Here is a 55,684-nt window from a genome sequence, read left to right as displayed (position 1 = left end):
GGTGGCGGCGGATTCGACGACCGTCAGACCGGCCTTTTCGGCTTCGGCCTTCAACACGGCAAGCAGCGAAACCGAGTTCGCTTCACCCGAATTGTAGAGGTAGCCGATGGTCTTCGCTTCCGGCAGGATTTCCTTGATGAGCGCGAGATGTTCGGCGACCGGCGACATGTCGGACAGGCCCGTCACGTTGCCGCCCGGCTTGTCCATGTCGGTGACGAGCTGTGCGCCGAGCGGATCGGACACGGCCGTGAAGACGACAGGGATATCCTTCGTCGCGGAAACGACGGCCTGGGCTGATGGCGTGGAAATCGGGACGATGACCGTCGGGTCCTCGCCGACGAACTGGCGGGCGATCTGCGCGGCCGTCGCGGGGTTGCCCTGTGCGGACTCGTAGAGGAACTTGAGGTTCTCGCCGTCCTTGTAGCCTGCCGCTTCCAGCGTTTCCTTCACGCCGTCACGCACCGCATCCAGTGCCGGGTGTTCGACGATGGCCGTCACGGCAACCGTGACGTTTTCGGCCTTTGCGGGCAGCGAAAGTGCAAGCGTTGCCGCACAGGCAAGCAGAAGATGGCGCATGAAGTCTCTCCCTTGAATAATTCTGGCCTTTCTAGGCAAATCGCGCGGCCAGATCAATTGTCGGGCTTTAGTCGTTCAATCACATTTTCTGATGGAATCTGGCGGACCGTCGCAAAACCTCAGGACGCCTTGCCTTCTTCCGCTTGATCGACGGAATAGCGCATGATCAGCGGCATCTGGGCCAGCGTGAAGACGATGGTGATGGGCATGGTGCCCCAGACCTTGAACGCCACCCAGAAATCGGTCGAGAACGAACGCCAGACCACCTCGTTGAGAACCGCGAGGAACAGGAAGAACAGACCCCAGCGCAGCGTCAGCTTGCGCCAGCCCTCGTCGGTAAGCTTGAAGGCGGCATGGAAGACGTAGCCGAGCAGCGACTTGCCGAACAGCAACCCGCCGAGCAGGATGGCGCCGAACAGCGTGTTGACGATCGTGGGCTTCATCTTGATGAACGTGTCGTTCTGCAGCCATAGCGTCAGCGCGCCGAAGACGAAGACCACGATGCCCGAGATCAGCGGCATCATCGGCAGCGTGCGCGTCAGCACCCACGAGACGATGAGCGCAATTGCCGTCGCGGCCATGAAAAGCCCGGTGGCGATGAAGATCGGGCCACCCATTTCGGCCAGCACGGGAAAGTGCGAGGCCAGCCATTCGCCGCGCGAATTGGCGAAGAAGAACACGACGAGCGGGCCGAGTTCCAGCACCATCTTGAGGAGCGGGCTGACCTTCTCCTCGGTCTTGGCCGGGGCGTCCATCGTTGCCTTGCTCATGCCTGTACTCCTGCAATCGCTTCCGCGAAATCCTTGGCCTCGAAAGGTTCGAGATCGTCGATCCCTTCGCCGACACCGATGAAATAGACCGGCAGCTTGTGCTTGGCGGCAATGGCCACAAGAATGCCGCCACGGGCCGTACCGTCCAATTTTGTCATGATCAGGCCCGAAACGCCCGCGACGTTGCGGAAAATCTCGACCTGGTTCATGGCGTTCTGGCCGGTCGTGGCATCGAGCGTCTGGAGCACGGTGTGCGGCGCGTCCGGATCGAGCTTGCCGAGCACGCGCACGATCTTTTCCAGTTCCGCCATCAGCTCCGTCTTGTTCTGGAGGCGGCCGGCCGTGTCGATGATCAGCACGTCGCTCTTGCTTTCCTTCGCCCTCTCATAGGCTTCGTAGGCAAGGCCCGCCGCATCCGCGCCGAGCTTGGAGGAAACGATTTGCGAGCCGGTGCGTTCGGCCCAGATCTTCAGCTGCTCAATGGCCGCCGCGCGGAACGTGTCGCCCGCCGCCATCATCACGTTGAGGCCGGCGCCGGAGAGTTTGGCGGCAAGCTTGCCGATCGTCGTGGTCTTGCCCGTTCCATTGACGCCCACGACGAGAATGACGTGGGGCTTGTGATTGAGGTCGAGTTCCAGTGGCCTTGCGACCGGCGATAGCACCTTGGTGATCTCGCTTGCCATGATGCGCGACACGTCGGCGCCCGTCACATCCTTGCCGTAGCGTTCGGATGCCAGCGTATCGGTGATGCGCAGCGCGGTCTCCACGCCGAGATCGGCCTGGATCAGCAGATCCTCCAGATCCTGCAGCGTGTCATCGTCAAGCTTGCGCTTGGTGAAGAGGCTGGTGATCTGCCCCGTGAGCTGCGAGGAGGTGCGCGAAAGCCCGTCGCGCAGACGCTGGAACCAGGTGCGCTTCGGCTCCGGTGCCGCGACCTCGACGACGGGTTTGCTTTCCGCCGTGGCAAAACCCTTGGGCAGCGCCTTCGGCTCGACGGTAACGGCCTCGTCGAGAACGGCATCGTCGGTTGCGGGCACCTCCTGCTCTTCGGCAGGCGCAACGCTTTCTTCCGGCTCGATGACATCTTCGGTAACAGCAACGGGCTCTTCCACAACGTCGATGTCTTCGGCCGGCGCTTCCGGTTCCGCTTCGACGATCGCGTCTTCCGCCACCACGTCCGGGCCGTCATCAGAAGGTCCGCCCGCCGTTTCCATCTCGGCCGGCGCCACCGGGTCTTTCGCGACCGGCAGGTTCGGCGCATGCGGCAGGGGATAGATATCCGGCTCCGGCTCGTCGGGAACGTGGCTGCCGGCTTCCGGATTGGCGGCCTCCGCTTCGTCGAGCAGCGCGTCGCGCTCTACGATCTCGACAGGCTCTTCCGCCACCGGGGCGGGCGCTACCGCGTCATCATCGGGCACGACGACGGGAACCTCCGCCTCCGACTTCTGCTCGGGCGCGGTGTCTTTTCCGAAGGTGAAGATCTTCTTGATGAAGCCGAGGGCCATGAAAGGTGTCCGCTAGTTATGCGAGAAGGCGGTTACGGGCCGCATGGTCAGGTGCTTTCCATTGTGGCCGGTGATCGTCACCGGCACAAGGTCGCGCGGTTTGAGACCCGCGGCATCGACCAGCGTGAAGTTTTCCGTGTGGGCAAGGCCGTTGTTCTCGACGAGGATCATTTCCTCTCTCCCGATCATGGAGACGAGATGGGCCTCCGCGAGCCGTTTTCCAGTCTCGCGCAGGCGCCCGGCGCGTTCCTTGACCAGCGCCCGGTCGAGCTGCGGCATGCGCGCGGCCGGCGTTCCCGGGCGCGGACTGTAGGGAAAGACATGCAGATGCGCGATGCCGCAATCTTCCGCGAGCCGCCCGGCATTGGCGAACATCTCCTCCGTCTCCGTCGGGAAACCGGCGATCATGTCGGCCCCGAAACTCGCCGCGGGGCGAAGATCGCGCACGCGACCGCAGAAGGCACGCGCATCGGCGGCCGAATGGCGGCGCTTCATGCGCTTGAGGATCATGTCGTCGCCATGCTGCAAGGACAGATGCAGATGCGGCATGAAACGCGGCTCGTCGGCAATCAGGTCCCAGAGATGATCGTCCGCCTCGATGCTGTCGATGGAGGAAAGTCGCAGGCGGCGGATTTCGGGCACCTGCTTCAAAAGCGTCTTGGCAAGCTGCCCGAGGCTCGGTTTTCCGGGCAGGTCGGCGCCGTAGCTGGTGGCGTCCACGCCGGTCAGTACGATCTCGCAGTAACCGCTCTCGACGAGTTTGCGCGCCTGCTCCACCACCGCGCCCATCGGCACCGAGCGGGAATTGCCACGACCATACGGGATGATGCAGAAGGTGCAGCGGTGGTCGCAGCCGTTCTGCACCTGCACGAAAGCGCGCACATGGCCGTCGATGAGCTTCACCATCTGCGGCGCGGTTTCCCGCACGCTCATGATGTTGTTGACGCGCAGTTTCTCTTCGGCCGAGACGCCGAAATCCGGCAAACGGCGATAGGAGGCGCTTTTCAGCTTTTCCTCGTTGCCGAGTACGGCGTCCACTTCCGGCATGCCGGCGAAAGCGGCACTTTCGATCTGTGCGGCGCAGCCGGTCACGATGATGCGGGCATGCGGATTGTCGCGGCGCGCGCGGCGGATTGCCTGTCGCGCCTGACGCACGGCCTCGCCGGTCACCGCACAGGTGTTCACCAGCACGGCATTGTTCAGCCCCGCCTTCTCGGCTTCCGCACGCATCACTTCCGATTCGTAGGTATTGAGCCGACAGCCGAAGGTTATGACCTCGACCCCGCTCAAAGGGCGGCCGCCCCGGCGTCATCCCGGCGGAAGGCGCCGGTTGCGGGATCGAGCGTGCCGGACCACTCCCATTCGGCCGGCCCGGTCATGACGACGTGGTCGTCTTCGCGCCACTCGATGGTGAGCTTGCCGCGGCTGGGGCTGCTGGCGACGGTGATCTCCACCTTGCGGCCGGTGCGGCCGGTGCGCGCGCCGGAAACGCCCGCCGAGCAGGCGGCCGAGCCGCAGGCGAGCGTCAGCCCCGCGCCGCGCTCCCAGGTGCGCGTCGTCATTGAGGTCGGCGACGTCACCTGCGCCAGCGTGATATTGGCCTTTTCCGGAAACATCGGATGGTTTTCGAGCAGCGGGCCGAAACGGTCGAGATCGAAGGTCATCGGATCGCGGTCGACCCAGAAGATCGCATGCGGGTTGCCCATCGACATGACCGAGGGCGAATGCAGCACGGGATCGTCGATCGGTCCGATCTGCAACTCGATCCGGCTCGTGTCGTAGAATTCCTCGGCAAGCGGAATGCGGTCCCATTCGAAGACCGGCTTGCCCATGTCAACGGAAATCGTGCCGTCCTCGTGCTCGACGGCGTTCAGGATGCCGGCAACGGTCTGGAAGGTGAACGCCTTCTTGCCCGTCTCGGCGGCCAGCGCCTGCACCACGCAGCGTGTTCCGTTGCCGCAGGCCTGCGCCCGTGTGCCGTCGCAATTCAGGATCTCGATGAAAGCGTCCGTGCCGTCGACCTTCGGATCGTGGATCGCCATGATCTGGTCGAAGCGCGTGGCGGGATCGGCATTGAGCGCAATCGCCGCCGCCGGCGTGACGGCATCCGGACGCCCGCGCATGTCCACGACCAGGATCATGTTTCCCAGCCCGTTCATTCTCGCGAATTCGACCGTTTCTGTCATTGCGCCTGCCCGATTGGGCCAAAGGCGGCCCGTTGGGCCGTATATGGCGGAAAAGCCCGCGGATTTCCAGTACTTTGCTCAGGCCGCGGAACGAGGAACCTCGAACACCTCGCCGGGCCTCATGGCGCGAAAACGCTCGCGCGCGATGCCGGCAGCGTCCAGCGCGGTTTCCAACGCCGCCAAGGGCTCGTCCACGCCCTCGTTGGTCAGCCGGAACGTGCCCCAATGATGACCGGCCACATAGGCGGCACCAGAGGCCACCATGCCCTGCACGGCCTCGTTGGGATTCTGGTGCTGCGGGCGCATGAACCAGCGCGGCTCATAGGCGCCGAAAGGCAGGTTGGCGAGACGGATCGGCCCATGCTTTTCCCGGATCGCCCGGTAGTTGATGCCCCGGTGAAAGCCGGTATCGCCGATGTGGTAGATCTTTCCGCCCGGCGTCTCGATAAGGAAGGCCGACCACAGCGCCATACGGCGATCGGCCAGCCCGCGCGCCGACCAGTGGTGGCACGGTTCGCAATGGAGCGTCACATCGGCCGTCAAGGGCGTACTGCCGCCCCAGTCCATGGTCGTGACGCGCCCCTTGCCAGCGACCGGTCCGATGATCCTGTCATTGCCGAGCGGCGTGAAGATCAGGCAATCGTCCCGCCTGGCCAGCGTTTTCAGCGTTGCGAGGTCGAGATGGTCGTAGTGGTTGTGCGTGACGAGCACGATGTCGATCTTCGGCAGGTCGTCGAGCCGGATGCCCGGCGGATTGACGCGCTTGGGCCCGGCAAAGGGCAAGGGGCTCGCCCGGTCGCTCCAGACGGGGTCGGTCAGGATGTTGAGGCCGGCGGTCTGGATCAGAAGGGTGGCATGGCCCACCATGGTCACGACAAGGCGATCGTCCGCCACGCGCGCCTCCGGCACGGCCGGTGGAAACGGGCTCGGCCAGTCGGTCGGCCAAGCCACGCGTCCGCCACCGAATTGCCAGCGCAGCAGCTCGACAAAATTGTTCGGCTCCTCGCCATCGGGATTGAAGAAGCGCGTTCCGTCGAAATGGTCGCTGACGGGGCCGTCATAATAACGGTTCGCCGCCCGGCCCGTGCTAGCAACCGCGCCGCCCGCAGGCATCGCGAGAGCGCCTATACCGGACCATTTGAGAAACTTGCGACGATTCATCGGCAGAAGATAGGTGTGCGCGCCTTTTGCCGCAACGGCCCGGCGCGGGCTCGCGCAAATGTGACGACGGGCCGGATTTGGTGATGTCCTTGACTTTCCAGCCCCGATGAGGTTAAAGCCGCGCCATCAGCGACAAGTGAGAATGCTTGAAGCCGCCGACCGGGACCCGCGAAGGTATAAAGAGATCCCGGAGGTCAACACCCGACAGCGCGATGCGCCCTCGGGTGCTTTTTGGCTTTGCGTCTTGTTTTCGTCGCCGATAGCACCGACGTTTCCGGCACAACTGGAAACAAGAAGGAAGACGTGATGTTTGAAACACTCCAGGACCGCCTTGGCTCCATTCTGAATGGACTGACAGGCCGTGGCGCGCTTTCCGAGGCCGATGTCTCGGCGGCACTGCGCGAGGTCCGCCGTGCGCTTCTGGAAGCGGACGTGGCGCTGGAAGTGGTGCGCTCCTTCACCGATGCGGTGCGCGAGAAGGCCGTCGGCGCGGAAATCCTGAAGTCGATCAAGCCCGGCCAGATGGTCGTCAAGCTCGTGCATGACGAGCTTGTGTCGATGCTCGGCTCCGAGGGCGTGTCGATCGATCTCAATGCGGCCGCTCCCGTCGTCATCATGATGGTCGGCCTCCAGGGCTCGGGCAAGACCACCACATCGGGCAAGATCGCCAACCGGCTGACCACGCGCGACAAGAAGAAGGTCTTGATGGCCTCGCTCGATACGCGCCGCCCGGCCGCGCAGGAGCAGCTTCGCCAGCTCGGCGTCCAGACCGGCATCGATACGCTGCCGATCATTGCCGGCCAGTCACCCACCGATATCGCCGCGCGTGCCGTGCAGGCCGCAAAGCTCGGCGGCCATGACGTCGTCATCCTCGACACCGCCGGCCGCACCCATATCGACGAGCCGCTGATGATCGAGATGGCGGAGATCAAGCGGAAGTCCAATCCGCATGAAATCCTGCTCGTCGCCGATGCGCTGACCGGTCAGGATGCCGTCAACCTCGCCCGCAATTTCGACGAACGCGTCGGCATTACCGGCCTCGTGCTGACCCGCATGGACGGCGACGGCCGCGGCGGTGCTGCCCTCTCCATGCGCGCCGTCACCGGCAAGCCGATCAAGCTGATCGGCGTCGGCGAAAAGATGGGCGAACTGGAGGAATTCCACCCCCGCCGTGTCGCAGACCGCATCCTCGGCATGGGCGACATCGTCTCGCTCGTCGAGAAGGCAGCCGAGAATATCGACGCCGAAAAGGCGGCCGCCATGGCCGCCAAGATGGCAAAGGGCAAGTTCGACCTGAACGACCTTGCCGACCAGCTGGCCCAGATGCAGAAGATGGGCGGCATGGGCGGCATCATGGGGCTGATGCCCGGCATGGCCGGCATGAAGGACAAGATGTCCGCCGCCGGTCTGGACGACAAGCTGTTCGGCCGCCAGATCGCCATCATCAATTCGATGACCAAGGCCGAGCGCGCCAACCCCGACATTCTCAAGCATTCCCGCAAGAAGCGCATCGCCGCCGGCTCCGGCACCGATGCGTCCGACATCAACAAGCTTCTCAAGATGCACCGCCAGATGGCGGACATGATGAAGATGATGGGCGGCAAGAAGGGCGGCATGATGAAGCAAATGATGGGCGGCCTGGCCGGCAAGATGGGCCTTGGCGGCCTTGGCGGCGGCATGCCGGACCTGTCGAAGATGGACCCCAAGCAGCTCGAGGCGCTGGCCAAGCAGGCCGAGGCCGCCGGCATCAAGCCGGGCAGCATGCCGGGTCTGGGCGGCGGCGGTCTGCCGGGCCTTGGCGGCGGGCGCCTTCCCGGACTCGGCGGCCTTCCGGGCATGCCCGGCCTGCCGAAGAAGAAGTGAGGGGCTGAGGCATGAGCATCGATCCGAAAGTCCGCGAACAGCTGGGCGAGTACCGGCAGTCGATCGACAATATCGACGCTGCCCTCGTGCATATGCTCGCCGAGCGCTTCCGCTGCACCCAGGCAGTGGGCGTGCTCAAGGCGACGCATGAACTGCCGCCGGCCGATCCGGCGCGCGAAGAATACCAGATCGAACGCCTCCGCCGCCTGGCGAAGGACGCCAATCTGGATCCGGATTTCGCGGAGAAGTTCCTGAACTTCATCATCCGCGAGGTGATCCGGCATCATGAAGCCATTGCCGCTGAACACAGCGGTGCAAACCAGAATACCCCTGCGTAAACCAAAGCGCAGGGTCACGACATCGAAGGAGAAAAACATGTCCCTGAAAATTCGTCTCGCCCGCGGTGGCTCCAAGAAGCGTCCGTACTACCAGATCGTCGTTGCAGACGCCCGTTCGCCGCGTGACGGCCGCTTCCTCGACCGCCTCGGCGCCTGGAACCCGATGCTCCCCAAGGACGACGCCAACCGCGTCCAGATCGACGCCGACCGCGCCAAGGAATGGATCGCCAAGGGCGCCCAGCCGACCGACCGCGTTGCCCGCTTCCTGGACGACGCTGGCGTTCTGAAGCGCGAAACCCGCAACAACCCGAACAAGGCAAAGCCGGGCAAGAAGGCTGTCGAGCGCGCCGCCGAGAAGAAGCAGAAGGAAGAAGACGCCGCTGCTGCTGCCGCCGAATAATCGACGGCACGTTCATTTCGAAGCGGGCGGCGTGTCTCATGCCGCCCGTTTTCGTTTGGAGCGTGGCGCGGAACGTCGTAAAGCGTCTTCGCCCGCCCTTGTCTGAAACCGGAACGATCGAACGCTCGGAAGCAACCATGGTGAAACTGGAAAATCCCGTCCTCATGGGCAGCATCGGCGCCGCGCAGGGCCTGCGTGGCGAGGTCCGCGTGAAATCCTACACCATCGACCCCACCGCCATCGGCGATTACGGCCACCTGCACACCGACGATGGCCGGTCCTTCGAGGTTCTGGAGGTACGCGAGGCGAAGAACGTGGTCGTCGTGCGCTTCCGCGGCATCAACGACCGCAATGCCGCCGAAGCGCTGAACGGTCTCGATCTTTACATTGAGCGCGACAACCTGCCGGACGAGGAACTGGACGAAGACGAGTTCTTCTATGCCGACCTGGAGGGGCTGGAAGCGGTCGACGAACAAGGTCGCAGCCATGGCACGGTGACGGGCATCTTCGATTTCGGCGCCGGCGACCTCCTTGAACTCAAGGGGCCCGGCAAGCGCCCGGTGCTCATCCCCTTCTCCGAAGCCGCCGTGCTGGAGATCGACGTCGAGGGCGGAAGACTGCTCATCGACCCCGTCGCCGCCGGCCTGGTTGACGACGAGAAGGAAAACGGACCGGGCAGCCGTCGCCGCCGCCCGCCGCTTTCAGACGGCGGTGAATGACGTGGCTTTCCGCGCCACCGTCCTGACCCTCTACCCGGAAATGTTTCCGGGCCTGCTCGGCCAGTCGCTGTCCGGCAAGGCCCTTGCACGCGGCGACTGGGCGCTGGATTGCGTCCAGATCCGTGACTTCGCCACCGATCGCCACCGCTCCGTTGACGATACTCCTGCCGGCGGCGGCGCGGGCATGGTGCTGAAGCCCGACGTGCTGGCGCGGGCCATCGACCATGCCAGCGAAGGCGACGAGCGCCCCCGCTTGCTGATGAGCCCGCGTGGCCGGCCGCTCACCCAGAAGCGCGTGCGCGAACTTGCAGCCGGCGACGGCGCCATCATCGTCTGCGGCCGCTTCGAGGGCGTCGACCAGCGTGTCATCGACGGGCGCGGGCTGGAGGAAGTCTCCATCGGCGACTACATCCTCTCCGGCGGCGAGCCGGCGGCCATGATCCTGCTCGATGCCGTGGTTCGCATCCTGCCCGGCGTCATGGGCAATGCGCTGTCGGGCGAACACGAGAGCTTCGAGGGCGGGCTGCTGGAACACCCGCATTACACCCGCCCGCAAGTCTGGGAAGATCGGGAAATTCCCGCCGTATTGACCTCCGGCAACCACGCGGCAATCGAGAAGTGGCGGGGCGAGGAAGCCTTGAAGCTGACGCGCGAACGCCGGCCGGACCTTCTGGCCGCTCAGCCCATCACGAAATAATAGACGGTCAGCGCCAGCCCCACGGCAACGACAAGGCCGCGAATGACCGGCTGCGGCACGCGCCGCGCTGCCCAGACGCCGGCATAGCCGCCGACGGCCCCGGCCGGCACCATGATCGCGGCCTGCGGCCAGGCCACCACATCGCCGCTCGCAAAAACGACGATCGCCATGCCGGCGATGACGAGGGCCAGGAAATTCTTCAGCGCATTCAGCCGGTGGTAATCGCCGCCCTTGGTGAGGCCGAGTACGGCGAGCGTCATGATGCCCATGCCCGCACCGAAGAACCCGCCATAGATCGAAGTCACGAACTGGCCCGCAAGCCCGGCCGGCGAGACCGGCTTTTCCGGCGAAAGCGTCTTCGGTCGCAGATAGGGCCCGGCCGCGAAGACCAGCGTCGCGCCGAGGATCAGCCAGGGAACGAGCAGGCGGAAGGCCGCGTTCGACATCGACACAAGGATGAGCGCGCCGATCAGCCCGCCCACCAGCGACAGCGCCCCGAGAACCATGGCCTCGCGCTTGTCTGCGCGGATTTCGCGCGCATAGGCGAGCGTCGAGGTAACATAGCCGGGAAACTGCGTGATGGCGGATGTGGCGCTGGCCACGATCGGCGGCAGGCCGGTCAGCGTCATCGCACCGAAGGTCAGGAAGGTGCCGCCGCCGGCAATGGCGTTCACCACGCCCGACAGGAAGCCGGCGACAAACAGGAAAACGGCATCGACGATCGTCATCTAACTCCCACGGGCCTGAAAAGGCCTCCCCTCGATTGCTGATAGCGGTCGACGCGGGGGCCGGCAAGGCGAGAAAATTCGCCCGCACAGCCCGATTCTTCCGGCATAAGGGATGACAAGGCGGCCCGATTGGTGTATTGGCCCGCTCGGATTTGGGATTATCCCGCCGACCTGCAATCAAAGAATGGCGAATCCGCTCCGTCCGGCAACGGACTACCAAAGGAGGCATGACCTCCGAGGGACCGTCGAGCGCTCTGGCTGTTTCAGAACAACCGAAGGTTAGACCGATGAGCATCATCAAGCAGCTCGAGGCCGAACAGGCCGCCAAGATTGAAGCCAAGCGCACCCTGCCGGAATTCTCCCCGGGTGACACCGTTCGCGTCAACGTACGCGTTACGGAAGGCACGCGTACCCGCGTTCAGGCCTATGAAGGCGTCTGCATCGCCCGTTCCGGCGGCGGCATCAACGAGAGCTTCACCGTCCGCAAGATCTCCTACGGCGAAGGCGTCGAGCGCGTATTCCCGGTTTACTCGCCGCTCGTCGAAGGCGTCGAAGTCGTCCGCCGCGGTAAGGTCCGCCGCGCCAAGCTCTACTACCTGCGCGATCGTCGCGGCAAGTCGGCCCGTATCGTCGAGAACGTCGGCACCCGCGCCCGCAAGCTGAACGACGCCGAGCGCCAGGCCATTGCCGAGGAAAAGGCACGTCTGGAAGCCGAGAAAGTCGCAGCCGCTCAGGCGCTTGCCGCTGAAAAGGCCGCAGCCGAAGCCGCCGAGAAGGCCGCAGCCGAAGCCGCCGAGAAGGCCGCTGCTGAAGAAGCAGCAAAGGCTGCCGAAGGCGCCGCCGAATAATCGGCAGGCCTTTGGAAGAATTGAAGCCGTCGGCCCTGGTCGGCGGCTTTTTGTTTTACGCAAACGCCTTGCGGCGCACGCGTCGTGCTTGCCTCACCGCCTGAACCTGTGACAGTGTTTCGCCGCCACAATTCCAGGAGTTCAACTCGATGTTTTCCCGCCGCACCGTCCTTGCAGGCCTCACCGCCGCTGCCCTCATGCCCGCCGCCGCGCTCGCCTCGGACCTGCCCGATCTCGGCGGCAAGACCGTCGTCGTGGTCACCGAGAACGCCTACCCGCCGCTGCAGTTCGTCGATCCCAAGACCGGTGAGCAGATCGGCTGGGAATATGACGCGATGAACGAGATCGCCAAGCGGCTGAACGTCAAGGTCGAGTACCAGAACACCTCCTGGGACGCGATGATCCAGGCCGTTTCCGACAACCAGTACAACATCGGCATGACCGGCATCACCATCAAGGACGATCGCAAGGAGAAGGTCGATTTCTCCGATCCCTACATGCGCTCGCAGCAGTTCATGCTGGTGCGCGCCGATGAAAACCGCTTTACGGACGCCAAGTCCTTCGCCGCGCTCAAGGACGGCCTGATCGCCGCCCAGCCCGGCACCTCGCCCTTCTATACCGCCGTCTACGAAATCCTCGACGGCAACGAGCAGAACCCGCGCATCAAGCTGTTCGAAACCTTCGGCGCCACGGTGCAGGCGCTCCAGGCCGGCGACGTGGATCTGGTGCTGACGGACAGCGTCGCGGCGAAAGGCTATGTCGATTCCTCGGGTGGCAAGCTCAAGGTGGTCGGCGAGCCGCTCGGCACGGAGGATTTCGGTTTCATCTTCCCCAAGGGCTCCGACCTCGTCGCGCCCGTCAACGCGGCGATCGCCGCGCTCAAGGCGGACGGAACGCTCGACGCGCTCAACAAGAAATGGTTCCTCGACTACAAGATGGGTGAGTGACGGGCCGACATGGCATCCGTTTCCCCCGGTGCTGACAAGGGTGACTACCCCTGGTGGCTGGTTGCCCTTGCCCTGATCGCGCTCACGCTTGCCGGCGTCATCGTCGCGAACGATCTCTACAGCCAGGTGTTCGGCGTCGTCCTGAAGGGGCTGTGGGTGACGATCTTCGTCACCCTCGTCGCCTTCCTGCTCGCCACCCTGCTCGGTCTCGGCATCGCCCTGATGGCCCTTTCCGAAAGCAAGGTGCTGCGCCAGATCGCGCGCTTCTATACGGAGGTCATCCGGGGCGTTCCGGTCCTCGTGCTGCTCTTCTACATCGCCTTTGTCGGCGCGCCGGCGCTGGTCGCGGTCATCAATTTCATACTCAGTCCGTTTGTCTCCGCAGGCTTGATGGAGCCGATGCTGGTGCGCGACCTCTCGCTGATGTGGCGCGCGATCATCGCGCTGATGATCGGCTATTCCGCCTTCATCGCCGAAGTCTTCCGCGCCGGCATCCAGTCCGTCGACAAGGGCCAGATCGAGGCGGCCAAGGCGCTTGGCCTCTCCCGTGTCCAGCGTTTCCGGCTCGTGGTCTTTCCGCAGGCGATCCGCGTCATCCTGCCGCCGCTCGGCAACGATTTCGTGGCGATGGTGAAGGACAGTTCGCTGGTCTCGGTGCTCGGCGTCGCCGACATCACACAGATGGGCAAGGTCTATGCCTCCGGATCCTTCCGCTTTTTCGAGACCTATTCCATCGTCGCCTATGTCTACCTCGTCCTCACCATAGGCCTGTCGCTGGCGCTGCGGGGGCTGGAAAGACGGTTGCGGCGCGGCCTGCATCCATGATTCTTCGTGGATTGCCGAAACCCGTAAAAATCGCTATATGCGGGATCATGGAATCCAAATTCGGATGCACGGAAAAGCATGTCGTCGTGCTGCAGGACCACAAGCGCCTGCCGGCACGCTTCTTTGCGCGTGTATTCGGGGCGCTCACCAGCCGCCTATCCTGATCCCTTGCGATCCGCAGCCTCGCGCTGCCTCTCCCTCATTTCCACATGCCAGACGGATGAAAAGCCATGAGCGCACCCCGTACCCTCTATGACAAGATTTTCGACGACCACATCGTCAGCCGCCAGGAAGACGGCACCTGTCTTCTCTACATCGACCGTCACCTCGTTCACGAAGTGACGTCGCCGCAGGCCTTCGAAGGTCTGCGCATGACCGGCCGCAAGGTGCGCGCGCCGGGCAAGACGCTCGCCGTCGTCGACCACAACGTTCCCACCTCGCCGGATCGTGCCCAGGGCATCAAGAACGAGGAAAGCCGCATCCAGGTCGAGGCGCTGGCCAACAATGCCGCGGAATTCGGCGTCGAATACTATTCGGAAAAGGATGTCCGACAGGGCATCGTGCACATCGTCGGCCCCGAGCAGGGCTTTACCCTGCCGGGCATGACCATCGTGTGCGGTGACAGCCACACCTCCACGCACGGCGCCTTCGGCGCGCTCGCGCACGGCATCGGCACGTCGGAAGTGGAACACGTTCTGGCCACCCAGACGCTGATCCAGAAGAAGGCCAAGAACATGCTGGTGCGCGTCGACGGCCAGCTGCCGGAAGGCGTGACCGCCAAGGACATCATCCTTGCCATCATCGGCGAGATCGGCACGGCCGGCGGCACCGGCCACGTCATCGAGTTCGCCGGCGAAGCGATCCGCTCGCTGTCGATGGAAGGCCGCATGACGGTCTGTAACATGACGATCGAAGGCGGCGCCCGCGCCGGCCTCATCGCGCCGGACGAGAAGACCTTCGAATACATCAAGGACAAGCCGCGCGCGCCCAAGGGCAAGGCGCTGGAAATGGCGCTCGACTACTGGAAAACGCTCCACACCGACGAAGGCGCGCATTTCGACCGCGTCGTCGTGCTGGATGCCGCCAACCTGCCGCCGATCGTTTCCTGGGGCTCCTCGCCGGAAGACGTCGTCTCCGTCGAAGGCGTCGTGCCGAACCCCGATGACATCGAAGACGAGACCAAGCGTTCCTCCAAGTGGCGCGCCCTCGATTACATGGGCCTGAAGCCGGGCACGAAGATCACCGACATCGCCGTCGACCGCGTCTTTATCGGCTCGTGCACCAACGGCCGCATCGAGGATCTGCGTGCCGTCGCCGCCGTCGTCGAAGGCAAGAAGGTGGCCTCCACCGTCGACGCCATGATCGTTCCAGGCTCCGGCCTCGTGAAGGAGCAGGCCGAGAAGGAAGGTCTCGACAAGATCTTCAAGGAAGCCGGTTTCGACTGGCGCGAGCCGGGCTGCTCCATGTGCCTTGCCATGAACGACGACCGTCTGAAGCCGGGCGAACGCTGCGCTTCCACCTCGAACCGCAACTTCGAGGGCCGCCAGGGCTTCAAGGGCCGCACGCATCTCGTGTCGCCCGCCATGGCTGCCGCCGCCGCCATCGCCGGCCACTTCGTCGATATCCGCGACTGGCAGTAATGCCGGCGTCATCGCCATCGTGATAGAAGGCCGGGAGCATGCTCCCGGCCTTTTTGTTTAAGGAAATAGGATGAAACGTCTTCTCCTGCTGCGCCACGCCAAATCCGACTGGCCCGACGGCGTCGAAGACCACGACCGCCCGCTGAGCGAGCGAGGTCGCCGGGACGCGCCGCGCATGGCCGCCTACATTGCCGCCGCCGGTCTCAGGCCGGATTTCGCGCTGGTGTCATCCGCACGACGCACGCAGGAGACCTGGGCTCTGGTCGCGCCGGCACTCGGCGGAGGATGCCCCTCCCGTACGGTGCCGTGGATCTACGAAGCGGAGCCGGAGGCGATTCTCAAGGCAATACAGGACGCGCCAGAGGAGAGCGAAACGCTGCTGGTCATCGGACACAATCCGGGCTTCGAGAATGTGGCCGCATTGCTCGCGCCGCACGGCGATCATGAAGCCCTCGCACGAATGAAAACCAAGTACCCGACGGCCGGTTTGGCGGTAATCGCAATCGACCGCCAGCGCTGGACTGACGTCGCGCCCGGCTCGGGCCGGCTTGAAACCTTCGTCACGCCGAAGACGTTGCCGTAACTGGTAAACGACGGCAGAGCCTGCGATATCCCCCTCATACGGCTCTTCGAGCCACCATCTCCCCGGCAGAGAGAAGGTGTCGGCAGGCGGATGAGGGGGCTCTCTTCAATCAATCAGAACGTCGCGGTCTTCGGATCCGGCCCGATACGCTTACCGTTCTTCTCCAGGCTGGCGAGGGTCGTGAGGTCATCGGCGTCCAGCTTGAAGTCGAAGACCTTGAAGTTTTCCGCGATGCGCGACGGCGTCACCGATTTCGGGATTACGACGAGCCCGTTGTCGATATGCCAGCGGATGATGACCTGCGCCGGCGTGCGGCCATGCTTTTGCGCGACCTGCCCTACGACAGGGTTTTCCAGAAGCTTGCCCTGACCGAGCGGGCTCCACGACTGGGTGACGATGCGGTGCTTGTCGTGCCAGGTCCGCGCCTCAGTCTGCGGGAAATCAGGGTGCAGCTCGATCTGGTTGATCACGGGCGTGATGCCTGTCTCGTCAATCAGGCGCTGGAGGTGCTCGGGATAGAAGTTCGACACGCCGATGGACCGGGCCCGGCCCTCCTTCTGGATCTGGATGAAGGCCTTCCAGGTATCGACATACTGGTCGCGATTTGGCGCAGGCCAGTGGATGAGATAGAGGTCGACATAGTCGGTGCCGAGACGCTTCAGGCTGGCATCGAATGCTTTCAGAGTCGAATCGTAGCCCTGATCGGCGTTCCACAGCTTGGTCGTGAGGAAGATTTCCGAGCGGTCGACGCCGGAGGCGCGGATGCCTTCGCCCACCCCCTGCTCGTTCTCGTAGATAGCCGCCGTATCGATATGCCGGTAGCCCTCCGAAAGGGCCGCCTTCACCGCTGTCACGGCCGTGTCGTTCGGGGTCTGCCAGACGCCGAGGCCGACCTGCGGAATGCTGTTGCCGTCATGAAACAGGATTGTTGGTTGATCGCTCATCAGAATATCTCCCTGAAATGAGGGTGCGCCAGAGCCATCGAGGGCTCTCCGTCGCCATGGACCGACGCCGGTGCGGCAACCGATATAGGGCCGCGATATGCGCTTTTAAAGAACGCGCACCGTGGTGCCGCGGCGCAGATGCGGCAGGATGCGCAGCATGTCGCGTCTGGCCACGGCGATGCAGCCGGCGGTTGGCTCGTAGCCGGGGCGGGCAAGATGGAAGAAGATTGCCGAGCCGCAATGGCGCCGCCGCGACGTCACGTTCCAGTCGAGCACGAGGCAGATATCGTAGAGTTCGTCCGAGCGCTGCATCTCCTCGTGGCTCGGCCGGAACGGGGCTCTTACGAGCCGGTTGTAGCTCGGATGGCCAGGCGCATCGCACCAGAGCATCGACGGCCGGATGCGTCTGAGCGAAAGTCCGCTGGCCGGTGCGCAGAGCCGGTCCCCGCGCAGGAAGCCGTAGAGCAGCGGCATGGCCGCAATCGGTGTTGCGCCGTCGCCCTCGCGCTTGCGGCTGGTGCGGCCCGAGCGGCCGAGGGCCGCGGGCAGGCGAAGGGGCCCGAGCTGCACGATCGCCCGGCTGCGGTTTCCCGCCACCGGCCGCACGACAATGGTCTTCACGCGATGTTCATCAGATGTGATCCGGCTCATTTTATTCCGCCATATTCGCGCCACGCCACGACTCTCTTGGCTAAGTCCATGGGCGGGCTTGCCAAAAGCGCCAGTTCCCTTACTTTCCAGAGGAATGCCGAGAGGTAAAGCATGACATCCCGCACCATCCTTCTTGTCGATGACGACAACGACCTCCGTGAGACGCTCGTCGAGCAGCTTTCGCTCTACGAGGAATTCTCCACGCTCGAGGAATCCACCGCCGGAAAGGGCATCCAGACCGCGCGTGCCAGCCAGATCGACCTCCTCATCATGGATGTCGGCCTGCCGGACATGGACGGCCGTGAAGCCGTGAAGCTCCTGCGCAAGGGCGGCTTCAAGGCGCCGATCATCATGCTCACCGGGCACGACACCGATTCGGACACCATTCTGGGGCTGGAAGCCGGCGCAAACGATTACGTCACCAAACCTTTCCGCTTCGCCGTGCTGCTCGCCCGCATTCGCGCCCAGCTACGCCAGCACGAGAGCAGCGAAGACGCCACCTTCACCGTCGGCCCCTACACGTTCAAGCCCGGCCAGAAGCTGCTGACGCTGGAAAACGGCCAGAAGATCCGCCTGACGGAGAAGGAAGCGGCGATCATCCGCTACCTCTACCGCGCCGATCAGAAGGTGGTGACGCGCGACGTGCTTCTGGAAGAGGTCTGGGGCTACAATTCCGGCGTCACGACCCACACGCTGGAGACCCATGTCTACCGGCTGCGCCAGAAGATCGAGCGGGACCCTTCCAATGCGGAGATTCTCGTGACAGAAAACGGCGGCTACAAGATCGTACCGTAACGTTTTTCGCGGCCGGCATGGCGCAGCTTCCTGCAGCGCCATCGACCGCAACACAAGGAGACGCCGAACGTGGCTCTCAGCGATGATATCGCCCTTCTTTCGCGCGTGCCGCTTTTCGCGGGCCTTGCCGATGACAAGCTGCGCCTGATGGCCTTCGGCGCCGAACGCCGGCGGCTGGTCGAGGGACAGACGCTGTTTCGCGAGGGCACCTCGGCCGATTGCGGCTTCGTCATCGCGGAAGGATCGTTCCAGCTCACCTCTACCCTCCGCGACGGTTCGATGCGAGACGAGGGCACGGCCGGCGCCGGCACGCTTCTGTCGGAACTCGCGATGATCTCGGCCGTCGAGCGCAAATATACGGCACTGGCGATGGAAGACAGCGAAGTCATCCGCATCAACCGCCCGCTCTTCCGCCGCATGCTGGAGGAATATCCCGACGTCGCAGTCCTGGTCGATGCACGCATCCGCGAAAACCTCGCCGCGATGATCGAGCAGATGCGCGGCCTCACCGGCCGTTTTGCCTGAAAGAATGCCTGTAGAGAGTGGGTCGCCCTTCATCCGCGGGGGCTATCCTCGCTGGAACGACGCCGGACCGAGGGCCCCCCCAAGCAACCTCAGAAATCGAATTCCGCAATCACAGGCACGTGGTCAGACGGCCGTTCCCAGCCGCGCGCCTCGCGGATGACAGCGATGTTGGAAAGATGCGGTTCGAGATCGGCGGACGACCAGATATGGTCGAGGCGGCGGCCCTTGTTGGCGGCCTGCCAGTCGGCCGAACGGTAGCTCCACCACGTATAGAGCTTCTCGGTGGCCGGCACCTTGCGCCGCATCAGATCGACCCAGGCACCCTTCGTCATTACGTCGGTCAGACCCTCGGTCTCGATCGGCGTGTGGCTGACGATCTTCAGGAGCTGCTTGTGCGACCACACATCATGCTCCAGCGGCGCGATATTGAGGTCACCGACGAGGATGGAGGAGATACCCGCCTCGGCCTCCGCATGCAGCAGCTTCATTTCCTCGATGAAATCGAGCTTGTGGCCGAATTTCACGTTGATGGTGCGGTCGGGCTCGTCGCCGCCGGCCGGCACATAGAAATTGTGCAGGCGGATCGACTTGCCCCGGTGATGAAACAGCACGGAGACATGGCGCGCATCGCCGACGCCGCAATAATCACGCCGCTCGACCAGCTCCGTCAGCGGCAGGCGCGAGACGGTGGCGACGCCGTGATAGCCCTTCTGGCCATGCATGACGATATGCTCGTAACCCAGCGCCTTCAGCGGCTTGGAGGGAAACTGGTCGTTCGGGCACTTGGTCTCCTGAAGGCACAGGATATCGGGCGAAAACGTCTTGAGGAAATGCTCGACAAGCGGCATGCGCAGCCGAACGGAGTTGATGTTCCACGTCGCAATCGAAAGTGCCATGCCCGTCCCCGAAAACTGTTCCGGCCCGTCAGGCGGGCCGGTCGGGGCGTCTTAGCGCATGTGCCGTGAAAACGGAAACGTCTTTGTCACCGGGCGCCGCGGTTGCGGATCTCGTCATAGGGGATGGCGAAGACCCGGTCGTCGAGCTTCATGCCGGTCTGCACGTTGAAGATCATGACCGACGTGTCCTTGCCCTGCGCATCGGTGATCGTCCACTGGCGCAGGTCGTAGGTCTTCGGGTCGAACATCATGGTGATGGTGGAATCGCCGAACATGTTCTTGTCGCCCAGCACGATCGTCGTCAGGTCCGCCTCTTCCTTCACGTTGCGCACCATCCGGGCCGAAAGGTCGATCTTGTTGCCGAGCAGCAGGTTGAGTGGCGTCTTGGACAGCGGATAGATGTCCCAGGTCTTGAGCTTGCGATTGCCGATAACCACCGACTTGCCGTCCGCGATGACGCGCATCGGCGAGGGGTCCTCGTAGTTGAAGCGGATGCGGCCGGGTCGGTCGATATAGAACTTGCCGCCGGTCTGCTCGCCGCGCGGGCCGAACTGCACGAACTCGCCCATCATCGTCTTCACGGAGGCGAAGTGGTCGGCGATCTTCTGGGCGGCCGCACTTGCCTGCGCCGAGGCCTCGCCCGGCGACAGCACCGAAAGGCCGGTCGCAAGCACAAGACCCATCAGACCGGTGAAATCACGACGGGTGAGAGAGGGGGCCACGCGGCCGGTTGCGGATCGGTTCATGTCGGTCTCCTTCATGCGTCTGTCATGCGGGCCAAACGCGGCGCCATAATGGCATCGGCCGGCGCACGCCTGTGCGCGGGGCTTGCCGGGCGAAACGCCGCACCGGGCGGCGCGTTCCCGTGCCGCACCCCTAAATTTAGTCTTCCGTCGGCACCAGGATTTCGCGCTTGCCGGCATGGTTGGCGGGGCCGATCAGCCCCTCCTGCTCCATGCGCTCGATCAGCGAGGCGGCGCGGTTGTAGCCGATGCCGAGGCGGCGCTGGATATAGGAGGTCGATGCCTTGCCGTCCCGCAGGACCACGGCAACGGCCTGGTCGTAGGGATCGTCGGAATCCTCGAGATTGGCCGTGCCGGCCGGACCGTTACCGCCCTCGCCGTCCTCGTCATCATCCTCGGTGATCGCGTCAAGATATTGCGGGGCGCCCTGCGTCTTCAGATGCGCGACGACGGCCTCGACCTCGTGGTCGGAGACGAACGGGCCGTGCACGCGCTGGATGCGCCCGCCGCCGGCCATGTAGAGCATGTCGCCCATGCCGAGCAGCTGTTCCGCGCCCTGTTCGCCGAGAATGGTGCGGCTGTCGATCTTCGAGGTCACCTGGAAGGAAATGCGGGTCGGGAAGTTCGCCTTGATCGTGCCGGTAATGACATCGACCGACGGGCGCTGGGTCGCCATGATGACGTGAATGCCGGCCGCACGCGCCATCTGGGCAAGCCGCTGCACCGCGCCTTCGATATCCTTGCCGGCCACCATCATCAGGTCGGCCATTTCGTCGATGATCACGACGATGTAGGGCATCGGCTGGAGATCGAACTCCTCCGTCTCGTACATCGCCTCGCCGGTCTGGCGGTCGAAGCCGGTCTGCACGGTACGGGTGATCTGCTCACCCTTGGCCAGCGCCTGCTCCACGCGGCTGTTGAAGCCGTCGATGTTGCGCACGCCGATCTTCGACATCTTCTTGTAGCGCTCTTCCATCTCGCGCACCGTCCACTTCAGCGCCACGACGGCCTTCTTCGGATCGGTAACCACGGGAGAGAGCAGATGCGGGATGCCGTCATAGACGGAAAGTTCCAGCATCTTCGGATCGATCATGATCAGGCGGCACTGCTCCGGCTTCATGCGGTAGAGCAGCGACAGGATCATGGTGTTGATGGCGACCGACTTGCCCGAGCCGGTGGTGCCCGCGACGAGAAGGTGCGGCATCTTGGCGATGTCGGTGATGACGGGCTCGCCGCCGATCGTCTTGCCGAGCGCCATGGCGAGGCGGGCCTTCGAGGTCTCGAAATCGCGGCTGGCGAGCAGTTCGCGCAGATAGACGGTCTCGCGGGTGGCGTTCGGCAGCTCGATGCCGATGGCGTTGCGGCCCGGCACGACCGCGACACGCGCGGCAATCGCACTCATCGAGCGGGCGATATCGTCGGCAAGGCCGATGACGCGCGAGGACTTGATGCCGGGCGCCGGCTCCAGTTCGTAGAGCGTCACGACGGGGCCGGGGCGCACATGGATGATCTCGCCCTTGACGCCGAAATCCTCCAGCACGCCTTCCAGCATGCGGGCGTTCTGCTCCAGCGCATCGGCCGAAAGCGTGGCATCGCGCACCTGGCCCTTCGCTTCGGCGAGCAGGTGCAGCGAGGGCAGCTGGAAGCCGTCCTGCCCGACGAAGGAGGTCTGGGCTTCGCGCTCGATCCGCTGGCCGGGCTTCGGCCGCGACGCAGGCGGCACGACGCGGGCACTGGCCGAAGGCAGCGGCGAGCGCGCCGGTGCGCGGCGCGGCGCCCAGTCCGCGGCGATGTCGTCGGAATCCTCGTCCGGAAGGATGCCGCTCGGATGCGACAGCGGACCGTCGTCGAAGGGCATGTCGTCGTCATCGTCGAGCGCGATGGACGGGGCCGATACGGCGCGGCGGCCTTCCATGGACGGCTCGACACGCTCGCTCGACCGGCTGGCGCGCGCGCGCACCGGCTCGTTCAGCGTGCCGAACTCGTCCTCGTTGAAATCATAGGGCTGCTCGATGCCGCGCGCGCGGCGCCGCGTGTTCGAAAGGCCGAACAGACGGCGCACGCGCGCCTGCGCGGTGTACCAGGCGTGGGTCGTCGCACCGGCGAGAACCGTGAAGGGCCCGCTACGCTCCTCATCCTCGTCGTCATCGTCCTGCACTGCGGGGCGGTTGCGGCTTGCGACCGGGACTGGTGCGAAATCCTCCTCGTCATCGATCGAAACCGTGCCGATGAGGCCGGACGCGAACACCATGAGCCAGATCGCAGGAACGGCGATGATCGCGCCGACGATACTGGCGAACATGCCGGTCGGATAGGCGCCGGTGAAGAGGGCGGGGAAGCGCAGGATCATGTCGCCGAACACGCCGCCGAGCCCCGTCGGCAGCGGCCAGGTCACCGGGCCGGGCACGCAGGCGAGTGCCGCGGACGCCAGAATGGCGCCGCCAAGCCAGGCGGCGGCCCGTTGCAGGATACGGTTGAAACGGCGCCCGCTGATCAGGCCGATGGCCCAGGCGACGACCGGCAGCAGCGCGATCACGCTGGCAAGCCCGAAGAACTGCATGAAGACATCTGCGAAGATGGCGCCGGGATAACCGAGTATGTTCTTCGGTTCGCCGCCCGAGGCATAGGAAAGGCTCGGGTCGGACACGTTCCATGTCGAGAGCGCGGCGATGGCGAGCGCCAGAAACAGGAAGACGCAGAGGCCGATGAGGATCTGTACCTGTCGCCACACGAAGGCCGACAGCACGAAACGGTCGTGCCGATTGTCCAGTCCTGCCGAGATGCTTCTGCTCATGGTTCAGCCTGTGTCCGCTCAGGGAAGTTTGCACCGGCCCCGCATGATTCGCGCGCGGTGCCTCACTGCAAACCCTACGAAGGAAGCCTTAATGGCGTGTTAACCATGCATATTCGTCATTCGTTTATTATCGTGCCGCCGAAACGAAAAAGGCCCGGACACACGGTCCGGGCCAGGAACGGCATGGTTTCCCATGACCGCGACGGGATCGTGGCGGCGGCCTTGCGGCCGCCGCGAGCCCTTACGAGTGGTAGGCTGCTTCGCCGTGCGAGGACAGGTCGAGACCTTCGCGCTCGGCTTCGACCGGCACGCGCAGGCCGACGATGAGATCGACGATCTTGTAGAGGATCGCCGAGCCGATGCCGCACCACAGGATGGTGACGATGACCGACTTGATCTGGATCCAGACCTGCGCGCCCATCGTGATGCCTTCCGCATAACCGACGCCGCCCAGCGAGGTTGCGGCGAAGATGCCGGAGCCGATGGCGCCAACGATGCCGCCAACGCCGTGGACGCCGAAGACGTCTGCCGTGTCGTCATAGCCGAACTTGTTCTTCACGACGGATACGAAGAAGTAGCAAAGCGCCGAAGCGATCGCGCCGAGGAAGATGGCACCGATCGGGCCGACGGCACCGGCGGCCGGAGTGACGGCGACGAGGCCGGCGATGACGCCCGAGGCGGCACCGAGCATGGAAGCCTTGCCGCGCGAGACGGTTTCAATGACGCACCAGGCGACGACGGCACCCGCCGTTGCGGTGAAGGTGTTGATCATGGCGAGACCGGCAACACCGTTTGCAGCGGCAGCCGAACCGGCGTTGAAGCCGTACCAGCCAACCCACAGCATGGAGGCACCGACCATGGTCAGCGTCATGGAGTGCGGAGCCATCATGTCCTTGCCGAAGCCCGTACGCTTGCCGACCATGATCGCGCCGACCAGACCGGCAATACCGGCATTGATGTGAACGACGGTGCCGCCGGCGAAGTCGATCGCACCCCAGTCCCACATCAGGGCGCCGTCACCCGACCAGACCATGTGGGCCATCGGGAAATAGACGAAGGTGACCCAGAGAATGCAGAACAGCATGACGGCCGAGAACTTGATGCGCTCGGCGAAGGCGCCGACGATCAGGGCCGGCGTGATGCAGGCGAAGGTCATCTGGAAGGCGATGAAGACATATTCCGGAATGGAGCCGGAAACGCTGTCGGGCGTCACGCCGGCGAGGAACAGCTTTTCGAAGCCGCCGACAAAGGTGTTGAGGCCGCCGCCGTTGGTGAAGGCGAGGCTGTAACCGTAGACGACCCAGACGATCATGATGGCCGCAGAGACGACCAGGCACTGCATCAGGACCGACAGCATGTTCTTGCTGCGCACCAGACCGCCGTAGAACAGCGCAAGACCCGGCAGGATCATGAAGAGAACGAGAACCGTGGAGGTCAGCATCCAGGCGGTATCGCCGGAGTTGATCGTTGCGGCGGCTTCCGGCGCCGCGGCTGTTGTTTCTGCTGCTTCCTGCGCAAAGGCCACGGCCGGTGCCAGCAGACCTGCTGCGGCGATACCGACGCGGGTAAGTGTGTTGATGATGGGGTTAGACGACATTGAACAATGCTCCCTGATAGGCCGTTTGCTTAGAGCGCTTCGGAATCGGTTTCGCCGGTGCGGATGCGCACGGCATGGTCGATGGCGTAGACGAAGATCTTGCCGTCACCAATCTGGCCGGTCTTGGCAGCGGATGCGATCGCTTCGACCGCACGGTCGACGAGGTCGCCGGGCACGGCGATTTCGACCTTCAGTTTCGGCAGGAAGCTGACGGCATATTCCGTGCCGCGATAGATTTCCGTGTGCCCCTTCTGACGTCCGTACCCCTTCACTTCGGTAACGGTCAGGCCCTGGATACCAACGGCGGTGAGGGCTTCGCGCACCTCATCGAGTTTGAACGGCTTGATAATCGCCATTACGATTTTCATCTGGTTTCCCATCCTTCGTGCTTGTCCCCCAGCCGGGGCCATCTCTCCTCGCCGTTGGCAACGTCATGTCCGCAACGACTGGCGATATACATTCAAGGGGCGTGCCAGATTCAAACGCACTAAATAAGATATTGAAATAAAACGGATAAAAATGACAAAAGCGGCTAGGCGCAAAAAAACGCCACCGCTAATGGTGAAAAAATAGGCGCTATTGGGGCAATGGGTAAAATTTAGTCAGTTGCCTTTTTCCGAATCAACCCTTCCTGGGCGACGGAGGCAATGAGGGTGCCGGAGCGGGTGAAAATCGCGCCACGCGTCATCCCGCGGCCGCCGAAGGCCGATGGGCTGTCCTGGCTGTAGAGCAGCCAGTCGTCAAGCACCGGCGGACGATGGAACCACATCGCATGGTCGAGGCTCGCAACCTGCAGGGACCGGTCGAGCACGGAGGTACCGTGCGCGAAAAGCGATGTGTCAAGCAGCGTCATATCCGAGAGATAAGCCAGCACGGCAGCCTGCAGACGCCGCTCGGCCGGAACCGGCCCCGTCGTGCGCACCCAGATGTTCTGGCGCGGCTCCAGTTTATCGTTGGAGAGATAGTGCGCGAGCGCGACCGGCCGTAGTTCGATGGGGCGCGGACGCTCCCAGTAGGCGCGGATCGGCGGCGGCGCCTCCTGCATGAAACGCGCCTTCAATTCGGCCTCGCCGGGCAGGTCTTCCGGCTGCGGCACGTCAGGCATCGCCACCTGATGCTCGAAGCCGTCCTCATCGTCCTGGATGGACGCCGTCATGAAGAAGATCGGCTTGTCGTGCTGGATGGCGACGACGCGCCGCGTGGCGAAGGACCCGCCGTCTCTGATAATCTCGACTTCGTAGAGGATTGGCACGGACGGATCGCCCGGCCGCACGAAATAGGCGTGCAGCGAGTGCACGTAGCGCTGCTCCTGCGTGATCGTGCGCGTGGCGGCGACCAGCGCCTGGCCGATCACCTGCCCGCCGAACACCCGTTGCCAGCCGACCTGCGGGCTGCGCCCGCGAAACAGCCGCCCCTCCAGCCGTTCGAGATCCAGCGTCTGGAGCAGCACATCCATGGCGGGGTTCGGGGCATTCTGGCGCGACATTTGGACGTGGCTCCCACGGTAGGAAACGGACTCTTCCTCCTCTATATAGAGCAAAGAAAGACCTCAAGCGTCCAGGAGGACACCATGCCCGAAGCCACATCGCTCGACGTTCTGGTCGCCGGCGGCGGTTATGTCGGCCTGTCGCTCGCGGTGGCGGTGAAGAAGGCGGCGCCGCATCTGGCCGTGGAAGTGGTCGATGGCGCACCGGAGCATGCCTGGAAGAAGGAGGAGCGCGCCTCCGCCATCGTCGCCGCCGCCCGCAACCTGCTCGATGTCCTCGGCGTCTGGAGCGAGATCGCGGCGGACGCCGAGCCGATCCGCCGTATGGTCATTACCGATTCGCGCACGGCCGATCCCGTCCGCCCGGTTTTCCTCACCTTCGACGATACGGGGTCCGACGAGGACGGCCAGCCCTTCGCCCACATGATCCCCAACCGCGCCATGATCGGAAGCCTGCTTCGTCAGGCTGACGCCCTCGGCATCCCGGTGCGCTGGTCGACATCCGCCGCCGACTTCAAGACGGGCCAGCACTCAACGCAGGTCAGCCTTTCCGACGGATCAGAGGTCGGCACGCGCCTCCTCGTCGCCTGCGACGGCGCCCGCTCGAAACTGCGCGACATGGCAGGCATCAAGACCGTGCGCTTCGATTACGGCCAGTCCGGCATCGTCACCACCGTGGAGCACGAACGCCCGCATGACGGCACGGCAGAGGAGCATTTCCTGCCCGCCGGCCCCTTCGCGACCTTGCCACTCACCGGCAACCGCTCCTCGCTCGTCTGGAGCGAGCGCACGGAGGATGCTAAGCGCCTCGTGGAAGGCGATGATCTGGTCTTCGAGGAAGAGCTGGAACGCCGCTTCGGCCACAAGCTTGGCAGTCTCAAGGTCGTCGGCGGCCGCCGTGCTTTCCCGCTGGGTCTCACGCTCGCCCGCGCCTTCGTTGCCCCGCGCTTCGCGCTGGCAGGCGATGCCGCCCACGGCATCCACCCGATTTCCGGCCAGGGTCTCAATCTCGGCTTCAAGGATGTGGCGGCCTTGGCGGAAACCATCGTCGAGGCCGACCGGCTCGGTCTCGATATCGGCGCGCTTTCGGTGCTGGAGCGCTACGAGACATGGCGCCGCTTCGATACGGTGCGCATGGGTATCACCACGGATGTGCTGAACCGCCTGTTCTCCAACGACGTGACGCCGCTACGCGTGCTGCGCGATGTCGGCCTCGGCCTGGTCGATCGCCTGCCGGGACTAAAGTCCTACTTCATCCGTCAGGCCAAGGGCACGGCGGGCAGCGGCCATCCGCGCATGCTCGTCGGTCAGCGCATCTAGACCGATCGCCACGCGAAAGGCGTCAGTCCTTGATCTCGCGTGCCTCGGAAATCAGCATGATCGGAATGCCGTCACGGATCGGATAGGCGAGCTTCGCCTTTTCGGAGACCAGCTCGCCCGCCGCCGCGTCATAGCTCAGGCGCCCCTTGGTGAGGGGACAGACGAGAAGTTCGAGCAGCTTGACATCCACTCCGCTTTTGCCGGCGCTCATCGTCCCCCCTTACTGCAGCCGCGTATCGACATCGCCATAGCTGCGCGCCAGAACGATCTCGGTGATGGCGATCAGCGTTTCGGCCCGGGTCTTCAGGTCGGGCGCCTCCAGCAGCGCCTGCTTTTCCGCCGGCCCGTAGGGCGACATCATCGCCATGGAATTGACCAGCGTGGCGTTGCTGGCGCGCTCCACGCTCTCCCAGTCCGCTTCCAGCTTGTTGGCGTCCAGATAGGCGCGGAAGGCCGATAGCAGCGCATCGCGGTCAACGCTCTGCTCGTCGTCATGCGCGGTCAGATCGGCGATGAAGGGCGCGATGCGGAAGCTGCGATAGGCTTTCGTGCCTCGCACTTCCTCCATCAGCCGGTAGCGGCAGATGCCGGTGAGCGAAACGATATAGCGGCCGTCGCCGGTCTCGGCAAAGGAGGTGATGCGCCCGATGCAGCCGACCTGGCACAGCGCCGGGTTCTCGGCCTCGTCATCGTCCTTGCGCTCGCCGCCAAAAACGGGCTGCACCATGCCGATCAGCCGGTGCGAGGCAAGCGCATCGTCGAACATGGCAAGGTAGCGTGGCTCGAAGATATTGAGCGGCAGCTGGCCGCCGGGAAGAAGCAGCGCGCCCGTCAACGGAAAGACCGGAATGGTCTCCGGCAGGTCTGCCGGTTTCAGATAACGCGCGTTTCCCACTTGCATTGCAGTGCCTTCCATTCCGCGGCGCGGCCCGCAGCCTCGCGCCTTACCCCGAATGTGGGGTAGGCCCGGCGATTCTCAAGGGAGGCCGGGCCGCTGACCTGAAAAACTCAGGAGAACAGGATCGACGACATCTTGCGGCGGGCGGCAATTGTCGCCGGATCCATCGGGCCCCAGACCTCGAAGAACTGCAGAAGCTCGCGCCGCGCGCCGTCATCCTCGAAGGCCCGGTCGCGTTTCATGATCAGCAGCAGGTGGTCGGCAGCAGCCTGCCGATCGCCCTCGACATTGCGGATCTTCGCAAGCTTCATGCGCGCGGCATGATCGTCCGGGTTGACGGCAAGCGCGTGTTCCAGCGCAGCCGGATCACCGAGTTTGCGGGCTTCCTCGATCTGGTCGAGCTTCTTCAGCACCGCGCTGACGGCAGGGTCGGCCGCCACCGCCTCGGGCAGGTTGGCGAGCGCCTGGCGGGCATTGTCATGCTGGCCGACGGCGATCATGCATTCGGCGATGCCGGCGAGCGCGCCGGCATTTTCCGGATCGGCCTGCAGCAATGCGCCGTAGAGATCGGCCGCACCCGCGACATCGCCGGCTTCGAACAGCGTCTTCGCCTCGGCAAGCAGCGCCTCGATCTGGGCCTTCTCATCGGCGTCGGCCGGACCGGCGATCTTGTCGATGAACTGGCGCACCTGGCTCTCCGGCACCGCACCCATGAAGCCATCCGCCGGGCGGCCGCCGACGAAGGCGACGACGGCCGGAATGGACTGGATGCCGAGCTGGCCGGGAATGGACGGATGGTCATCGATGTTGAGCTTGACGAGCTTCACGCGGCCGGCACTTTCGCGCACGACCTTCTCGATAACAGGCTGCAACTGCTTGCAGGGCCCACACCAGGGCGCCCAGAAATCGACGAGCACCGGCTGATGGCGCGAGGCCTCGAGCACATCGCGCGCGAAGTTCGCGGTCGTCGTGTCCTTGATCAGGTCGTCCGCCGCGGGCGCGCCGCCGCCATAGTTCGCGGAAACGTTCATCTGCCCGCCATAGGACGATGCATAGGGATTGTCGCTCATGGTGTCTCCTCGCGCGGTGCGCCCGAATATCGCTTCAGCGCCCAAAATCGTATGTCAGGCCGTGACTTTCAAGACAAGCGGCTCATGTCCCGTCGCTTCGATGAAGCGCAACAGGTCCTTGGCGCCAATCGAGGTCGTCGCATCGTTGCGCAGCGGATGGCAGTTGATCGTGTCGAACGCCATCAGGTCCGCGTCGATGATGATCTTCACCTTGCCCGCCGTATCGTTGATCACCCCGAAGGCCGTGACCGCGCCGGGAATGACGCCGAGATACTCCATCAGCTTCTCCGGCTTGCCGAAGGACACGCGGCTGGCCGCGCCGATGATGCCGTGCACCGTCTTCAGGTCCACCGTCGCATGCTCCTCGACGGTCATCAGGAAATAGTTGTCCTTCTTGTCCTTCACGAAAAGGTTCTTCGTGTGGCCGCCGGGAATTTCATCGCGCAACGAGACCGATTCGGCGACGGTGAAGACCGGCGCGTGTTCCTTGGTGCTGTGCGTGATTCCCAGTCCGTCGAGGAACGCGAAAAGCTCCTTGTCGGTCTTCGGCTGCATGTCCGTCATCTCTTTGGCTCCGGCCCGATTTGTCCTGTCCGCTGATAGGCCGTCACCCCTCTTCGCGCAACCGCCCGGAAATCAGGGACTTTCGAAGAGGGCGCATTTTTTTCTGAAAAATCCTTCATTTCCCTGTTGCAATTGAAAAGGCCTTGGGTCATATAGCGCCCGTCGCCGCAACGCAGCGACCTTCGGCCAACCACTACCCCAGGCCGTCGACGATGAGCGGGTGTAGCTCAGGGGTAGAGCACAACCTTGCCAAGGTTGGGGTCGAGCGTTCGAATCGCTTCACCCGCTCCATTCTCTCCAAAGTTTCCAAGCCTCGGTTCGCCGGGGCTTTTGTGCGTTTTGGCCGGTTACCACAGGGTCACGAGTACACATGCTCTCAGGAGCGCCGCGCAACCTCAGTTAAATCGACTCCTTGCACCGATTTGGCGGTCGACACCCGTCATTCTTACCCGCCAGTTGGTGAGTTGTGCGCTAACACCATAATGATCGGCTATGTCGTCGTTGGTCATGCCACGGCTCTTGCAGCGTACCAAACCGGCTCGCGGCAACAAAACAGAAGCAGCAAGCCAATCGGCCTCTTCTTCGAATTCTGCCGGGTAATCGCTTAAAAGGAGCAGCCCCCCATCTGACCGATCAACCCTATTCGGTTTATGACGGAGTTCGATATGCGCCCATTCATGCATAAGGGTGTTAGCTTGCCGAGTTGGTGGATGCGACGAATTCACAATGATTGCGGTCAGTTCTCCCATGCGTATTGCTACGCCTGACCAGCTATCCGGATCGGTCACGGTAAGCTGCTCCAAGTGCGCTGCTTCCAAGCCGGGAACCTCGGCCGGCGTCCAGACGATCATCCCCAAAGACTGAAGAAAAAGCTTCGGCTCAAATCTATCGAAGACCGTCAGACTTTGTTTCGTCCTGAGGGTTTCGGAAATCTGTTCAGCTTGAGTTTTGAAGCCGCGCCGCATTTCGTCAGATGGTCTCGCGATCTAACATGGCGTTCTGAGCCGCGATGATCATCGCGCCTAAGGCGGTTGCGGTATCTATCGAGGTAGTTTTCTTTTTCCTGAGGTGGACGCTTGCAACAGGTTTATCGAGCGCTCCCGACGGCTGCATTCCGAGAAATTTAGCGGGCTCTTGCCCAAGCCATTTGCAGATAGCAGCAAACGTTACCAAGTCCGGGACGTGTCCATTTTCGATTCGCGAGAGGGTGGCAGGACTGATTCCAATTTCTTTAGCTGCGGCCCGAACACCTAGTGTCCCGCGACGCTGTGCGACCATTTCTCCAAGTTTTTCAATCTCTAAGCTCATAGCATACCTAGGCTCGTCACGGGCTGTTGACTCAACCGCGCGATTCGGCGTAACGTTTCACAACTGAAACACAGTGCGTCTCAGAACCGAGACGTCTCATATCTGAAACGAAGGGAATCACGGATGGATTCCCGCGTCAAGTCGAATGTCAAGCGATAACGCAAGGAGCACTCGACTTGACCAAACACTGGCACGAAAGGAGGTGATTTTTATGGCCAACAAGGAAGTAACAAGCGCGAAGGTGGCGTCTGCTGCCGCAAAGGTTCTGCGCGACCCGAAGTCGAGCCCTGCCGCGAAGTCCGCAGCAGCGTCGGCGCTGACGCAGCGTCCCAACAAGAAGTGATAGCCCATACCTGTGAGGCGGGAAAATTCCTGCCTCACAGGTCACGGCAGAGCGCAAAAGACAGCAATCAAATTCAGGAGAGCCAGATGGCTAGCTATTATGTGAATAAGAATGCGCAGACGAATGGCGATCATGAAGTGCACCATTCGGCCTGCTCGTTCCTGCCGCGTGCTGAGAACCGCAAGTATCTTGGTGAATTCGACTCTTGCGGCGGCGCTGTTCGCGAATCAAAGAAGACGTACTCTCAGTCCAATGGTTGCTACTATTGCAGCCCCGCATGCCACACGAGCTGATAGCGTACTGAGCAATTTTCTGCACGCGTCAATTGTTCCTCATTAATCCGCATAACAGGTGCGTGTAGGCCAATTGTGGATCTCCGCGCCTAGGTGGGCAAGAACGGCGACGGGCGCCGTTCTCATGACGGACACCTTACCCCTTGCCGAACACGTAGTCCGTCTTCTGCCGCAGGGTCTGGCCGGGGTGCAAGATGGCGTTCGGGAAGGCGGAGTGGTTGATGGCGTCGGGCCAGATCTGGGTTTCGAGGCAGAGGCCGGAGAAGGCGTCGTAGCGGCGGCCTTCGAGGCCCTCCAGCGGTTGGATATAGGCGCCGGTGTAGAGTTGCAGGCCGGGCTCGGTGGTCACCACCTGGAGCGAGAGGCCGGAGGCGGGGCTGCGGACCTCCGCGACGAGGCGCGGGGCCTCGCGGCCATCCGACAGGCAGAAATTGTGATCGAAGACCACGCCGCCTGCCTCGATCTGTCGGCGGAGCGGCGTCCAGTGGCGCAGATCAAACGGCGTACCGGAGACGGGGCGGATTTCGCCGGTCGGGATCAGGTTGTCATCGACCGGGAGATAGTGTTCCGCCTTGATGCGGATTTCATGATCGAAGATGTCCTCGCCGCCGTCGAGAATGAAATAGCTGTGCTGGCACAGATTGACCGGCGTTGGCGCATCCGTGGTTGCCTCGTAGGTGACGGAGAGGGTTCCGTTGCCGGATAGCGCATAGGTGCAGGCGATGGCGCAGGTGCCGGGATAGCCGGCACGGCCGGCAGGGTCGGTCAGCGTGAGGGTAACGAAGTCGGTGCCGCTCTCGGCGATGCGCCAGTTCTGCTGGCTGATGCCGTCATGGCCGCCGTGCAGGTGGTTCACGCCGCGCTCGTTGCATTCGAGCTGGTAATCCGCGCCGTCGATGGTGAAGCGGCCGCCGGCGATGCGGTTGGCGCAGCGCCCGGCTGACGCGCCGAAATAGGTGATGTGCGTGAGATAGCTTGCGAGATCGTCGAAACCCAGCACGAGCGGCGCATCATGCCCATCAAGGCGCAGGTCCTGAATGATCGCGCCGAAGGTCAGCACCTTTGCGGTGAGCCCGCCACCGCGGATCGTTACGCGCTCGACGACCTCGCCGGAGCCGAGCCGCCCGAAAATCTCCTGTCCTGTACCCATGGCCATCTCCTCCCGCTGCCTGATCATCGGCCGGCAAACTGCGGCAATTCCAGGCGATCCGCAATCGAAAAGTCATACTTTTCGATGTGTTTCAGAGGTTCTTCTGGTACACAATGAAGGGCGTCTTTTCAGCGATGCGGTCATAGAGCTGGCGTGCTGTGGCGTTGAATTCCTGCGTCATCCAGTAGACCTCCGGCGAACCCGCCTCCTTCGCCTTGGCATAGACGCCTTCGATCAGCGCCCGCCCGATGCCGGAGCCGCGCACATCGGGGTCGGCGAAGAGGTCCTGAAGGTAGCAGACATTGCCAGTCGTCCAGCAGGAGCGATGGAAGAGATAATGCGCGAGGCCTACCGGCTTGCCGTCAAGCGTCGCGAGCAGGCCGCGATACTCGCCCTCGGCCGCCTCGCCCGTCAGCCGGGCGAAGGTGGTGGCGAAGACGTCCTCGGGCAGCACCGTCTGGTAAAAGGCGAGATAGGCGGTCCACAACCGGCGCCATTCGCCCTCGTCGTCCTTGTGCAGCGGGCGAATGACGACGCGGCTCATGGCATCAGGCTCCTGTTCCGATCTTCGCGAGGTCATAGGGCGTGGTCTGGTAGATTTCGTTGATCCAGTTGCCGAACAGCAGATGGGCGTGCCCGCGCCAGCGGTTCTGCGGCGGCAGGGCCGGATCGTTGTGCGGGAAGTAGTTCCGCGGCATCTTGATCGGCACGCCGGCCGAGACATCGCGGAAATATTCGTCGGCGAGCGAGGTCGAATCATATTCGACATGGTTGAAGATATAGAGGCGGTTGCCCGCCTTCTCCTCGACGAGGCAGACACCCATCTCGTCCGAATCGAGCAGGATTTCGAGTTCCGGCACGGCGCGGATATCCTCCGCGCGGATCTCCGTCCAGCGCGAGACCGGCACCTCGAAATCATCCGAGAAGCCGTTCAGGTAGATCGACGAGGGCTTGCGGTTGTGGTGACGGTAAACGCCGAACGCCTTTTCATCGAGCGTGTATTTGGGCACGCCGTGGAAATGGTAGATCGCCGCCATCGCGCCCCAGCAAACATTGAGCGTCGAATGGACATTCGTCGTCGTCCAGTCGAGGATCTGCTTCATCTCGTCCCAATAGGTGACTTCCTCGTAGTCGAGGGTCTCGATCGGGGCGCCGGTGATGATGAAGCCGTCGAACTTGCGGTGCTTCACCTCTTCCCAGGTATCGTAGAAGGCAAGCAGGTGCTCCTCCGACGTGTTCTTCGCGCGGTGGGCGCCGACGCGCACCAGCGACAGCTCGACCTGAAGCGGCGAGGCGCCGACGAGGCGCGCCATCTGCACTTCCGTCTTGATCTTGTTCGGCATGAGGTTGAGCAGCCCGATCTGCAGCGGGCGGATATCCTGCCGGATCGCCACCGTTTCGGTCATCACCCGCACGCCCTCGTTGACGAGGGTCTGGAAGGCGGGGAGCGTATCGGGAATCTTGATGGGCATGTCTCAACTCGATCCAAAACAAAAACCGGCCGCAACGATGTCGCAACCGGTCCACGTAAGGCTCTTCCTCGCGCGGCCCTTTAGCGACTTGTTTAACGTGGCTGCAAGCCGGCCGGCCAAATCACCACGACCTCCTAGATAGCGCCTGTTCGCCGGCGAATCAATCCGCCGTCCTCCAAGTGTAAAGGGCCCGGATGCGGCGGGCATCCGGGCCTCGTCTTTTCCTGCGGCAAGCAGCGCTCAATAATAGCTGTAGTAGCGCTTGCCGACGACGATCCTCACGCCGTAGTGCCCGCCGTAATGACGCTTGGCATAGTGCTTCCTGTAACCGTGATGCTTGTAGCCATAATGCTTGTGGCCATGGCTCTTGTAGCCGTAGGAGCCGGCATGGGAGGGCGCGGCGAAGGAAATGGCAGCGACGGCGGCGACAAGGGCCGAGATGATGAATTTGCGCATGGGACTCTCCTGATCTCTTTCGGTTGCAGGATGAGGTCCTCTCATCCAATGACCGAACGATCGCATGCCCAGGCGGCGGCCGCTGTTTCGCGGGGAACAGGGCTTCGAGACCGTCTCAGCCCTCCAGCTCCTCCCGCAGCATTTCCAGCTCCAGCCATTCCTCTTCCATCTTCGTGAGCGAGGCGCGCAGCTTTTCCATTTCCGCGGCAAGCTTGTTGAAGGTGGCGGGGTCCTTGGTGAAGAGGTTGGGATCGGCCATCTTCGCCTCGCGGGCAGCGATTTCCTTTTCGGCCTTCTCCATTTCCTTCGGCAGGTTTTCGAGCGCGAACTTTTGCTTGTAGGAAAGCTTGCCCTTGGCCTTGCTGTCAGACGGCGCGGTGGCGGCGGGCGCGGCTTCCGCGGCCTTCACCTTCTCGGCCTTCTCCGCCCGGCGCTTCTCTTCGATGACGCCGCGGCGCTGCGCCATCATGTCGGTATAACCGCCGGCATATTCGATCCAGCGCCCGTCCGGGTTCTCAGGGTCAGCAGGCGCGATGGTGGAGGTAACGGTGCGGTCGAGGAAATCGCGGTCGTGGCTGACGAGCAGCACGGTGCCGGTGAAACCCGCGACGATTTCCTGCAACAGGTCCAGCGTCTCGATGTCGAGATCGTTGGTCGGCTCGTCGAGGATGAGCAGGTTGGTCGGCCGCGACAGGATGCGCGCCAGCATGAGGCGGGCACGCTCGCCGCCGGAGAGATTGCGGATCGGCGTGCGGGACTGCTCGGGCTGGAACAGGAATTCCTTCATGTAGCCGGTGACATGGCGCTGCTCGCCGTTGACCAGCAGCGTCTCGCCGCGCCCGTCGGTGAGGTAATGGGCGAGCGTGTCGTCGAGGTTCAGGTCCTCGCGGCGCTGGTCGAGCGTGGCGATCTCCAGATTGGTGCCGAGCTTGACGCTGCCGCTGTCGGGCGCGAGCTGGCCGGTCAGCATCTTGAGCAGCGTGGTCTTGCCCGCACCGTTCGGGCCGACGAGACCGATGCAATCGCCGCGATGCACGCGAATGGAGAACGGCGCGACGATCGTGCGGTCGCCATAGGCCTTGGTGATCTTTTCCGCCTCGATGACCAGTTTGCCGGATTCCTGCGCATCCGAAACGCTGGCCTGCACGCTGCCCTGCGGGCCCTTGTGGCCGCGGTAGCGGGCGCGCAGATCATGCAGCGCGCCGAGGCGGCGCATGTTGCGCTTGCGCCGCGCGGTCACGCCATAGCGCAACCAATGCTCCTCACGCTCGATGGCCTTACCGAGCTTGTGCTGTTCAAGCTCCTCGGCCTCCAGCACCTCATCGCGCCAGGCCTCGAAATGGCCAAAACCCCGGTTGAGGCGGCGCGACTGGCCGCGATCGAGCCACACGGTGGCGTTGGAGACCTTCTCCAGAAAGCGCCGGTCATGCGAGATGACGATCAGCGCCGAACGGGTGGATTGCAGCTCGCCTTCCAGCCATTCGATGGTCGGCAGGTCGAGATGGTTCGTCGGCTCGTCGAGCAGAAGGATATCCGGCTCCGGCGCCATGACGCGGGCGAGCGCCGCACGGCGCGCCTCGCCGCCCGACAGGGACTTCGGATCTTCCGTGCCGTCGAGACCGAGATGTTCGAGCAGGTAGGTGACGCGGTAGGGGTCGTCGCTCGGGCCAAGACCCGCTTCGGCATAGGCCGCGACCGTGTCGTAGCCGTCGAAATCGGGCGCCTGATGCAGGTAGCGGATCGTGGCGGACGGGTGGCGGAAGACTTCGCCCGACTGCGGCTCGGCGAGGCCGGCGGCGATCTTCATCAGCGTCGACTTGCCCGAGCCGTTGCGGCCGACGAGGCAGATGCGGTCGCCGGGCTCAACCTGCAGGCTTGCGCCCGCAAGCAGCGGCGTGCCGCCGAAGCTGAGAAAGATATCGTCGAGTTTGAGAATGGGCGGTGCCAAGGATCAGGCTCCTGAAAGATCATAGGGCCGGGCGATGAGGATCGCGCGGCCGGAGGCAAGCGAAACGCGGATGGGACCTTCCGCGACATTGGAGATGGTGCGCGACGAGCCGAAGGGCAGCGCGAAATCGGTGAGCGGGTAGCGCACGTTTTCGAGACAAAGCCCCGAGAGCGGCGTGAGGCCGAGCACGGAAAACAGGCTGCCGGCGGGCAGGTCGATGTCGCGGCGGCCCGGCAGGAGCGGCCACGCCTCCTCTTCGCCGGAGGTGAGCTTGATGGCGACGCCGGCTTCCGCAAGCGAGACGGCGTGGATGAGATGCATCAGCGCATGGTCGCTGCGCTCGCCGCCAAGCGCGCCAGCCAGCACCACACGCGCCGCGCCGCGCCCGGTGGCAACGGACACGGCAAGCTCACCATCCGTTTCGTTCTTGGCGGCCGGATAGGGCTGGCGCTCGACATCGGGCCATGCGGCCAGAAGCTCCGGCGGTGTCGAATCGAAATCGCCGACCCACAGATCCGGCGTCACGCCAAGCATTGCCGCATGGCGCATGCCGCCGTCTGCCGCGATGAAGCGCGCGCCGGCAATATCGTCCGCCAGGCGCGGCGTCGCGACGAGCGCGCCCCCGAGAAGGACGACGTAGGTTTCATCTGTCGAAGCCGGCATGGTCATGGCTGATGCCCTTAGCGCATGTTGCGCGGAAAGGGAAAGAATTTGGCGTTGGCCGGCGTGGGCCGGGCCGCCAGCACTGACATCCACGCGGCGGTTTCGCCCGTGGTTTCAAAAAGCATTCGGACGGGGCGCCGGAAGCTGCCTCGACTGAGAATGAATAGGTGACACCTTCCGGCGCCCCGTTCGGCGGTTTTTGCCCGCGACTCCGGTCTCTCTCTGCAAGGATCGACACGGCGGTGTGCTTCGCCGGTTTCCGGAATGGGCAGTGCCGTTTGACAACCGGAGCGCACGCCTTGGCGCTCCGTGGAAGGTGTCTCCACCTCCCGGCCTTTCTCCATGCCGGCGGACGATGCCGACGCATCCGCCAATCCCGATCCCCTTGTGTGCCGCACAGGCACGCCCGGCGCGCCGTTCGGGGTATGAAACGACGGGATCGGTCCGATATCCCGCCATTTCCCCCGTGTCGCCGGAGGGAGACCATTTTCCGCAGGCCCGGTGCATGAGGTTTTGCGTCATCCCCTCACGCCCCGCACCGACCCCGCCTCGCCGCAACGCCTTGCGGTGTATCCGAGGGCGGGATGGGAGGATTGTAGGCGCGGTTGGGGAAGGCGGGGAAATCGAGGCGGGATTTTGCTGGAAAATCAGCCGCGCCATGGATTTGCGTCCCCGGGTCAAGCCCGGTGATGACGACGGCAAAGGCAAGCACCGATAACCGCGCCAGGTCGGTGCGGGCTATTCGGCGATGATCTTGTACTTCTCGCCGGGGCGGACCGTGCTGGTGACGGTCATGGCGTTGATCAGGCGGAAGAGGTCGAGCTTGCGGTCGGTGCCGAGCATGCGGCCGGCCAGCGTGGCGACGGTATCGCCCGGGCGGGCGGTGACGACGCGCACGCGCAGCGGCTTCAGGCTCTCGACTTCCGCCGGCGTGAGCTTGCGGAACGAGTTGCGCAGGATGTTCGCCGTCGGGTCGAGTGCCGGCGAACCGGTCGGCACGGCCGTCAGGAAACGGTATATCTTCTTGTCGATGCGCACGACGGTCACGTCGAATTCCCAGCGGTCGGCGGCGGCACGCGCCGTTGCGGCCTCCAGCCCGTTGAGGCTGACGGAACGGATCGTATCGGGCCTCAAGCCCGTCACCCAGCCGCTGGAAATGTAGTTGACGAGGTTCTGGCCGCGGCTGTCGGCCACGCCGTCGAAGCGGATGGCGACATCACCGGGGCCGGTCGCCAGCACGGCATCGGCCTTGTTGTCGATCTGGAAGCCGGCCGGCACGTCGAAGCGGATGCCGAGCTTGCCGTGCAGGAAGGTCTGGCCGCGCACGTAACCCTCTTCCGGCGCATCGCCGTAGAGCAGCCCGTCGATGCCGGCGAGATAATAGTCGCGACCGCGGTCACCCACCTGCCCTTCCGCGCCGAAGGCACGGGCATGCATGCGCGCCAGCTCCACGCGCTGCGGCGCGTTGGGATGGCTCGACAGGAAGTCGAGGCTCTGGTCGGCATCGGGATCGACCGCCGTGAAGCGGGCATAGGCCGCCATGGAATCGAGGAAGCGGGCGGCGGCATAGGGATCGTAGCCCGCCTCGCCCAGCATGCGCACGCCGATGACGTCGGCCTGGAGTTCCTGGTTGCGCGAGAAGGCTGCAAGGCGCAGCTTGCCGCGCGCCAGCGCCTGCTTGCCGGCGATGTTGCTCGACAGAACCTCGGCCACCACGCGGCTGGCGATGACCTCGGCCTCTTCCTTCTTCTGCCGCTCGATGCCGTGATTGGCGGTGACATGCGCCATTTCATGCGACAGCACGGCGGCGACCTCGGAGGCATCGTCGGCAAGCGCCAGGAGGCCACGCGTCACATAGAGGTAACCGCCGGGCAGCGCGAAGGCATTGATCGCGGGCGAATTGAGGATGGTGATGCGGTAGGACTGGTTCGGGTTTTCCGAGACCTGAGTCAGCGCGCCGGCGATGCGCGCGACGAGCCGCTCCGTCTTGGCGTCCTTGTACTCGCCACCATAGCTCGCGACGATGCGCGGATGCTCGCGCGCCCCCATCTGGGCACGCGGATCGTTCTTCTGTACCTCGTCGACGATCTGCGGATTGGAGGACGGCGCGATCGTGGGCTCATAGCTCTGCTCGATCAGCGACTGACAGGACGTCAGCATCGTGGCGGCAAGCAAAAGGGCCGCGACAGGTCTCTTCACCCCGCGTCCGGATACGATTGCAGCTGCCTGCCTTGCCTTCGCCATGTCTCTTGCCCACGCCCCTTGATGGGTCCGCCCCTCGTCTGCAGTCAAAGGATGCAGACACGGCGCGGCTTGTGCGTTTGTGAATGCAGGAGATAGACGCGCCCCATACAGTCGGCAACTCCCCATTCAACAAACGGTTCCCATGTGGCTCCGGTGACACAGGGGGGCGACCAAATTGTGGCGCTGGGCGCGGCAAAAGCACCCCGGCTTTCGCTAAAGCACGGAATGGCCGAGGAATTTCGCGATGTCGGCGGGTTCGCGCCGCGCCAGGAAATCGCTGGCCGGCTCGTGGAAGCGGATCCTTCCATCCGTCACGTAGATCACCTGGTCTGCCAGCCGGCCGATATCCTCGGGCTGGTGGGTGATGAACAGCATGGTCGCCTTCGTCTCGGCGACGAGGTCGGCAAGCAGCGCCGCCATATCCGCGCGCATGGCTGGATCGAGCGCGGCGAAGGGTTCATCGAGCAGCAGGATCGGCCGGCGGCGCACCAGCGCGCGGGCAAGCGCAACACGCTGCCGCTCGCCGCCCGACAGCGAGCCGGGCAGGCGCTTCTCGTAACCGCCGAGGCCGACGCGGGCAAGCGCCTCGGATACGGTGCGCCGCGCAGCCGCATCCAGACGCAGCCCCGGATCAATACCGAGGCCGACATTGTCGGCGATGGTGAGGTGGGAAAACAGGTTGTTGTCCTGGAAGACGATGGAAACCGGCCGCTCGGCGGGATCGCGGCCCGCCATGTCCTCGCCAAGCAAGCGTACCGTACCGCTCGCAGGCGTCTGGAAACCGGCAATGACGTTAAACAGGGTCGACTTGCCCGCCCCCGACGGGCCGACCACGGCGATGGCGGAACCGGCTTTTATGGCGCAGTCGAAGGCGAGCGTCTTTTCGGCAAAGCGCACGGTGACATGGGAAAGGACGATGGCGGTATCAGGCATCGGAGCCGGGCCTTTCGGGGACGCGCTCGGGGGCGGTCGAGGGCAGCGTCAGGAGCAGGCAAAGCACGCCGAGGATGAGCGCGATGCCGGCCGCATCGGCCGTGCGGTAACTTGCCATGCGTGAGTAGAGCAGCCAGGGCAGCGTGACGAAACCCTCGGCGCCGAAGATGGCGACGGCGCCGAGATCGCCGAGCGACAGCGCCATGGCAAAGGCGAAGGCGGTGAGGAACGGTTTCTTCAGCGCCGGCCAGTCGATCGTCATGAGGCGGCGGCGACCGGTGATGCCGAGGCTGAGCGCCAGGCGTGCGGTGCGCGCAAGATGCGTGCGGTAGGCAGGCTCCAGCACGCGCACCACGAAGGGCAGCGCCATCAGCGCATTGATGACGGTGACGATGGCCGGGGCGAAGCGGCCGGTTTCGCCGAAGAGCCGCAGCATCAGGAACCAGCCCGTCGCCACGACGACCGGCGGCACGAGCAGGATGAGCGAGCCGACTGCCGGCAGCCCGACCGCCATTATCAGCCGCGCCGGCCCCGACGCGCCGCTTTCGGCAAGTTGCGGCACCAGCACGACAGGCAACGCGATGGCGAGGCTGAGGCTGGCGGAAGCAAGCGAGATGGCGAGGCTGGTGAAGAGTGCCCGGTGCAGCATCGGATCGAGCGCCAGCCGGCCGAAATCGGCGGCGAGGCCCGAGACGAGCGTCGCCAGCAGCGGGGCGGCGGTGAAGAGGGTGAAGGCGAAGATGACGAACCCGTCCGTGAGGCGACGGCGGTGGCCATCGAAGCGGCGGATGGCACGGCCCGCCGTGACGCCCTCATCCTGCGGCCGGCCGAACAGCGAGAGGACAAAGAGCAGCAGCGCCGTGACCGCGATCTGCAGGAAGGCGAGCAGGACGGCGCGGGCGGGATCGAAATCGAAACGCAGCGCCTGGTAGATCGCCACCTCGATGGTGGTGGCCGCCGGCCCGCCGCCGAGCGTGAGAACAAGCGTGAAGCTCGTGGCGCACAGCATGAAGACGAGGCCGGCAATGCCCGGCAGCACGCGCCGGATGACCGGCCATTCGATGAGCCGGAACACCGCCCCGCCGCCCATGCCGAGATTGGCCGAACTCAGCCAGTATTCCGGCGGGATGCGGTCGAGCGCGGCAACGAGGAAACGCACGGCAAGCGGCAGGTTGAAGAACACATGGGCAATGAGGATGCCCGTCAGTCCGTAGACGCTGACCGGGTTCTGCAGGCCGGCAAGCCGCAGGAGATCGTTGACGACGCCCTGCCGCCCCCAGATCTCGATAACCCCGAGGGCCGCAACCAGCGCTGGCAGGCCGAGCGGCACGGCCGACAGCCGCAGGATCCAGACACGGCCGAAAAAGGCGCGCTGGCGCGCCAGGGCACGCGCAACGGGAATGGCCAGCGCCACCGACAGGAGCGTGGAAAGCGTGGCCTGAAGAAAGGTGAAGCGCGCCACCCGCAGGATATAGGCATCGAACAGCGGCGCGTCCGCGCCGGACCCGGCCCCTGGACCAGCATGGGCGAGCAGCACGGCGGTCGCCGCGCCGACGAACGCCAGCACGCCGCCAAGCGCGAGCGCGCCGGCGATATCGAGCGTGCGTCTTTCGGCGCGGGCGAAGATCACGATGCTTATCCGGCTACTTGGCGCTCATCACGGCGAGCCACTCGTCGATCCAGGCCTTGCGGTTGGCCGCAACTTCTTCCGGCGACATCAGGAAGGTCTTTTCCGGCTTGACCAGCGCATCGAAGGCGGCGGGCAGCGGATCGCGGGTTTTGGCGGCCGGCATCATCCAGTTGGTTTCGGGAATGATCGACTGGAAATCCGGGCCGGTCATGTAGGTGAGGAACTGGCGGGCGAGATCCTTGTCGCCAGCGGTGCGGGTGAGACCGGCAACCTCGATCTGGATGTAATGGCCCTCAGAGAAGGCGGCCGCCTTGTAGCGCTCGCTCTTCTCCGCGATGACGTGATAGGCGGGCGAGGTCGTGTAGGACAGCACCATCGGCGCCTCGCCCTTGGTGAACAGGCCATAGGCTTCCGACCAGCCGGGCGTGACCGTGAGCACACGGCGCTTGAGCTTTTCCCAGGCCTCGGGCGCCTTGTCGCCATAGACCGACTTCACCCAGAGCAGCAGGCCGAGGCCCGGCGTGGAGGTGCGCGGATCCTCGATGACGATCTTCTCCGCGGGATCGCCCTCGACCAGTTCCTTGAGGCTGGTCGGCGGGTTCTTCAGGGTCTCGCTGTCATAGACGACGGCGAAATGGCCGTAGTCATAGGGCAGGAACGTATCGTCGGAGAAGCCGCCGGGCACCGTCAGGTCCTTGGGCGAGAGGCCGTGCGCCTCGAACAGGCCCGTGGCCTTCGCCTCGGCGATGAGATTGGTGTCGAGACCGAGCACGATGTCGGCCTTGGTGCCCTCGCCCTCCAGCTTGAGGCGGGTCAGGAGTTCCACACCGTCTGCAACGCCGACCCATTCGACCTTGCAGCCGCAGGTCTTCTCGAACTCTTCCTTGACCTTGGGGCCCGGGCCCCATTCGGCGATGAAGCTCTCATAGGTGTAGACGGTGAGCGTCTTTTCCTGCGCGATGGCAGGAGCGGCAATGCACACGGCAAGCGCCGCAGCCAGAGTGGAAAATAGCGTGCGCATCCGCGCCTCCTTGTTTGTCACAAACGGGAATAGGGCGCTGGATTGAGCCGTCTAATCCCTCCGCCGGTACGAGCCGGATCAGGTTCTTCGGGTTGGCGGTACCGCCTCTCAGCCAGCAGACCGAAACCTGCGGGCACCCCGTTAGAGCAGAACAAGGCATAATCCGGCCTGCGACGGCGCGCAAGAGGCCGATGGGGCAGCAGGCCCTGATGGGCAGGAATGGGCGGAAAATCGGCCTGTTCCGTAGGAAACAGCGGACAATGCCGCACGGTGCGATCTTCTCATCACCGGACGAGAACAGCTCGTCGCAATCGAGATCAGGCCAGAGATCAGGAGAGACCCATGCGCAAGACCATCGTTTCCGCCACTATTGCCCTCGTCGCCGCCGTTTCCGTCGCAGCGCCCTCGTATGCCTGCTACGACAGCTACGGCTATGAGCAACCGCAATGCTTCATCAAGAAGGTGAAGTCGTACGACTATTACGGGGATGTCGTGATCCGGAAGATCAAGGTCTGCAACTGAACCATATCGCCTGCGACCTCCCGAAAGACCCGGATGTCCCTGCATTCGGGTCCTTTGCATTGGGGGGCGTGTGGGCCTTTGGGTCGAGCTCGAGGGCCGAGAAAGACCCGCAGCGTCCGCCGCTCAGGCGTAAGCGAAATCCGTGGTCTTGCTGACCAGCACGGCTTTCAGCTTTTCCAGCGCCCGGTTCTCGATCTGGCGGACGCGTTCCTTCGAGATGCCGAGCAGGACGCCGAGTTCCTCAAGCGTCGCGCCATTTTCGGCGAGGCGGCGGGCGCGGATGATCTTCATCTCACGTTCGTTGAGTTCGCCAAGCGCAGAATGGAGCCAGTGGTGACGGCGTTCGCCATCGATGGAGCCTTCGGCCTGCTCATCCGGCAGGGGGGCCTCGCTGGCGAGGAGATCGATGCGGCTGGCGCCCTCGCCCTCATTGGGCGAGATCGGCGCCTGAAGGGAAATGTCCGACGAGGACAGGCGCGCATCCATGGTGCGCACGTCGGCGGTGCTGACACCGATGGCGGCGGCGATTTCCTGATGCATAGCCTCGGCGGTCAGGCGGGTATCGCCGCGGGCGAGCCGGGCGCGCAGGCGGCGCAGGTTGAAGAACAGCGCCTTCTGCGCCGAGCTGGTGCCGCCACGCACGATGGACCAGTTGCGAAGCACGTAATCCTGAACCGAGGCGCGGATCCACCAGCTGGCATAGGTGGAGAAGCGAACCTGCCGTTCCGGCTCGAAGCGGGCGGCGGCCTCCAGGAGACCGATATAGCCTTCCTGCACGAGATCGCTGAGCGGAAGGCCGAAATTGCGGAACTTGCCCGCCATCGAAACGACAAGGCGCATATGGGCCATGGCGATGCGGTTACGGGCTTCCTGATCTTGATTGTTCTTCCAGGCCTGGGCAAGAGCCTGTTCCTCGTCCCTCTCAAGGTAGGGCGCGGACATGGCAATCTTGATCATGCGGCGCTCTGCAGTCGTCGTAGCCATCAGTCTCTCCACGTGAACCGAAACGGCTCCGGGGAGGCACGCGCCGCCCGTTCGCCCATAGAGAAGACATTCCGGAGAGGCCAATGGATTGCCCGGCATGGCCGGGACAATGCCGCGGCACAACGCCCTTCGGTCATCCTCGGCCAGTCAAACGGGCATGCTGCAAAAAAGTTCCATAAAAAAACCCGGCTGTCACCAGCCGGGCTTTAAATCGTGAGGGAGCGCCCTAGATCAGGCGGCCTCGTCCTGGCTGTCATCTTCCTCGATGGCCTTGCCGCGCTTCGGACCCTTGGCGAGGTTCGTCTCCACGAGGCGAACGGCTTCGGTTTCCGACATCTTGTTGACGGCGGCGATTTCGCGGGCCATGCGGTCGAGAGCGGCTTCGTAAAGCTGGCGCTCGGAATAGGACTGCTCCGGCTGGTTCTCGGCGCGATAGAGGTCACGGACCACTTCGGCAATGGAGATCAGGTCGCCGGAATTGATCTTGGCATCGTATTCCTGCGCGCGGCGCGACCACATGGTGCGCTTCACGCGGGCCTTGCCCTGGACAACCTTCAGCGCGCGTTCGACGAAATCGGTCTCCGACAGTTTGCGCATGCCGATGGATACGGCCTTGGCAACCGGCACCTTGAGACGCATCTTGTCCTTTTCGAAATCGATGACAAAAAGCTCGAGCTTCATGCCGGCGACTTCCTGCTCCTCGATGGCCACGATCTGGCCGACACCGTGGGCGGGATAGACGATCGACTCGCCGGTCTTGAAGCCCTGGCGCGTGGAAGATTTCTTCTGCTGGGTCGTCATTCTGTTCAAATACTCCCTGTTACACTCCCCGATGAGGCCGGGGTGGGTCCGGGGACCCGGGAAAGACGGGGGGCACCCTGCGGTGTCACCACTCTGGTCCGTCCGCCATGCGCAAAGAGGTCCACTGCAACGCGATCACATGCGAGCAACCGAGGTTGCCTATGGGAGGTGAGCGACGGTGAGGGATCGTTTGCTTTCGTGGTGGTGTTCGGGCACGCAAAATGCCGCGATGTGGATCAGTATCAGGACCCTACCACAAAAAAGTGCCGAAATCAATAATTTGCTTCGCATGGGTCATCAAGCCTGCCCTATCGCCTTTTGGCGAGGACAAGCTTTTTTCCCCAGCTTCGGCGGCCGCGGTGCGACCGGTCAGTCGCCCTGGCCCGGATTCGGCGAGAAGTACTGCTCGTACTTGCCTTCCACGCCGTCCATTTCCTTGGCCTCGGGCATCGCATCGCGCTTGACGGTGATGTTGGGCCAGATCGACGCGAATTCCGTGTTGATCTTCAACCACTTGTCGAGGCCCGGCTCCGTATCGGGCTTGATCGCCTCGGCGGGACATTCCGGCTCGCAGACGCCGCAATCGATGCACTCGTCCGGGTGGATGACCAGGAAATTCTCGCCTTCGTAGAAGCAGTCGACAGGGCAGACTTCGACACAGTCCGTATATTTGCAGCGGATGCAGTTGTCGGTCACGACATACGTCATGATGAACTCCAGAAAAATCACTAGCAGGCGAACGGCGGAACCGTCCATCGCCGCAAAGCCTGTCACGCAATCGGCTGGCAGACAGCAGAAGATGCGAGAAGCAGGCTGTCCGGTGGCTGAGGTAAAGGCTTTACGGGCGCTTTGCAAGCGTAATACATGCGCGATTGGCGTCTTGCGAGGTATAGAATTCTAAAGCGCGGCCTCAGGCCTGAATGTGTTCAGTCGTCGCCCTCGCCCGGATAATCGTGCAGGCGGTCGATCTCGCGGCGCTCTCGCTTGGTGGGGCGGCCCGCGCCGCGCTCGCGCGTGGCCTGCGCGAAGAGATTGCGCTCCTCGCGCGGCGGCGGGGGCGGCGTCATGTCGCTGTAGAGAAGGCGGGCCTCCTCATAGGGGCCGCGGCGCTCGCCGGTCTGGAGCACCTTCACCACCATGTCGTGGCGCTCGAGCGAAAGCACGATGACATCGCCGGGACGCACGGCATAGGAGGGCTGGCGGATGGCGAGGTCGTTGACGCGCACATCGCCCGACTCGACGGACTTCGCCGCCAGCGAGCGCGACTTGCGCAGGCGCGCGAAGAACAGCCATTTGTCGATGCGCTGTCGCGCCTGACCTGCCGGCTGTTCCTCGTCGCGCGCCATGGCTTACTTCTTCAGCTGCTCCTTGAGCGCTGCGAGCTTTGCGAAGGGCGAATCCGGATCGATCGGCTTCTCCTTGCGGGGCGGACGGGCCTCGAACTTCGCCTGCTGCGGCTTTCCGCCGCGATCGTTGCGCTCGCCGCGCTGCTCGTTGCGATCGGGACGGTTGCCGCCCTGCGGCTTTCCGTCGCGGTTGCCGCGATTCTGGTCGGGACGGCCGCGGCCGCCTTCGCGACGCTCGCCGCGCTCACCGGCCTGCTGGCCGCGATTGCGGTCGCCGCCACGGCGCTCGCCGCGTTCGGGACGCTCGCCGCCATGGCGGTGGCCGCCCTGGCGCTGGTTGTCGTGACGCGAGCCGGGACGCCAGAGCAGCACGGGCTTGACCTCGACCGGCTCGGTGCCTTCGCCGGCAGCCTCGGGGGCTGCGGCTTCCGATGCGGCCGGGGCTTCCGCCGTCTCGGCGGCCGGCGCCTCTTCAACAGGTGTTTCGGACGCAGGTGCTTCGGCAGCCGGGGCTTCGCCTGCCGTCTCTTCGGCGGCGTCGGCCTGTGCTTCGTCCGCCTCGGCATCCTGTTCGCCGGCGGTGTCCGCCGGAGCGGCAGCGCCCGCATCGGCCGGAGCCTGGGCGGCGAGGAAGGCGGCGGCCTCTTCGGCCGTCACGCTGTCGGCACGGTAACCAAGACCCTTGAGGATCTCTTCCATATCGTCGGGCGTGGCACCGAGGATGGAGAGCATGGCGGTCGTCGCCGTGAAGCGGCGGCCGTCATAGGCGCCATCGGGACGCGGCGTGCCCGGCTTCCACTGCAAAAGCGGGCGGATGAGATCGGCGAGGCGCTCGAGAATGTCGATGCGCACGGCGCGCTTGCCGAGGAACCGGAAGCCAGCGAGCTTGTAGAAGGTGCGCTCGTAGCTCGGATCGGTGACCACCGAGGTGCGGCCGGCGGCCAGAACCGGAATGAGATCGCCATAGCCCGGCTTGTCGAGGCCGTCGTTCTTCAACGCCCAGAGCAGCGTGATGAGTTCGGCCGGGGCCGGCTTCAGGAGCGCGGGCATGAAGATGTGGTAGGCGCCGAAGCGGATGCCGTGCTTGCGCATGGAGGCGCGGCCGTCCTGGTCGAGCGACTTCACGTCATCGGCCACATCACGGCGGAACAGCACGCCGAGGTTTTCGACGAGCTGGAAAGCCAGGCCCTTGGCGAGACCCTGCAGGTCTTCGGCGCGCGACAGGTCGTCGAGCGGCTTCAGGACGGTGGCGATGTGATGGTTCACGAAACGCTCGATGCGGGCGGCGACATGATCGCGTGCATTGCCCGTCAGCTGCTCGTCGGAGAGCAGGATGACGCGCGGACGCATGATATGATCGGACGCGGCAAGACGCGCGACGGGATCGCCGAGCCAGCGCACGGTGCCGTCGGAGCCGAGCGCGAGATCGCCGTTGCCGGCCGCATGCAGGCGCGCGGCCCGGGCTTCGAACTCCAGGGCGAGCGCCTTCTGCGCAGCCGCCTGCACGGCCTTCGCATCGGGACCTTCCGTTCCGGAGACGAGCGTGAACCGGAAACCGGCCAACTGCCCGACATGATGTCCTTCCACGAAGACATCGCCATTCACACTGATTTCAGCTTCCAGCATCGCATTCTCTCTCAGGCGCTTCATGAGCACAGATGTCCTGCGATCAACAAAGCGTTTCGTCAACCGTTCATGTAACGCATCGGACAATCGGTCTTCGATTTCCCGCGTCTTTTCCTGCCAGTGTGTCGGATCGGCAAGCCATCCGGGCCGATTCGACACATAGGTCCACGTCCTTATCTGCGCGATTCGCGCCGAAAGCGTGTCGATCTCTCCATCCGTACGATCCGCGCGGCGGACCTGATCGGCCATGAAGTCCTCATTGACCGTGCCACGACGGACGAGATCCGCATAGAGCGTCGAGATGAGGTCGGCATGCTGGGCCGGCGTGATGCGGCGATAGTCGGGTAGCGCGCAAGCCTCCCACAGCTTTTCGACACGCTGGGGCGTGGTCGCGAGTTCGCGGATATCGGGGTAGCGCGACAGGTGCTCCAGCGCCTGCTGGTCGACCGCCGGAAGCGCGCGCGTCAGCCCGCCGATCGGCGGCACGGCCTCGAGCGACAGGCGAAGCGATTGCAGCGAGGAATAGTCGAAGCGGGTCGTGCGCCATTGCAGCACCTTCACCGGATCGAACTGGTGCGTCTCGATGCGCTCGACCAGCTCCTCGTCGAAGGGATCGACGCGGCCCGTGACGCCAAAGGTGCCGTCGCGCAGGTGGCGGCCGGCGCGGCCGGCGATCTGGGCAAGCTCGGCCGGATTGAGATTGCGGAACTGGAAGCCGTCGAACTTGCGGTCCTGCGCAAATGCGACGTGGTCGACATCGAGGTTGAGGCCCATGCCGATCGCGTCCGTCGCGACAAGATATTCGACATCGCCCTCCTGGTAGAGCGCGACCTGCGCATTGCGGGTACGCGGCGAGAGCGCGCCCAGTACCACCGCCGCCCCGCCGCGCTGGCGGCGGATGAGCTCGGCGATGGCATAGACCTCGTCGGCCGAGAAGGCGACGATGGCCGTGCGCTGCGGCAGGCGGGTGATCTTCTTGGAGCCGGAATAGAACAGCTGGGAAAGCCGCGGGCGCTCGATGACATGGATGCCCGGCAGCATCTGTTCGAGGATCGGCTTCATGGTGCCCGCACCCAAAAGCAGCGTCTCGTCGCGCCCGCGCAGATGCAGCACCCGGTCGGTGAAGATATGGCCGCGCTCCAGATCTCCGGCAAGCTGCACCTCGTCGATGGCGACGAAGGAGGCGCGCGTCTCGCGCGGCATGGCTTCGACCGTGCAGACCGAAAAGCGCGCCATATGCGGCGTGATCTTCTCCTCGCCGGTGATGAGCGCAACATTGTGCTGGCCGACCCGCTCAACGAGGCGCGTATAGACCTCGCGCGCCAGAAGGCGCAGAGGCAGGCCGATAATGCCCGTCTCATGTGCCACCATGCGTTCGATTGCGTAGTGGGTCTTGCCCGTATTGGTCGGGCCGAGCACCGCGGTGACCCCGCGGCCGCTCACAATCATGGGTGCTTGCGACAAGACATGCCCCGGCTGGTTCAGTTTCCGGCAACAGATGCCCATCACAGCCGCCGATGGCAAGGGGCAAGGCGAAATGCGGCGGATTTTCCGGTCTTTTGCCGGCTCATGGAACAGCTGCCGAACGAAACGGAGACGAATCGCTGACTCGACCGCATTCCGGATTTGTTCACCGCAAGTCCTTGATCGGACTCACGATCCCGCCACAAGATGCTGAATCGGACCCGGGACGATGCACGGTTTCCTGAAACCGAAAATGCCTCTCACACCGGATGATCGTACAGATCCGTACCGTCCCAGGCGCTTCCCGTGTCGTAGAGCGGGAAGACCTCTTCCGTGAGGTATGGCCCACCGCCGACGGATTCCTTGGAGGACATCAGCACGAAGCGGTTCACCATGAAGGGGGCGGTGTGGAAATTGCCGCGGCCGGTGAGGTAGCGCGCGACATCCTCGGTGCGGGCATTGCGCAGCCGCGCCAATGTGACATGCGGCGTGAACTTGCGCGGATCGGCCGGCAGGCCGAGCCGCTGGCAGATGCGCTCGATTTCCGCCTGGAGCGCAAACATATCCGGCGCCGGCGTGACACCGGCGAAGACGGAATGCGGCTTCTTCGACCCGAAGGAGCCGATGCCGGACAGCGCAAGCTGGAATTCCGGCCGCTCGATGCGGTCGAGCCGGTCGACCACCTCGTCGGCCGTGCGGCCGTCCATGTCACCGATGAAACGAAGGGTTATGTGGAAGTTCTCGACATCGATCCAGCGGGCTCCGGGAAGGCCGCCTCTCAAAAGCGAGAGGCTCATCGCCGCGTTGCGCGGCACTTCGAGGGCGACGAAAAGTCTTGGCATGGTGACTTCTCCCTACTGGAATGTAACGTCAGCGAATCACGCAAAGCCGTTTCGCGCAACCCTAATTTCGCACCCGCGAAAATTACTCCCCGGCCTTGATCGAGGTCAGGAAACGTTCGGCGGCCGGAAGCATTGCCTGCACCATCGCATCCACGCCGAGCGCGTTGGGGTGCATGCCGTCCTCCAGCTGGAGATCGGCCTTGGTGACGACGCCTTTGAGGAAGAACGGATAGAGCGGCACGCCGTGCTTTTCGGCGAGCTTGCCGTAAATGGCGTTGAAACGCTCGGCATATTCGGGGCCCATGTTCGGCGGCGCGAGCATGCCGGCAAGCAGCACGGAAATGCCGCGCTCCTTCAGCCGCGTCAGCATCGTGTCGAGATTCTTTTCGGTCTCTTCCGGCGCAACGCCGCGCAGCGCATCGTTGGCACCGAGTTCGAGGATCACGCCCTGTGTGCCGTCGGGCACCGACCAGTCGAGACGGGCAAGGCCGCCCGAGGTCGTATCGCCGGAAACACCGGCATTGGCGATCTCCACCTCATGCCCCTTGGCGCGCAGGGCGGCTTCCAGCTTGACCGGGAAGGCATCGCCCGCCGGAAGCTGGTAGCCGGCCATGAGACTGTCGCCGAAGCCGACGAGCTTGACGGGCTCGGCGCGCGCGGCACCGACGGATAACAAAGCTGTGATCGCAAGGGCGGTTAAAAATCCGAGCTTCGCTTTAAACGCCATGGCGAGGTTCCTAGATTGCTGGCATTGCGGTTCTTCACAATCATATAGGGCAGAATTCCTTGGCCAAAAGCATCATCGATCTCAAAAAAGCCGATCTCACCCTCGGCCAGGCGGCCGCCTCGGTCCATGTGCTAAAGGGAATCGACCTTTCGATCGATGCGGGCGAATCGGTCGGCATCGTCGGTCCCTCGGGTTCCGGCAAGTCGACGCTGCTGATGGTTCTGGCCGGCCTGGAGCGGCTCGACAGCGGCGAAATCCACATCGACGGCGCCGGGCTGCACGGCATGAACGAAGACCAGGTGGCCGATTTCCGCGGCCGTAACATCGGCATCGTCTTCCAGTCCTTCCATCTCATTCCCAACATGACGGCGCTCGAAAATGTCGCGGTGCCGCTGGAACTGGCCAATACGCCCGGTGCCTTCGACATCGCCCGGCGCGAACTGACGGCCGTCGGGCTGGGCGAGCGCCTGTCGCACTATCCCGGCCAGCTTTCGGGCGGTGAACAGCAGCGCGTGGCGATCGCCCGGGCGCTCGCGCCCTCGCCGAAGCTGCTGATTGCCGACGAACCGACCGGCAACCTCGACACCGAGACCGGCCGGCAGATCGCCGACCTGCTGTTTGCCAAGCAGGCGGAACGCGCCATGACGCTGGTGCTGGTGACGCACGATCCCGCCCTTGCCGCTCGATGCAGCCGGCAAGTCGCCATGCGCTCGGGCGAAATCGTCTCGGGTGCCGCGCCCGCGGCAACCATTTCCGAGGCGGTGCCGGCATGAGGATCGGCACGGTCCTCAAACAGTTTCCGCTTGCCCTTCGCCTGGCGCTGCGTGAGATGCGCGGCGGCCTGAAGGGCTTCTACATCTTTCTCGCCTGTATCGCGCTCGGTACGGCGGCGATTGCCGGCGTCAACTCCGTCTCCAGCGCCATCACGCAGGCGATCGCCTCGCAGGGCCAGACGCTGCTGGCCGGCGACGTGCGCTTCGAGCTGCGCAATCGCATGGCAACGCCGGAGGAAATGGCCTATTTCCAGGGCCTCGGCGACGTCTCGCTCTCCACCGGCCTGCGCTCCATGGCGCGCATGCCCGACGGGTCCGACCAGACGCTGGTGGAAGCGCGCGGCGTCGACGGCGCCTATCCACTCTACGGCACGCTGGAAACCGTGCCGCAGCAGCCTTCCTCGGAGCTGCTCGGACGCAAGGGCGACGCCTGGGGCGCCATCGTCGCGCCGCTACTGCTCGACCGGCTCAACATCGCCGTGGGCGACGAGATCCTGCTCGGCAATGCCAAGATCAAGGTGACGGCCACCATGGCGCGCGAGCCCGATGCCGTTTCCGAAGGCTTCGGGCTGGCCCCGCGCCTGATGCTTTCGCAAGAGGCCTTGCAGGCCAGCGGGCTGATCCAGACCGGCAGCCTTGTCGAAAACGCCTACCGCATCCGCCTGACCAATCCCGACGCCTCCATCGCAACGATCCGGGACGATTCGGCAAAGGCGTTCCCGACCGCAGGATGGTCGATCCGCACCGCCGACAGCGCGGCCCCCTCGCTCACCGCCAATATCACCCGCTTCTCGCAGTTCCTGACGCTGGTCGGCCTCACGGCGCTGATCGTCGGCGGCGTGGGCGTGGCGAATGCGGTGCGGGCCTATCTCGATTCCAAGCGCTCGGTCATCGCCACCTTCAAGTGCCTGGGCGCGCCGGCCTCGCTGGTGGCGCTCGTCTATCTCACGCAGATCGCGCTGATTGCCGCCGTCGGCATTCTCATCGGCCTCGTCGCGGGCGCGCTGATGCCGCTCATTGCCATGCAGTTCCTCGAAGGCGTACTGCCGGTGCCGGCGGAGGCGCAGCTCTATCCGTCCGCCCTGCTGCTGGCCGCCGTCTTCGGCCTTCTGACGGCGCTCGCCTTCGCCATCATGCCGCTCGGCCATGCCCGCGAGGTGCCGGCAACCGCGCTGTTCCGCGAGCAGGGCTTTCAATCGTCACGCCTGCCGAGCTGGCACTATGTGCTGGGCGCGGCCGCATTCCTCGCGGCGCTGGCGGGACTGGCAATCTTCACCGCCTATGACCGCTACATCGCTTCGGTGTTCCTCGGCGCCATCGCCTTCGCCTTCGTGGTGCTGCGCGCCGTCGCCATGCTGATCACGGCGATCGCCAGGCGCAGCCCGCGCGTGAATTCGCCGTCGCTTCGGCTTGCCATCGGCAACATCCACCGGCCGGGCGCCCTTACATCGTCCGTCGTGCTGTCGCTTGGCCTTGGGCTCGCGCTGCTCGTGACGCTGACGCTGATAGACGGCAACCTGCGCCGTGAACTGACCGGCAGCCTGCCGGACCGCGCGCCGAATTTCTTCTTCGTCGACATCCAGGGCAGCGAGCTCGACGGCTTCCGCAGCGTGCTCTCCTCCAACATGCCCGAAGGCAAGATCATCGAAGTGCCGATGCTGCGCGGCCGCGTGATGGAGCTGAACGGTGTGGATGTCGCAAAGGTCGACGTGCCGCCGGAGGGCCAGTGGGTGCTACGCGGCGACCGCGGCATCACCTATGCGAAGAACGTGCCGGAGAATTCCACCCTGAGCGCGGGCGAATGGTGGCCGGAGGATTATACGGGCGAACCGCTCGTCTCGTTCTCCACCGACGAGGGCCGCGAACTGGGCCTGAAGCTCGGTGACACGGTGACGGTCAATGTGCTCGGCCGCAACATCACCGCGCGCATCGCCAACTTCCGCAATGTCGAGTGGGAATCGCTGTCGATCAACTTCGTGATGGTCTTCTCGCCCAACACCTTCGCTGGCGCGCCGCATGCCTGGCTCGCAACCGTGATCGATCCGGGCGCGACGGCCGCGCAGGAAGCCGCCACGCTGAAGGCCATCACCAACGCGTATCCGACCGTGACCAGCGTGCGCGTCAAGGATGCGCTCGACGTGGTGAACGAGCTGGTGGGCCAGCTGGCGACCGCCATCCGTGCCGCCGCCGCCGTGGCGCTGATCGCCTCCATCCTGGTGCTGGCCGGCGCGCTGGCCGCCGGCAACCGGGCACGCGTGCACGATGCCGTCGTGCTGAAGACGCTGGGCGCCACCCGCGCCACGCTGATACGCGCCTTCAGCTACGAATATCTGATGCTGGGACTGGCGACGGCGCTGTTTGCGCTCTTCGCGGGCGGTGTATCGGCCTGGTTCGTGGTGGCCCGCATCATGAAGCTGCCGTCGAGCTTCCTGCCCGACGTCGCCGTCATGACGGTGGCGACGGCGCTGATCATGACGGTCGGCATCGGCCTTGCGGGAACGTGGCGCATTCTGGGACAGAAGGCGGCACCGGTGTTGCGGGAGCTCTAAATCGGCATCCCTGCGGCTCTCCCTGATGTCGCAGGTCTTGTGCACAACGCAATTGATGCGCATATTTACATCAGGCAAGCTGGAGCCCCGCAGCGGCTGCCCGGACCCGCAAGAAGCGCTTCGAACCGTCGAAGCGAATAACCGGGCGCCCGACACCGTATAGACCATGGGGCTTGAACATAGAGGAAAACATGGCTGATCTCCGTAACTACCAGACTCGAACGGTGAATTCCGGCGCTCAGGCCGGCGCCGTCATCGACGAGGGCCTGCGCGCCTACATGCTTCGGGTCTACAACCTGATGGCACTGGGTCTCGCCATAACGGGTGTCGTCGCCTACTTCGCTTCGCAGGCTGCCTTTGCCGGCGGCCAGCTCACGAGCTTCGGCTACGCCATCTATGTGAGCCCGCTGAAGTGGGTCGTGATGCTCGCCCCGCTCGCCCTTGTCTTCTTCCTGAGCTTCCGCATTAACTCGATGAGCGTCGCTGCCGCGCAGACGACGTTCTGGATCTATGCGGGCCT

At 64.2% G+C, this 55,684-nt stretch carries 57 protein-coding genes, 1 tRNA gene and 2 riboswitches (2 of these 60 cut by a window edge); of the genes, 20 read left to right on the top strand and 38 right to left on the bottom strand.

What is annotated here, in order from left to right:
* The 6 genes from MKI86_RS11540 to MKI86_RS11515 all read right to left on the bottom strand — a co-directional run.
* On the bottom strand, positions 1–576 hold the 5' portion of the coding sequence (locus tag MKI86_RS11540) for an ABC transporter substrate-binding protein (RefSeq protein ID WP_241601037.1). It extends 378 nt beyond the left edge of the window; 576 of the gene's 954 nt are visible here — the first part of the coding sequence; the start codon lies at positions 574–576; the stop codon falls past the left edge of the window.
* 119 nt (positions 577–695) lie between these two features.
* The gene (locus tag MKI86_RS11535; RefSeq protein ID WP_370879953.1) at positions 696–1,346 is read right to left on the bottom strand and encodes a septation protein A; all 651 of its coding nucleotides are present in this window, start codon (positions 1,344–1,346) and stop codon (positions 696–698) included.
* Positions 1,343–2,851 carry a signal recognition particle-docking protein FtsY gene (gene ftsY / locus MKI86_RS11530; protein ID WP_241601036.1) on the bottom strand — a complete coding sequence of 503 codons (1,509 nt, stop codon included), beginning with the start codon at positions 2,849–2,851 and terminating at the stop codon, positions 1,343–1,345. Before ftsY ends, MKI86_RS11535 begins: the two co-directional genes overlap by 4 nt.
* A gap of 12 nt (positions 2,852–2,863) precedes the next feature.
* Entirely contained in the window at positions 2,864–4,141 is a 1,278-nt protein-coding gene (gene mtaB, locus MKI86_RS11525) for a tRNA (N(6)-L-threonylcarbamoyladenosine(37)-C(2))-methylthiotransferase MtaB (protein WP_241601035.1), read from the bottom strand.
* Positions 4,138–5,037, bottom strand: a complete 900-nt coding sequence (gene dapF, locus MKI86_RS11520) for a diaminopimelate epimerase (RefSeq protein ID WP_241601034.1) — start codon at positions 5,035–5,037, stop codon at positions 4,138–4,140. Before dapF ends, mtaB begins: the two co-directional genes overlap by 4 nt.
* A 78-nt stretch (positions 5,038–5,115) precedes the next feature.
* The gene (locus MKI86_RS11515; RefSeq protein WP_241601033.1) at positions 5,116–6,198 is read right to left on the bottom strand and encodes an MBL fold metallo-hydrolase; all 1,083 of its coding nucleotides are present in this window, start codon (positions 6,196–6,198) and stop codon (positions 5,116–5,118) included.
* A 306-nt stretch (positions 6,199–6,504) separates the two neighbouring features.
* Here MKI86_RS11515 and ffh point away from each other — a divergent pair, with 306 nt between their 5' ends.
* The 5 genes from ffh (at position 6,505) to trmD (ending at position 10,215) form a co-directional block, all read left to right on the top strand.
* Entirely contained in the window at positions 6,505–8,061 is a 1,557-nt protein-coding gene (gene ffh / locus MKI86_RS11510) for a signal recognition particle protein (RefSeq protein ID WP_241601032.1), read from the top strand.
* 11 nt (positions 8,062–8,072) lie between these two features.
* The gene (locus MKI86_RS11505) at positions 8,073–8,399 is read left to right on the top strand and encodes a chorismate mutase (RefSeq protein ID WP_241601031.1); all 327 of its coding nucleotides are present in this window, start codon (positions 8,073–8,075) and stop codon (positions 8,397–8,399) included.
* 37 nt (positions 8,400–8,436) lie between these two features.
* Positions 8,437–8,799: a 30S ribosomal protein S16 gene (rpsP, locus tag MKI86_RS11500; protein WP_241601030.1), complete on the top strand. Its 363-nt coding sequence runs from the start codon at positions 8,437–8,439 to the stop codon at positions 8,797–8,799.
* A 137-nt stretch (positions 8,800–8,936) separates the two neighbouring features.
* Positions 8,937–9,518 (top strand): ribosome maturation factor RimM, encoded by a 582-nt coding sequence (gene rimM, locus MKI86_RS11495; protein ID WP_241601029.1) that lies wholly within the window; start codon positions 8,937–8,939, stop codon positions 9,516–9,518.
* Between the two features lies 1 nt (position 9,519).
* Entirely contained in the window at positions 9,520–10,215 is a 696-nt protein-coding gene (trmD, locus tag MKI86_RS11490; protein ID WP_241601028.1) for a tRNA (guanosine(37)-N1)-methyltransferase TrmD, read from the top strand.
* Here the strand turns inward: trmD and MKI86_RS11485 are convergent.
* A complete protein-coding gene (locus tag MKI86_RS11485; protein ID WP_241601027.1) occupies positions 10,197–10,943 on the bottom strand; it encodes a sulfite exporter TauE/SafE family protein in 747 nt (248 codons plus the stop codon). The genes trmD and MKI86_RS11485 overlap by 19 nt on opposite strands.
* 287 nt (positions 10,944–11,230) lie before the next feature.
* Between MKI86_RS11485 and rplS the strand changes: the two genes are divergently transcribed.
* The 5 genes from rplS to MKI86_RS11460 all read left to right on the top strand — a co-directional run bounded on the left by rplS (position 11,231) and on the right by MKI86_RS11460 (position 15,786).
* On the top strand, positions 11,231–11,791 hold the full coding sequence (rplS, locus tag MKI86_RS11480) for a 50S ribosomal protein L19 (RefSeq protein WP_241601026.1): 561 nt from the start codon (positions 11,231–11,233) through the stop codon (positions 11,789–11,791).
* Between the two features lie 149 nt (positions 11,792–11,940).
* Entirely contained in the window at positions 11,941–12,738 is a 798-nt protein-coding gene (locus tag MKI86_RS11475; protein ID WP_241601025.1) for a basic amino acid ABC transporter substrate-binding protein, read from the top strand.
* A gap of 9 nt (positions 12,739–12,747) precedes the next feature.
* Positions 12,748–13,563 (top strand): amino acid ABC transporter permease, encoded by an 816-nt coding sequence (locus tag MKI86_RS11470; protein WP_241601024.1) that lies wholly within the window; start codon positions 12,748–12,750, stop codon positions 13,561–13,563.
* Positions 13,564–13,793: 230 nt separating this feature from the next.
* Entirely contained in the window at positions 13,794–15,203 is a 1,410-nt protein-coding gene (gene leuC, locus MKI86_RS11465; protein ID WP_241601023.1) for a 3-isopropylmalate dehydratase large subunit, read from the top strand.
* 70 nt (positions 15,204–15,273) lie between these two features.
* Entirely contained in the window at positions 15,274–15,786 is a 513-nt protein-coding gene (locus MKI86_RS11460) for a SixA phosphatase family protein (protein WP_241601022.1), read from the top strand.
* Between the two features lie 113 nt (positions 15,787–15,899).
* Here the strand turns inward: MKI86_RS11460 and MKI86_RS11455 are convergent, their stop codons facing one another.
* Together MKI86_RS11455 and MKI86_RS11450 are read right to left on the bottom strand one after the other, a co-directional pair.
* Positions 15,900–16,730 (bottom strand): aldo/keto reductase, encoded by an 831-nt coding sequence (locus MKI86_RS11455; protein ID WP_241601021.1) that lies wholly within the window; start codon positions 16,728–16,730, stop codon positions 15,900–15,902.
* Between the two features lie 105 nt (positions 16,731–16,835).
* The gene (locus MKI86_RS11450) at positions 16,836–17,381 is read right to left on the bottom strand and encodes a L,D-transpeptidase family protein (RefSeq protein ID WP_241601020.1); all 546 of its coding nucleotides are present in this window, start codon (positions 17,379–17,381) and stop codon (positions 16,836–16,838) included.
* 111 nt (positions 17,382–17,492) lie between these two features.
* Here MKI86_RS11450 and MKI86_RS11445 point away from each other — a divergent pair, with 111 nt between their 5' ends.
* Together MKI86_RS11445 and MKI86_RS11440 are read left to right on the top strand one after the other, a co-directional pair.
* Positions 17,493–18,176, top strand: coding sequence for a response regulator transcription factor (locus MKI86_RS11445; protein WP_241601019.1), 684 nt, complete (start codon positions 17,493–17,495; stop codon positions 18,174–18,176).
* Between the two features lie 69 nt (positions 18,177–18,245).
* Positions 18,246–18,701 carry a cyclic nucleotide-binding domain-containing protein gene (locus MKI86_RS11440; protein WP_241601018.1) on the top strand — a complete coding sequence of 152 codons (456 nt, stop codon included), beginning with the start codon at positions 18,246–18,248 and terminating at the stop codon, positions 18,699–18,701.
* Between the two features lie 89 nt (positions 18,702–18,790).
* On the opposite strand, the gene MKI86_RS11435 is transcribed toward MKI86_RS11440, so the two are convergent.
* From MKI86_RS11435 to tesB, 6 genes are all read right to left on the bottom strand, one after another.
* On the bottom strand, positions 18,791–19,597 hold the full coding sequence (locus MKI86_RS11435; RefSeq protein ID WP_241601017.1) for an exodeoxyribonuclease III: 807 nt from the start codon (positions 19,595–19,597) through the stop codon (positions 18,791–18,793).
* Positions 19,598–19,683: 86 nt separating this feature from the next.
* The gene (locus MKI86_RS11430) at positions 19,684–20,358 is read right to left on the bottom strand and encodes an outer membrane lipoprotein carrier protein LolA (RefSeq protein WP_241601016.1); all 675 of its coding nucleotides are present in this window, start codon (positions 20,356–20,358) and stop codon (positions 19,684–19,686) included.
* A 121-nt stretch (positions 20,359–20,479) separates the two neighbouring features.
* Positions 20,480–23,134: an FtsK/SpoIIIE family DNA translocase gene (locus MKI86_RS11425; protein ID WP_241601015.1), complete on the bottom strand. Its 2,655-nt coding sequence runs from the start codon at positions 23,132–23,134 to the stop codon at positions 20,480–20,482.
* 241 nt (positions 23,135–23,375) lie between these two features.
* Positions 23,376–24,731 carry an ammonium transporter gene (locus MKI86_RS11420; RefSeq protein WP_241601014.1) on the bottom strand — a complete coding sequence of 452 codons (1,356 nt, stop codon included), beginning with the start codon at positions 24,729–24,731 and terminating at the stop codon, positions 23,376–23,378.
* Between the two features lie 29 nt (positions 24,732–24,760).
* Positions 24,761–25,111 carry a P-II family nitrogen regulator gene (locus MKI86_RS11415; protein ID WP_160872107.1) on the bottom strand — a complete coding sequence of 117 codons (351 nt, stop codon included), beginning with the start codon at positions 25,109–25,111 and terminating at the stop codon, positions 24,761–24,763.
* 218 nt (positions 25,112–25,329) lie between these two features.
* The gene (gene tesB, locus MKI86_RS11410) at positions 25,330–26,217 is read right to left on the bottom strand and encodes an acyl-CoA thioesterase II (RefSeq protein WP_241601013.1); all 888 of its coding nucleotides are present in this window, start codon (positions 26,215–26,217) and stop codon (positions 25,330–25,332) included.
* A gap of 84 nt (positions 26,218–26,301) precedes the next feature.
* Here tesB and MKI86_RS11405 point away from each other — a divergent pair, with 84 nt between their 5' ends.
* Complete coding sequence (locus MKI86_RS11405) at positions 26,302–27,537, top strand: ubiquinone biosynthesis hydroxylase (RefSeq protein ID WP_241601012.1); 1,236 nt, start codon at positions 26,302–26,304, stop codon at positions 27,535–27,537.
* Positions 27,538–27,559: 22 nt separating this feature from the next.
* Here MKI86_RS11405 and MKI86_RS11400 read toward each other — a convergent pair whose 3' ends face one another.
* The 4 genes from MKI86_RS11400 to MKI86_RS11385 all read right to left on the bottom strand — a co-directional run bounded on the left by MKI86_RS11400 (position 27,560) and on the right by MKI86_RS11385 (position 30,069).
* Positions 27,560–27,748, bottom strand: a complete 189-nt coding sequence (locus MKI86_RS11400; protein ID WP_134649258.1) for a Trm112 family protein — start codon at positions 27,746–27,748, stop codon at positions 27,560–27,562.
* A gap of 9 nt (positions 27,749–27,757) precedes the next feature.
* Positions 27,758–28,438, bottom strand: coding sequence for an LON peptidase substrate-binding domain-containing protein (locus MKI86_RS11395; protein ID WP_241601011.1), 681 nt, complete (start codon positions 28,436–28,438; stop codon positions 27,758–27,760).
* A gap of 107 nt (positions 28,439–28,545) precedes the next feature.
* Positions 28,546–29,505 (bottom strand): thioredoxin, encoded by a 960-nt coding sequence (gene trxA / locus MKI86_RS11390; protein ID WP_241601010.1) that lies wholly within the window; start codon positions 29,503–29,505, stop codon positions 28,546–28,548.
* A gap of 54 nt (positions 29,506–29,559) precedes the next feature.
* Positions 29,560–30,069, bottom strand: a complete 510-nt coding sequence (locus tag MKI86_RS11385) for a prolyl-tRNA synthetase associated domain-containing protein (protein ID WP_241601009.1) — start codon at positions 30,067–30,069, stop codon at positions 29,560–29,562.
* 216 nt (positions 30,070–30,285) lie between these two features.
* On the opposite strand from MKI86_RS11385, the gene MKI86_RS11380 reads away from it, so the two are divergent.
* Positions 30,286–30,360 (top strand) — tRNA-Gly (locus tag MKI86_RS11380).
* Between the two features lie 104 nt (positions 30,361–30,464).
* Here the strand turns inward: MKI86_RS11380 and MKI86_RS11375 are convergent.
* A complete protein-coding gene (locus MKI86_RS11375) occupies positions 30,465–31,034 on the bottom strand; it encodes an ImmA/IrrE family metallo-endopeptidase (RefSeq protein WP_241601008.1) in 570 nt (189 codons plus the stop codon).
* A gap of 4 nt (positions 31,035–31,038) precedes the next feature.
* Positions 31,039–31,377 carry a helix-turn-helix domain-containing protein gene (locus tag MKI86_RS11370; RefSeq protein ID WP_241601007.1) on the bottom strand — a complete coding sequence of 113 codons (339 nt, stop codon included), beginning with the start codon at positions 31,375–31,377 and terminating at the stop codon, positions 31,039–31,041.
* A gap of 211 nt (positions 31,378–31,588) precedes the next feature.
* On the opposite strand from MKI86_RS11370, the gene MKI86_RS23795 reads away from it, so the two are divergent.
* Positions 31,589–31,720, top strand: coding sequence for a hypothetical protein (locus MKI86_RS23795; RefSeq protein ID WP_256465732.1), 132 nt, complete (start codon positions 31,589–31,591; stop codon positions 31,718–31,720).
* Positions 31,721–31,806: 86 nt separating this feature from the next.
* On the top strand, positions 31,807–32,013 hold the full coding sequence (locus MKI86_RS11365; RefSeq protein WP_241601006.1) for a hypothetical protein: 207 nt from the start codon (positions 31,807–31,809) through the stop codon (positions 32,011–32,013).
* A gap of 136 nt (positions 32,014–32,149) precedes the next feature.
* On the opposite strand, the gene MKI86_RS11360 is transcribed toward MKI86_RS11365, so the two are convergent.
* From MKI86_RS11360 to thiB, 10 genes are all read right to left on the bottom strand, one after another.
* A complete protein-coding gene (locus tag MKI86_RS11360; RefSeq protein ID WP_241601005.1) occupies positions 32,150–33,163 on the bottom strand; it encodes an aldose epimerase family protein in 1,014 nt (337 codons plus the stop codon).
* Positions 33,164–33,254: 91 nt separating this feature from the next.
* On the bottom strand, positions 33,255–33,707 hold the full coding sequence (locus tag MKI86_RS11355; protein ID WP_241601004.1) for a GNAT family N-acetyltransferase: 453 nt from the start codon (positions 33,705–33,707) through the stop codon (positions 33,255–33,257).
* A gap of 4 nt (positions 33,708–33,711) precedes the next feature.
* Positions 33,712–34,635, bottom strand: coding sequence for a homoserine O-acetyltransferase MetA (gene metA / locus MKI86_RS11350; protein ID WP_241601003.1), 924 nt, complete (start codon positions 34,633–34,635; stop codon positions 33,712–33,714).
* Positions 34,636–34,695: 60 nt separating this feature from the next.
* A riboswitch (SAM riboswitch) is annotated at positions 34,696–34,773 on the bottom strand.
* 102 nt (positions 34,774–34,875) lie between these two features.
* A complete protein-coding gene (locus MKI86_RS11345; protein WP_241601002.1) occupies positions 34,876–35,091 on the bottom strand; it encodes a hypothetical protein in 216 nt (71 codons plus the stop codon).
* A 115-nt stretch (positions 35,092–35,206) separates the two neighbouring features.
* Positions 35,207–37,039, bottom strand: a complete 1,833-nt coding sequence (locus tag MKI86_RS11340) for an ABC-F family ATP-binding cassette domain-containing protein (RefSeq protein ID WP_241601001.1) — start codon at positions 37,037–37,039, stop codon at positions 35,207–35,209.
* Between the two features lie 3 nt (positions 37,040–37,042).
* A complete protein-coding gene (locus tag MKI86_RS11335; RefSeq protein ID WP_241601208.1) occupies positions 37,043–37,702 on the bottom strand; it encodes a thiamine diphosphokinase in 660 nt (219 codons plus the stop codon).
* A 738-nt stretch (positions 37,703–38,440) separates the two neighbouring features.
* Entirely contained in the window at positions 38,441–39,946 is a 1,506-nt protein-coding gene (locus tag MKI86_RS11330; RefSeq protein ID WP_507200884.1) for a M48 family metalloprotease, read from the bottom strand.
* A gap of 213 nt (positions 39,947–40,159) precedes the next feature.
* Positions 40,160–40,879 carry a thiamine ABC transporter ATP-binding protein gene (gene thiQ / locus MKI86_RS11325; RefSeq protein WP_241601000.1) on the bottom strand — a complete coding sequence of 240 codons (720 nt, stop codon included), beginning with the start codon at positions 40,877–40,879 and terminating at the stop codon, positions 40,160–40,162.
* The gene (thiP, locus tag MKI86_RS11320; protein ID WP_241601206.1) at positions 40,872–42,506 is read right to left on the bottom strand and encodes a thiamine/thiamine pyrophosphate ABC transporter permease; all 1,635 of its coding nucleotides are present in this window, start codon (positions 42,504–42,506) and stop codon (positions 40,872–40,874) included. Before thiP ends, thiQ begins: the two co-directional genes overlap by 8 nt.
* A 16-nt stretch (positions 42,507–42,522) precedes the next feature.
* Entirely contained in the window at positions 42,523–43,530 is a 1,008-nt protein-coding gene (thiB, locus tag MKI86_RS11315; RefSeq protein WP_241600999.1) for a thiamine ABC transporter substrate binding subunit, read from the bottom strand.
* 38 nt (positions 43,531–43,568) lie between these two features.
* A riboswitch (TPP riboswitch) is annotated at positions 43,569–43,681 on the bottom strand.
* 191 nt (positions 43,682–43,872) lie between these two features.
* Here thiB and MKI86_RS11310 point away from each other — a divergent pair.
* Positions 43,873–44,052, top strand: a complete 180-nt coding sequence (locus tag MKI86_RS11310; protein ID WP_241600998.1) for a hypothetical protein — start codon at positions 43,873–43,875, stop codon at positions 44,050–44,052.
* Between the two features lie 123 nt (positions 44,053–44,175).
* On the opposite strand, the gene MKI86_RS11305 is transcribed toward MKI86_RS11310, so the two are convergent.
* From MKI86_RS11305 to MKI86_RS11275, 7 genes are all read right to left on the bottom strand, one after another.
* Positions 44,176–45,036, bottom strand: a complete 861-nt coding sequence (locus MKI86_RS11305) for an RNA polymerase factor sigma-32 (protein ID WP_241600997.1) — start codon at positions 45,034–45,036, stop codon at positions 44,176–44,178.
* A gap of 231 nt (positions 45,037–45,267) precedes the next feature.
* The gene (locus MKI86_RS11300; protein ID WP_226921750.1) at positions 45,268–45,837 is read right to left on the bottom strand and encodes a CarD family transcriptional regulator; all 570 of its coding nucleotides are present in this window, start codon (positions 45,835–45,837) and stop codon (positions 45,268–45,270) included.
* Positions 45,838–46,206: 369 nt separating this feature from the next.
* On the bottom strand, positions 46,207–46,545 hold the full coding sequence (gene fdxA / locus MKI86_RS11295; RefSeq protein ID WP_241600996.1) for a ferredoxin FdxA: 339 nt from the start codon (positions 46,543–46,545) through the stop codon (positions 46,207–46,209).
* Positions 46,546–46,763: 218 nt separating this feature from the next.
* Complete coding sequence (locus MKI86_RS11290; RefSeq protein WP_241600995.1) at positions 46,764–47,183, bottom strand: RNA-binding S4 domain-containing protein; 420 nt, start codon at positions 47,181–47,183, stop codon at positions 46,764–46,766.
* A 3-nt stretch (positions 47,184–47,186) separates the two neighbouring features.
* Complete coding sequence (locus MKI86_RS11285) at positions 47,187–50,258, bottom strand: helicase-related protein (protein WP_241600994.1); 3,072 nt, start codon at positions 50,256–50,258, stop codon at positions 47,187–47,189.
* Between the two features lie 275 nt (positions 50,259–50,533).
* Positions 50,534–51,115: an RNA 2',3'-cyclic phosphodiesterase gene (gene thpR / locus MKI86_RS11280; RefSeq protein WP_241600993.1), complete on the bottom strand. Its 582-nt coding sequence runs from the start codon at positions 51,113–51,115 to the stop codon at positions 50,534–50,536.
* An 82-nt stretch (positions 51,116–51,197) separates the two neighbouring features.
* The gene (locus tag MKI86_RS11275; RefSeq protein ID WP_241600992.1) at positions 51,198–51,842 is read right to left on the bottom strand and encodes an arylesterase; all 645 of its coding nucleotides are present in this window, start codon (positions 51,840–51,842) and stop codon (positions 51,198–51,200) included.
* Positions 51,843–51,901: 59 nt separating this feature from the next.
* Between MKI86_RS11275 and MKI86_RS11270 the strand changes: the two genes are divergently transcribed.
* From MKI86_RS11270 to MKI86_RS11260, 3 genes are all read left to right on the top strand, one after another.
* Entirely contained in the window at positions 51,902–52,615 is a 714-nt protein-coding gene (locus MKI86_RS11270; protein ID WP_241600991.1) for an ABC transporter ATP-binding protein, read from the top strand.
* Positions 52,612–55,164: an ABC transporter permease gene (locus tag MKI86_RS11265; protein WP_241600990.1), complete on the top strand. Its 2,553-nt coding sequence runs from the start codon at positions 52,612–52,614 to the stop codon at positions 55,162–55,164. Before MKI86_RS11270 ends, MKI86_RS11265 begins: the two co-directional genes overlap by 4 nt.
* Before the next feature lie 191 nt (positions 55,165–55,355).
* On the top strand, positions 55,356–55,684 hold the 5' portion of the coding sequence (locus MKI86_RS11260) for a Bax inhibitor-1/YccA family protein (protein WP_241600989.1). It continues 415 nt past the right edge of the window; 329 of the gene's 744 nt are visible here — the first part of the coding sequence; it begins with the start codon at positions 55,356–55,358; its stop codon lies beyond the right edge, outside the window.

Origin of the sequence: Shinella sedimenti (genome assembly GCF_022601905.1) — a bacterium.
Lineage (GTDB): Bacteria > Pseudomonadota > Alphaproteobacteria > Rhizobiales > Rhizobiaceae > Shinella > Shinella sedimenti.
This window is presented reverse-complemented; position numbering and strand designations above follow the sequence as displayed.

Coding starts and splice junctions, on each gene's coding strand:
- rpsP (WP_241601030.1), top strand. CDS start 8,437: ATGTCCCTGAAAATTCGTCTCGCCCGCGGTGGCTCCAAGAAGCGTCCG.
- thpR (WP_241600993.1), bottom strand. CDS start 51,115: ATGCCAAGACTTTTCGTCGCCCTCGAAGTGCCGCGCAACGCGGCGATG.
- MKI86_RS11415 (WP_160872107.1), bottom strand. CDS start 25,111: ATGGGAAACCAGATGAAAATCGTAATGGCGATTATCAAGCCGTTCAAA.
- MKI86_RS11425 (WP_241601015.1), bottom strand. CDS start 23,134: ATGAGCAGAAGCATCTCGGCAGGACTGGACAATCGGCACGACCGTTTC.
- MKI86_RS11470 (WP_241601024.1), top strand. CDS start 12,748: ATGGCATCCGTTTCCCCCGGTGCTGACAAGGGTGACTACCCCTGGTGG.
- MKI86_RS11370 (WP_241601007.1), bottom strand. CDS start 31,377: ATGAGCTTAGAGATTGAAAAACTTGGAGAAATGGTCGCACAGCGTCGC.
- MKI86_RS11375 (WP_241601008.1), bottom strand. CDS start 31,034: ATGCGGCGCGGCTTCAAAACTCAAGCTGAACAGATTTCCGAAACCCTC.
- MKI86_RS11385 (WP_241601009.1), bottom strand. CDS start 30,069: ATGACGGACATGCAGCCGAAGACCGACAAGGAGCTTTTCGCGTTCCTC.
- MKI86_RS11345 (WP_241601002.1), bottom strand. CDS start 35,091: ATGCGCAAATTCATCATCTCGGCCCTTGTCGCCGCCGTCGCTGCCATT.
- MKI86_RS11285 (WP_241600994.1), bottom strand. CDS start 50,258: ATGATTGTGAGCGGCCGCGGGGTCACCGCGGTGCTCGGCCCGACCAAT.
- dapF (WP_241601034.1), bottom strand. CDS start 5,037: ATGACAGAAACGGTCGAATTCGCGAGAATGAACGGGCTGGGAAACATG.
- MKI86_RS11535 (WP_370879953.1), bottom strand. CDS start 1,346: ATGAGCAAGGCAACGATGGACGCCCCGGCCAAGACCGAGGAGAAGGTC.
- rplS (WP_241601026.1), top strand. CDS start 11,231: ATGAGCATCATCAAGCAGCTCGAGGCCGAACAGGCCGCCAAGATTGAA.
- MKI86_RS11305 (WP_241600997.1), bottom strand. CDS start 45,036: ATGGCTACGACGACTGCAGAGCGCCGCATGATCAAGATTGCCATGTCC.
- MKI86_RS11300 (WP_226921750.1), bottom strand. CDS start 45,837: ATGACGACCCAGCAGAAGAAATCTTCCACGCGCCAGGGCTTCAAGACC.
- MKI86_RS11485 (WP_241601027.1), bottom strand. CDS start 10,943: ATGACGATCGTCGATGCCGTTTTCCTGTTTGTCGCCGGCTTCCTGTCG.
- metA (WP_241601003.1), bottom strand. CDS start 34,635: ATGCCCATCAAGATTCCCGATACGCTCCCCGCCTTCCAGACCCTCGTC.
- MKI86_RS11335 (WP_241601208.1), bottom strand. CDS start 37,702: ATGCCGGCTTCGACAGATGAAACCTACGTCGTCCTTCTCGGGGGCGCG.
- thiB (WP_241600999.1), bottom strand. CDS start 43,530: ATGCGCACGCTATTTTCCACTCTGGCTGCGGCGCTTGCCGTGTGCATT.
- MKI86_RS11420 (WP_241601014.1), bottom strand. CDS start 24,731: ATGTCGTCTAACCCCATCATCAACACACTTACCCGCGTCGGTATCGCC.
- MKI86_RS11395 (WP_241601011.1), bottom strand. CDS start 28,438: ATGCAAGTGGGAAACGCGCGTTATCTGAAACCGGCAGACCTGCCGGAG.
- MKI86_RS11450 (WP_241601020.1), bottom strand. CDS start 17,381: ATGAGCCGGATCACATCTGATGAACATCGCGTGAAGACCATTGTCGTG.
- MKI86_RS11330 (WP_507200884.1), bottom strand. CDS start 39,946: ATGGCGAAGGCAAGGCAGGCAGCTGCAATCGTATCCGGACGCGGGGTG.
- MKI86_RS11445 (WP_241601019.1), top strand. CDS start 17,493: ATGACATCCCGCACCATCCTTCTTGTCGATGACGACAACGACCTCCGT.
- leuC (WP_241601023.1), top strand. CDS start 13,794: ATGAGCGCACCCCGTACCCTCTATGACAAGATTTTCGACGACCACATC.
- MKI86_RS11460 (WP_241601022.1), top strand. CDS start 15,274: ATGAAACGTCTTCTCCTGCTGCGCCACGCCAAATCCGACTGGCCCGAC.
- MKI86_RS23795 (WP_256465732.1), top strand. CDS start 31,589: ATGGCCAACAAGGAAGTAACAAGCGCGAAGGTGGCGTCTGCTGCCGCA.
- MKI86_RS11290 (WP_241600995.1), bottom strand. CDS start 47,183: ATGGCGCGCGACGAGGAACAGCCGGCAGGTCAGGCGCGACAGCGCATC.
- MKI86_RS11515 (WP_241601033.1), bottom strand. CDS start 6,198: ATGAATCGTCGCAAGTTTCTCAAATGGTCCGGTATAGGCGCTCTCGCG.
- ftsY (WP_241601036.1), bottom strand. CDS start 2,851: ATGGCCCTCGGCTTCATCAAGAAGATCTTCACCTTCGGAAAAGACACC.
- MKI86_RS11365 (WP_241601006.1), top strand. CDS start 31,807: ATGGCTAGCTATTATGTGAATAAGAATGCGCAGACGAATGGCGATCAT.
- trxA (WP_241601010.1), bottom strand. CDS start 29,505: ATGAGCGACAATCCCTATGCATCGTCCTATGGCGGGCAGATGAACGTT.
- MKI86_RS11430 (WP_241601016.1), bottom strand. CDS start 20,358: ATGAAGGAGACCGACATGAACCGATCCGCAACCGGCCGCGTGGCCCCC.
- MKI86_RS11275 (WP_241600992.1), bottom strand. CDS start 51,842: ATGGCGTTTAAAGCGAAGCTCGGATTTTTAACCGCCCTTGCGATCACA.
- MKI86_RS11455 (WP_241601021.1), bottom strand. CDS start 16,730: ATGAGCGATCAACCAACAATCCTGTTTCATGACGGCAACAGCATTCCG.
- MKI86_RS11435 (WP_241601017.1), bottom strand. CDS start 19,597: ATGGCACTTTCGATTGCGACGTGGAACATCAACTCCGTTCGGCTGCGC.
- MKI86_RS11355 (WP_241601004.1), bottom strand. CDS start 33,707: ATGAGCCGCGTCGTCATTCGCCCGCTGCACAAGGACGACGAGGGCGAA.
- tesB (WP_241601013.1), bottom strand. CDS start 26,217: ATGTCGCGCCAGAATGCCCCGAACCCCGCCATGGATGTGCTGCTCCAG.
- MKI86_RS11360 (WP_241601005.1), bottom strand. CDS start 33,163: ATGGGTACAGGACAGGAGATTTTCGGGCGGCTCGGCTCCGGCGAGGTC.
- MKI86_RS11405 (WP_241601012.1), top strand. CDS start 26,302: ATGCCCGAAGCCACATCGCTCGACGTTCTGGTCGCCGGCGGCGGTTAT.
- MKI86_RS11400 (WP_134649258.1), bottom strand. CDS start 27,748: ATGAGCGCCGGCAAAAGCGGAGTGGATGTCAAGCTGCTCGAACTTCTC.
- ffh (WP_241601032.1), top strand. CDS start 6,505: ATGTTTGAAACACTCCAGGACCGCCTTGGCTCCATTCTGAATGGACTG.
- rimM (WP_241601029.1), top strand. CDS start 8,937: ATGGTGAAACTGGAAAATCCCGTCCTCATGGGCAGCATCGGCGCCGCG.
- MKI86_RS11475 (WP_241601025.1), top strand. CDS start 11,941: ATGTTTTCCCGCCGCACCGTCCTTGCAGGCCTCACCGCCGCTGCCCTC.
- fdxA (WP_241600996.1), bottom strand. CDS start 46,545: ATGACGTATGTCGTGACCGACAACTGCATCCGCTGCAAATATACGGAC.
- MKI86_RS11310 (WP_241600998.1), top strand. CDS start 43,873: ATGCGCAAGACCATCGTTTCCGCCACTATTGCCCTCGTCGCCGCCGTT.
- MKI86_RS11505 (WP_241601031.1), top strand. CDS start 8,073: ATGAGCATCGATCCGAAAGTCCGCGAACAGCTGGGCGAGTACCGGCAG.
- thiQ (WP_241601000.1), bottom strand. CDS start 40,879: ATGCCTGATACCGCCATCGTCCTTTCCCATGTCACCGTGCGCTTTGCC.
- MKI86_RS11265 (WP_241600990.1), top strand. CDS start 52,612: ATGAGGATCGGCACGGTCCTCAAACAGTTTCCGCTTGCCCTTCGCCTG.